The organism is Campylobacter sp. CNRCH_2014_2452, from assembly GCF_025772865.1.
Taxonomy (GTDB): Bacteria; Campylobacterota; Campylobacteria; order Campylobacterales; family Campylobacteraceae; genus Campylobacter_D; species Campylobacter_D lari_D.
In genome coordinates this window covers 1-56,464 of the sequence record NZ_JAKMSX010000009.1, presented here as the reverse complement: position 1 = coordinate 56,464, position 56,464 = coordinate 1, and the positions used below count along the sequence as shown (strand labels likewise).

Annotated in this window: 64 protein-coding genes; 45 read left to right on the top strand and 19 right to left on the bottom strand. The window is 29.0% G+C overall.

What is annotated here, in order from left to right; translation table 11 throughout:
• Positions 1-334 (top strand): flagellin (locus L8X38_RS07115; protein ID WP_263661652.1); only part of this gene is annotated, 334 nt, incomplete at its 5' end.
• A 27-nt stretch (positions 335-361) separates the two neighbouring features.
• Here L8X38_RS07115 and L8X38_RS07110 read toward each other — a convergent pair.
• Genes L8X38_RS07110 through pseI form a run of 5 tightly spaced genes read right to left on the bottom strand, consistent with a single transcriptional unit; the run spans position 362 to position 8,864 of the window.
• Entirely contained in the window at positions 362-2,242 is a 1,881-nt protein-coding gene (locus tag L8X38_RS07110; protein ID WP_263661651.1) for a motility associated factor glycosyltransferase family protein, read from the bottom strand.
• 32 nt (positions 2,243-2,274) lie between these two features.
• Positions 2,275-4,122: a motility associated factor glycosyltransferase family protein gene (locus tag L8X38_RS07105; RefSeq protein ID WP_263661650.1), complete on the bottom strand. Its 1,848-nt coding sequence runs from the start codon at positions 4,120-4,122 to the stop codon at positions 2,275-2,277.
• A 2-nt stretch (positions 4,123-4,124) separates the two neighbouring features.
• Complete coding sequence (locus L8X38_RS07100; RefSeq protein WP_263661649.1) at positions 4,125-5,861, bottom strand: motility associated factor glycosyltransferase family protein; 1,737 nt, start codon at positions 5,859-5,861, stop codon at positions 4,125-4,127.
• 55 nt (positions 5,862-5,916) lie between these two features.
• Positions 5,917-7,827 carry a motility associated factor glycosyltransferase family protein gene (locus L8X38_RS07095; protein WP_263661648.1) on the bottom strand — a complete coding sequence of 637 codons (1,911 nt, stop codon included), beginning with the start codon at positions 7,825-7,827 and terminating at the stop codon, positions 5,917-5,919.
• Positions 7,828-7,829: 2 nt separating this feature from the next.
• Complete coding sequence (gene pseI / locus L8X38_RS07090; protein ID WP_263661647.1) at positions 7,830-8,864, bottom strand: pseudaminic acid synthase; 1,035 nt, start codon at positions 8,862-8,864, stop codon at positions 7,830-7,832.
• Positions 8,865-8,983: 119 nt separating this feature from the next.
• Here pseI and L8X38_RS07085 point away from each other — a divergent pair, with 119 nt between their 5' ends.
• The 3 genes from L8X38_RS07085 to L8X38_RS07075 are packed head-to-tail and all read left to right on the top strand — an operon-like array spanning position 8,984 to position 10,454.
• On the top strand, positions 8,984-9,406 hold the full coding sequence (locus L8X38_RS07085) for a chemotaxis protein CheX (RefSeq protein WP_133319685.1): 423 nt from the start codon (positions 8,984-8,986) through the stop codon (positions 9,404-9,406).
• Complete coding sequence (fliN, locus tag L8X38_RS07080) at positions 9,403-9,699, top strand: flagellar motor switch protein FliN (protein WP_133319684.1); 297 nt, start codon at positions 9,403-9,405, stop codon at positions 9,697-9,699. Before L8X38_RS07085 ends, fliN begins: the two co-directional genes overlap by 4 nt.
• Positions 9,696-10,454, top strand: a complete 759-nt coding sequence (locus L8X38_RS07075; RefSeq protein WP_263659706.1) for a hypothetical protein — start codon at positions 9,696-9,698, stop codon at positions 10,452-10,454. Before fliN ends, L8X38_RS07075 begins: the two co-directional genes overlap by 4 nt.
• Here the strand turns inward: L8X38_RS07075 and L8X38_RS07070 are convergent.
• The 5 genes from L8X38_RS07070 to plsY all read right to left on the bottom strand — a co-directional run bounded on the left by L8X38_RS07070 (position 10,451) and on the right by plsY (position 13,977).
• Entirely contained in the window at positions 10,451-11,947 is a 1,497-nt protein-coding gene (locus L8X38_RS07070; RefSeq protein WP_263659707.1) for a Ppx/GppA phosphatase family protein, read from the bottom strand. The genes L8X38_RS07075 and L8X38_RS07070 overlap by 4 nt on opposite strands.
• Positions 11,947-12,192, bottom strand: coding sequence for a YfhL family 4Fe-4S dicluster ferredoxin (locus tag L8X38_RS07065; protein ID WP_012660922.1), 246 nt, complete (start codon positions 12,190-12,192; stop codon positions 11,947-11,949). Before L8X38_RS07065 ends, L8X38_RS07070 begins: the two co-directional genes overlap by 1 nt.
• Positions 12,193-12,311: 119 nt before the next feature.
• The gene (gene hsrA, locus L8X38_RS07060) at positions 12,312-12,986 is read right to left on the bottom strand and encodes a homeostatic response regulator transcription factor HsrA (protein WP_133319681.1); all 675 of its coding nucleotides are present in this window, start codon (positions 12,984-12,986) and stop codon (positions 12,312-12,314) included.
• A 77-nt stretch (positions 12,987-13,063) separates the two neighbouring features.
• Positions 13,064-13,381, bottom strand: a complete 318-nt coding sequence (locus L8X38_RS07055; RefSeq protein ID WP_133319680.1) for a dihydroneopterin aldolase — start codon at positions 13,379-13,381, stop codon at positions 13,064-13,066.
• Positions 13,366-13,977 (bottom strand): glycerol-3-phosphate 1-O-acyltransferase PlsY, encoded by a 612-nt coding sequence (gene plsY, locus L8X38_RS07050; protein ID WP_263659709.1) that lies wholly within the window; start codon positions 13,975-13,977, stop codon positions 13,366-13,368. Before plsY ends, L8X38_RS07055 begins: the two co-directional genes overlap by 16 nt.
• 198 nt (positions 13,978-14,175) lie before the next feature.
• Between plsY and L8X38_RS07045 the strand changes: the two genes are divergently transcribed.
• The 28 genes from L8X38_RS07045 to recO all read left to right on the top strand — a co-directional run bounded on the left by L8X38_RS07045 (position 14,176) and on the right by recO (position 35,008).
• Positions 14,176-15,207: a cytochrome-c peroxidase gene (locus L8X38_RS07045; protein ID WP_263661646.1), complete on the top strand. Its 1,032-nt coding sequence runs from the start codon at positions 14,176-14,178 to the stop codon at positions 15,205-15,207.
• A gap of 151 nt (positions 15,208-15,358) precedes the next feature.
• On the top strand, positions 15,359-15,667 hold the full coding sequence (rplU, locus tag L8X38_RS07040) for a 50S ribosomal protein L21 (protein ID WP_263659711.1): 309 nt from the start codon (positions 15,359-15,361) through the stop codon (positions 15,665-15,667).
• Positions 15,668-15,677: 10 nt separating this feature from the next.
• Positions 15,678-15,932 (top strand): 50S ribosomal protein L27, encoded by a 255-nt coding sequence (rpmA, locus tag L8X38_RS07035; protein ID WP_039649045.1) that lies wholly within the window; start codon positions 15,678-15,680, stop codon positions 15,930-15,932.
• A 95-nt stretch (positions 15,933-16,027) separates the two neighbouring features.
• Positions 16,028-17,071, top strand: a complete 1,044-nt coding sequence (gene obgE / locus L8X38_RS07030; RefSeq protein WP_220566510.1) for a GTPase ObgE — start codon at positions 16,028-16,030, stop codon at positions 17,069-17,071.
• Positions 17,071-17,538, top strand: coding sequence for a DUF6194 family protein (locus L8X38_RS07025; RefSeq protein ID WP_220566509.1), 468 nt, complete (start codon positions 17,071-17,073; stop codon positions 17,536-17,538). The genes obgE and L8X38_RS07025 overlap by 1 nt, the downstream gene beginning before the upstream one ends.
• On the top strand, positions 17,535-18,446 hold the full coding sequence (gene fmt / locus L8X38_RS07020) for a methionyl-tRNA formyltransferase (RefSeq protein ID WP_220566508.1): 912 nt from the start codon (positions 17,535-17,537) through the stop codon (positions 18,444-18,446). Before L8X38_RS07025 ends, fmt begins: the two co-directional genes overlap by 4 nt.
• Positions 18,427-19,062, top strand: coding sequence for a biotin--[acetyl-CoA-carboxylase] ligase (locus tag L8X38_RS07015; RefSeq protein WP_220566507.1), 636 nt, complete (start codon positions 18,427-18,429; stop codon positions 19,060-19,062). Before fmt ends, L8X38_RS07015 begins: the two co-directional genes overlap by 20 nt.
• Positions 19,059-19,841 (top strand): ParA family protein, encoded by a 783-nt coding sequence (locus L8X38_RS07010; RefSeq protein WP_012660935.1) that lies wholly within the window; start codon positions 19,059-19,061, stop codon positions 19,839-19,841. Before L8X38_RS07015 ends, L8X38_RS07010 begins: the two co-directional genes overlap by 4 nt.
• A gap of 3 nt (positions 19,842-19,844) precedes the next feature.
• The gene (locus L8X38_RS07005; RefSeq protein ID WP_263659714.1) at positions 19,845-20,696 is read left to right on the top strand and encodes a ParB/RepB/Spo0J family partition protein; all 852 of its coding nucleotides are present in this window, start codon (positions 19,845-19,847) and stop codon (positions 20,694-20,696) included.
• Between the two features lie 63 nt (positions 20,697-20,759).
• Positions 20,760-21,185, top strand: coding sequence for a FoF1 ATP synthase subunit B' (locus tag L8X38_RS07000; protein WP_133319671.1), 426 nt, complete (start codon positions 20,760-20,762; stop codon positions 21,183-21,185).
• Positions 21,186-21,194: 9 nt separating this feature from the next.
• The gene (locus L8X38_RS06995) at positions 21,195-21,707 is read left to right on the top strand and encodes a F0F1 ATP synthase subunit B (protein ID WP_133319670.1); all 513 of its coding nucleotides are present in this window, start codon (positions 21,195-21,197) and stop codon (positions 21,705-21,707) included.
• A complete protein-coding gene (locus L8X38_RS06990; protein WP_133319669.1) occupies positions 21,707-22,228 on the top strand; it encodes a F0F1 ATP synthase subunit delta in 522 nt (173 codons plus the stop codon). The genes L8X38_RS06995 and L8X38_RS06990 overlap by 1 nt, the downstream gene beginning before the upstream one ends.
• Before the next feature lie 9 nt (positions 22,229-22,237).
• Positions 22,238-23,743, top strand: a complete 1,506-nt coding sequence (gene atpA / locus L8X38_RS06985) for a F0F1 ATP synthase subunit alpha (RefSeq protein WP_133319668.1) — start codon at positions 22,238-22,240, stop codon at positions 23,741-23,743.
• Positions 23,744-23,752: 9 nt separating this feature from the next.
• Positions 23,753-24,637 carry an ATP synthase F1 subunit gamma gene (gene atpG / locus L8X38_RS06980; protein ID WP_263661645.1) on the top strand — a complete coding sequence of 295 codons (885 nt, stop codon included), beginning with the start codon at positions 23,753-23,755 and terminating at the stop codon, positions 24,635-24,637.
• Positions 24,638-24,651: 14 nt separating this feature from the next.
• On the top strand, positions 24,652-26,049 hold the full coding sequence (gene atpD / locus L8X38_RS06975) for a F0F1 ATP synthase subunit beta (protein ID WP_133319666.1): 1,398 nt from the start codon (positions 24,652-24,654) through the stop codon (positions 26,047-26,049).
• A 2-nt stretch (positions 26,050-26,051) separates the two neighbouring features.
• Positions 26,052-26,444 carry an ATP synthase F1 subunit epsilon gene (atpC, locus tag L8X38_RS06970; protein WP_133319665.1) on the top strand — a complete coding sequence of 131 codons (393 nt, stop codon included), beginning with the start codon at positions 26,052-26,054 and terminating at the stop codon, positions 26,442-26,444.
• On the top strand, positions 26,444-27,004 hold the full coding sequence (locus L8X38_RS06965; protein WP_220566504.1) for a MotA/TolQ/ExbB proton channel family protein: 561 nt from the start codon (positions 26,444-26,446) through the stop codon (positions 27,002-27,004). Before atpC ends, L8X38_RS06965 begins: the two co-directional genes overlap by 1 nt.
• Positions 27,005-27,394 (top strand): ExbD/TolR family protein, encoded by a 390-nt coding sequence (locus L8X38_RS06960; protein WP_263661644.1) that lies wholly within the window; start codon positions 27,005-27,007, stop codon positions 27,392-27,394.
• Positions 27,395-27,397: 3 nt separating this feature from the next.
• Positions 27,398-28,174, top strand: a complete 777-nt coding sequence (locus L8X38_RS06955) for a TonB C-terminal domain-containing protein (RefSeq protein WP_133319662.1) — start codon at positions 27,398-27,400, stop codon at positions 28,172-28,174.
• Complete coding sequence (tolB, locus tag L8X38_RS06950) at positions 28,174-29,373, top strand: Tol-Pal system protein TolB (protein ID WP_133319661.1); 1,200 nt, start codon at positions 28,174-28,176, stop codon at positions 29,371-29,373. Before L8X38_RS06955 ends, tolB begins: the two co-directional genes overlap by 1 nt.
• 66 nt (positions 29,374-29,439) lie before the next feature.
• A complete protein-coding gene (pal, locus tag L8X38_RS06945) occupies positions 29,440-29,925 on the top strand; it encodes a peptidoglycan-associated lipoprotein Pal (protein ID WP_133319660.1) in 486 nt (161 codons plus the stop codon).
• 11 nt (positions 29,926-29,936) lie between these two features.
• A complete protein-coding gene (locus L8X38_RS06940) occupies positions 29,937-30,929 on the top strand; it encodes a tetratricopeptide repeat protein (protein WP_133319659.1) in 993 nt (330 codons plus the stop codon).
• A gap of 13 nt (positions 30,930-30,942) precedes the next feature.
• On the top strand, positions 30,943-31,527 hold the full coding sequence (locus L8X38_RS06935; RefSeq protein WP_263661643.1) for an FKBP-type peptidyl-prolyl cis-trans isomerase: 585 nt from the start codon (positions 30,943-30,945) through the stop codon (positions 31,525-31,527).
• Positions 31,527-32,447, top strand: coding sequence for an ACP S-malonyltransferase (fabD, locus tag L8X38_RS06930; protein ID WP_263661642.1), 921 nt, complete (start codon positions 31,527-31,529; stop codon positions 32,445-32,447). The genes L8X38_RS06935 and fabD overlap by 1 nt, the downstream gene beginning before the upstream one ends.
• Complete coding sequence (locus tag L8X38_RS06925) at positions 32,444-33,130, top strand: 5'-methylthioadenosine/adenosylhomocysteine nucleosidase (RefSeq protein ID WP_133319656.1); 687 nt, start codon at positions 32,444-32,446, stop codon at positions 33,128-33,130. Before fabD ends, L8X38_RS06925 begins: the two co-directional genes overlap by 4 nt.
• Positions 33,127-33,888 carry an ATP-binding protein gene (locus L8X38_RS06920; protein ID WP_039627820.1) on the top strand — a complete coding sequence of 254 codons (762 nt, stop codon included), beginning with the start codon at positions 33,127-33,129 and terminating at the stop codon, positions 33,886-33,888. Before L8X38_RS06925 ends, L8X38_RS06920 begins: the two co-directional genes overlap by 4 nt.
• Positions 33,881-34,393, top strand: coding sequence for a cysteine hydrolase family protein (locus L8X38_RS06915; protein WP_133319654.1), 513 nt, complete (start codon positions 33,881-33,883; stop codon positions 34,391-34,393). The genes L8X38_RS06920 and L8X38_RS06915 overlap by 8 nt, the downstream gene beginning before the upstream one ends.
• Positions 34,394-35,008: a recombination protein RecO gene (recO, locus tag L8X38_RS06910; RefSeq protein ID WP_263661641.1), complete on the top strand. Its 615-nt coding sequence runs from the start codon at positions 34,394-34,396 to the stop codon at positions 35,006-35,008.
• Here recO and L8X38_RS06905 read toward each other — a convergent pair.
• From L8X38_RS06905 to bamA, 7 genes are all read right to left on the bottom strand, one after another.
• On the bottom strand, positions 34,992-35,312 hold the full coding sequence (locus L8X38_RS06905) for a hypothetical protein (protein ID WP_039617382.1): 321 nt from the start codon (positions 35,310-35,312) through the stop codon (positions 34,992-34,994). The genes recO and L8X38_RS06905 overlap by 17 nt on opposite strands.
• Positions 35,313-35,373: 61 nt before the next feature.
• Complete coding sequence (locus tag L8X38_RS06900; RefSeq protein WP_220566496.1) at positions 35,374-36,300, bottom strand: tRNA dihydrouridine synthase; 927 nt, start codon at positions 36,298-36,300, stop codon at positions 35,374-35,376.
• Positions 36,297-37,280: a hypothetical protein gene (locus tag L8X38_RS06895; protein ID WP_263661640.1), complete on the bottom strand. Its 984-nt coding sequence runs from the start codon at positions 37,278-37,280 to the stop codon at positions 36,297-36,299. The genes L8X38_RS06900 and L8X38_RS06895 overlap by 4 nt, the downstream gene beginning before the upstream one ends.
• On the bottom strand, positions 37,277-37,633 hold the full coding sequence (gene dksA / locus L8X38_RS06890) for an RNA polymerase-binding protein DksA (RefSeq protein ID WP_133319649.1): 357 nt from the start codon (positions 37,631-37,633) through the stop codon (positions 37,277-37,279). The genes L8X38_RS06895 and dksA overlap by 4 nt, the downstream gene beginning before the upstream one ends.
• Before the next feature lie 8 nt (positions 37,634-37,641).
• Complete coding sequence (locus tag L8X38_RS06885; protein ID WP_220566494.1) at positions 37,642-38,097, bottom strand: 23S rRNA (pseudouridine(1915)-N(3))-methyltransferase RlmH; 456 nt, start codon at positions 38,095-38,097, stop codon at positions 37,642-37,644.
• Between the two features lie 2 nt (positions 38,098-38,099).
• Complete coding sequence (accD, locus tag L8X38_RS06880) at positions 38,100-38,942, bottom strand: acetyl-CoA carboxylase, carboxyltransferase subunit beta (protein WP_263661639.1); 843 nt, start codon at positions 38,940-38,942, stop codon at positions 38,100-38,102.
• Positions 38,943-38,992: 50 nt separating this feature from the next.
• Complete coding sequence (bamA, locus tag L8X38_RS06875) at positions 38,993-41,209, bottom strand: outer membrane protein assembly factor BamA (RefSeq protein WP_263661638.1); 2,217 nt, start codon at positions 41,207-41,209, stop codon at positions 38,993-38,995.
• Between the two features lie 77 nt (positions 41,210-41,286).
• Here bamA and L8X38_RS06870 point away from each other — a divergent pair, with 77 nt between their 5' ends.
• The 13 genes from L8X38_RS06870 (at position 41,287) to ribD (ending at position 54,305) form a co-directional block, all read left to right on the top strand.
• Positions 41,287-42,114: a prephenate dehydrogenase gene (locus L8X38_RS06870; protein WP_263659726.1), complete on the top strand. Its 828-nt coding sequence runs from the start codon at positions 41,287-41,289 to the stop codon at positions 42,112-42,114.
• A 76-nt stretch (positions 42,115-42,190) separates the two neighbouring features.
• The gene (locus tag L8X38_RS06865; protein WP_263661637.1) at positions 42,191-43,570 is read left to right on the top strand and encodes a M23 family metallopeptidase; all 1,380 of its coding nucleotides are present in this window, start codon (positions 42,191-42,193) and stop codon (positions 43,568-43,570) included.
• Between the two features lie 2 nt (positions 43,571-43,572).
• Positions 43,573-44,457 (top strand): UDP-3-O-acyl-N-acetylglucosamine deacetylase, encoded by an 885-nt coding sequence (lpxC, locus tag L8X38_RS06860; protein WP_263661636.1) that lies wholly within the window; start codon positions 43,573-43,575, stop codon positions 44,455-44,457.
• A 41-nt stretch (positions 44,458-44,498) separates the two neighbouring features.
• Complete coding sequence (locus tag L8X38_RS06855) at positions 44,499-44,906, top strand: tRNA threonylcarbamoyladenosine biosynthesis protein TsaB (protein ID WP_263661653.1); 408 nt, start codon at positions 44,499-44,501, stop codon at positions 44,904-44,906.
• Positions 44,907-44,914: 8 nt separating this feature from the next.
• Positions 44,915-45,793, top strand: coding sequence for a homoserine kinase (gene thrB, locus L8X38_RS06850; protein WP_263661635.1), 879 nt, complete (start codon positions 44,915-44,917; stop codon positions 45,791-45,793).
• A gap of 24 nt (positions 45,794-45,817) precedes the next feature.
• Positions 45,818-46,084: a DUF448 domain-containing protein gene (locus L8X38_RS06845; RefSeq protein ID WP_263661634.1), complete on the top strand. Its 267-nt coding sequence runs from the start codon at positions 45,818-45,820 to the stop codon at positions 46,082-46,084.
• A complete protein-coding gene (infB, locus tag L8X38_RS06840; RefSeq protein WP_263661633.1) occupies positions 46,065-48,698 on the top strand; it encodes a translation initiation factor IF-2 in 2,634 nt (877 codons plus the stop codon). Before L8X38_RS06845 ends, infB begins: the two co-directional genes overlap by 20 nt.
• Positions 48,695-49,057, top strand: a complete 363-nt coding sequence (gene rbfA / locus L8X38_RS06835; protein WP_039617407.1) for a 30S ribosome-binding factor RbfA — start codon at positions 48,695-48,697, stop codon at positions 49,055-49,057. Before infB ends, rbfA begins: the two co-directional genes overlap by 4 nt.
• The gene (gene rimP / locus L8X38_RS06830; protein WP_133319638.1) at positions 49,047-49,469 is read left to right on the top strand and encodes a ribosome maturation factor RimP; all 423 of its coding nucleotides are present in this window, start codon (positions 49,047-49,049) and stop codon (positions 49,467-49,469) included. The genes rbfA and rimP overlap by 11 nt, the downstream gene beginning before the upstream one ends.
• Positions 49,470-49,541: 72 nt before the next feature.
• Positions 49,542-49,829, top strand: coding sequence for a hypothetical protein (locus tag L8X38_RS06825; protein ID WP_263661632.1), 288 nt, complete (start codon positions 49,542-49,544; stop codon positions 49,827-49,829).
• Positions 49,830-49,841: 12 nt separating this feature from the next.
• Positions 49,842-51,989 carry an McrB family protein gene (locus tag L8X38_RS06820; RefSeq protein WP_263661631.1) on the top strand — a complete coding sequence of 716 codons (2,148 nt, stop codon included), beginning with the start codon at positions 49,842-49,844 and terminating at the stop codon, positions 51,987-51,989.
• On the top strand, positions 51,982-53,304 hold the full coding sequence (locus tag L8X38_RS06815; protein WP_263661630.1) for an McrC family protein: 1,323 nt from the start codon (positions 51,982-51,984) through the stop codon (positions 53,302-53,304). Before L8X38_RS06820 ends, L8X38_RS06815 begins: the two co-directional genes overlap by 8 nt.
• An 8-nt stretch (positions 53,305-53,312) precedes the next feature.
• Positions 53,313-54,305: a bifunctional diaminohydroxyphosphoribosylaminopyrimidine deaminase/5-amino-6-(5-phosphoribosylamino)uracil reductase RibD gene (ribD, locus tag L8X38_RS06810; protein ID WP_263661629.1), complete on the top strand. Its 993-nt coding sequence runs from the start codon at positions 53,313-53,315 to the stop codon at positions 54,303-54,305.
• Here ribD and sppA read toward each other — a convergent pair.
• Complete coding sequence (gene sppA / locus L8X38_RS06805) at positions 54,302-55,195, bottom strand: signal peptide peptidase SppA (RefSeq protein WP_133319634.1); 894 nt, start codon at positions 55,193-55,195, stop codon at positions 54,302-54,304. The two genes, ribD and sppA, sit on opposite strands and share 4 nt — an antisense overlap.
• 24 nt (positions 55,196-55,219) lie before the next feature.
• A partial coding sequence (locus tag L8X38_RS06800; protein ID WP_263661628.1) for an autotransporter domain-containing protein occupies positions 55,220-56,464 on the bottom strand: 1,245 nt, incomplete at its 5' end.

The window sequence follows — 56,464 nt, the reverse complement described above, 5'->3', positions numbered from 1 at the left end:
GGCTTCTATGAATATAGCAGCTAATGATCAAACTCCAGGTGTTACTACACTTAAAGGTGCTATGGCTGTGATGGATATAGTAGAAACTGCTACAGCAAATCTAGATGCCATTAGAGCTGATATTGGTGCGGTGCAAAATCAAATCACAGCTACACTAAATAACATCAGTGTAACCCAAGTAAATATCAAATCAGCTGAATCAAACATCAGAGATGTAGACTTTGCAGCAGAAAGTGCAAATTTCTCTAAATACAACATCCTAGCTCAAAGTGGATCTTATGCTATGAGTCAGGCTAATGCTGTGCAACAAAATGTTTTAAAACTCTTACAATAAATCCAAATAATATAAGGCAGTTTTGCCTTATATTAAATTTCTTTTTTCTAAAATATCTTGTAAAGGTATGATGGCTATTTTTAAGGCTTTTTCTTGGACTAAAGCTAACTCGCTGATTTCTTCTAACCAAGATTTATGTGCTGTAATCCAAGCAACAAGTTTATTTTGTTTATCGCTATCATTGTGCATAGGGTTAACATAAATTTTTGAAAAATTGCTTTCAAGATGAAATAAAGAAGGACTTAAAACTTCTCTTAAGAAAATGTATTTATTACTTTCTATAGTCTCTTTTAGTTGATCTATTTTTGTATTTAACTCATGTAAAGTATAATGTGTTTTGCTTTGATAGTTTAATTCTTTATGTAATTTTTTACAAATTTTTAAGAATTTTTCATTAGCTTTTATATTTTGTTTGATTTGTTTGTAAGCTTTTAACATAAGCTCTTGGCTATCTTTGCGTTTTGGTGGATTTAGTTTTGGAAAAGGTTTTTTTACCTCATCTTTTAAAAGCTCTTTACAAATTTCTTTAAAAGGTTTTTCTATAGTTCCTTCTATCCTTGCCCCACCTTCTGTGGCATTATAAATTTTTGCTTTTGTTTGTTTGTGAAATAAACTTTCAAAAATTTGTTTAAATAACATCCAAACCTCTGAACTTTGCACATAAGTTTTTCCACCATAAGCTAAGGTTTCAAATTTTCCATGATCGCGTTCAAAATCTCCTTCATGATAACTTTCATGTAAAAATCCTTCACTATGAGATTTTCCATCATCACTATAAGCTAAATCTTGTCCTATTAAGATGATATTTTCATGTCCTAACAAAAGTGCTAGTTCATAGTTTAAATGTGCTACACTCATTCCACCGCTTACATAGCCAAAATCATGTAATCCTAAAGAATAAGCAAAAGGCATTGATCTTGAAACTAAAATATATTTTCTTCTATTTTTTTCTAAAAATTTTATACTATCTTTATATACTAACGAAGCTAAAATAAAAGTAATGTCTTTATCAAATTCTTTAAAGTCATTATCAAAGCATTTTGACACCACATCATCTCTTTCTAGCATACAAACATAATCAGGTTTTATACCTGCCTTTGCTAAGATAGGATAAGCACTATCAGCGCAAAATATAGTAGCTTTATTAGCATATTTTTTAAGTAAAGGAAGTTGTTTTTTTAAAGAAGGTCCAGTAGCTACCAATATAGCATTTTTGCTTTTATTTGATCTTTTTTTCTTAAATTCGTTAAAATTTGGATGTGTAAGCATTTTAGGTAAGTTTAGAACAAATTGCTCTATGCCTTGCATAGCATCAATTGGGTCATTTCCTCTTCTTAAGGCAATATTTTTAATAACTTTGGAATTTAAATCATTTATGTTTTTAATTTCTTCTTTTTGTCTTTCTTCATAAAATTCACAATGAATATGTAGAGTGTAAGTTTTTAAAAATAAATTTAAAAAAGAGCATAAAGTATCAGCTTTTGTATAGTTAAATTCCTTTGTATGGATTAAAATAAATCTACCTTCTAAAAGTTCTTTGGAAAAATCTATCATATTAAAAACTAAAAATATTAACTCAATATCTTTTTCATATACAATAACTTTTTTATGTTCTTTATTTGCAAGCAAACTTTTGTAAAATATACCATTGCCTAATCCATAGAAAAAAAGTATAGGGTATCTTAAGTATTCTTTATTAAATAACTCAATTTTTTCTTGTAGTTCTTTTAAAGGATTTATATATAAATTTTTTATATTTTTATAACATATATTACAATTTAAAGGATCTTTATCAAAAACATAAATATAATCTTTAGCTTCTTTTATTCTACCTAATTTTCTTTTTAGTGTTTGATATTCACTTCCTTTTAAGGCTTTTAAATTTTTTTTAAAAATCTCTGTTTTCATTTTTATCCTTTTTGATTAAAAAAATAATATCGTCATTTTTTAATATATTTTTCTAAATTATTTTTAGTCAGAATGTCTTTTATAAAACATTTTTTGTTTAAAAGAATTATTTCTAATTTTTTTAGGGTGATAATAATGAGTTGAAAGTATTCTAAATGAGAGTTGATCCAAAATTTACTTTTTTCTTTTTGCATTTGTTGGCTTTTTGGGATTATTACAAAAATTTTTGCAAGATGAAAGCGTAGTTGATCTAAATAACAAGCGAGCAAAAGTCTTATTAAAGCATTATCTTTAAAATCATCAAGATCAAGCTCGTCTAGATATTGTAATGTAATATTTGCATCAGATGAATTGTTGATAAAATTGATTATGTTTTGATACTTTTTTAAGTATTTTTCTATATCTTCTAATAATTTAATTAATTTATGATAGGTCTTTAGCAAATATTCTTGTTTTTTATCCGGGGTAAAGTTTTCTAAAATAGGAAAATCTTTTTCAATTTTTTCTTTTAAAAACTCTTCACAAATTTCTTTAAAAGGTTTTTCTATAGTTCCTTCTATCCTTACCCCACCTTCTGTGGCATTGTAAATTTTTGCTTTTGAATTTGTGATTAAATGTTCAAGATTAGTTTTAAACATATCCCATGCAATATGTGTTTTTACATAGCCCTTGCCACCATAAGCCAAAGTATCAATTTTTTCCAATCGACTTTCATAAGTTGGACTATGCTTGTAGTTTGTAGGGTGAGAGTGTCCTAGATCATTAAAAGCTAAGTCTTGTCCTATAAAAAAAATATTTTTAAAATTTAATAGATTGGCAAATATAAAAGCTAAATGTGCAACAGAAATTGCTAAATCAACATAACCAAAAGCATTTAAACCAAAATAAGTTTCAAAAGTTTCTTTTGATATACATATAAATTTTCTATTATTTTGCTCTAGATAGTTAATTGCATTAGGATGAACTAATGAAGTTAAAATAAATAATGTGTTTTTATCAAAATTTTTAAAGTCATTATTAAAAAACTCCGCAGTAATTTCTCCTCTTTCAACCATAAAAACATAATCAGGCTTGATATTTTCTTGATATAAAATAGGATAAGCACTATCAGCACAAAAAATTACCACATTATCTTGATACTGTTTGAGTAAAGGTAGCTGCTTACTTAAAGATGGTCCAGTAGATACTATGATTGCATTTTTACTCAATGTATTTCTTTTATTTAGTAATTCTTTTAAGCAAGGTTTTGAAAGCATTTTTGGAATATTTTCCATGAATTGTTCTATCCCTTGCAAAGTATCTTTAGTATCTGTTCCTTTTATAGTTGCAATAGATCTTATACAAGAGAGTATTTTTTGATTTAAATTTAAAATATCATTTGCAAATCTTTCATAGTATCTAGAATGTATTTCTAAAAAATATGTTCTTATAAATTCTCTAAAAGGATTTCTTGACATTAAAGAAAGTAATGCAGAATTTGGCATATTGCATTGTGCTAAAATTAGTTTATTTGTTTTTAATTCTTTTGAAAAATCTATATGAAAAAACAAGCTATATATTAATTCCAAGTTGTCTTCAAAAACTATGATATGCTTTAAATTTGGATTTTGCAAAAGAGCTTTATATAAAATTCCATTTCCAAATCCAAAAAAATAAAGCACAGGATATAATTTATACATTTGATCATATTTTGCCAGCATAGTATTTAATTCTAAAATAGGATTTTCATAAATTATCTTTCCTTGTTTATCTTTAATATTAATATCTAAAGAATCGTTTCCTTGTATTATTATATATGGTGTTTTTTTGATGTTTTTAAAAAGTTTTTGAAAAGATGGGTTAAGGGATTGGATATTTTTCTTAAAAAGCTCATGATTCATAATTATGCCTTTAAATTTTCTTTTATAGTTTTATTATAATTTTCAAGATATAAAATAATCTCATCAAAAAAATCGATTTGTTGTTCTAAGAAAGATTTTGTATTTTTTTCTTTTTCAACTTTGTATTTTAAAACCTCACATTCATTTTGAAAGCATCTAGCTTGTAAAATATCTGAAAAAAATTCACTTTTTGGGAGCTTAAGTCTTAGTTTTTCTAATCTTTCTAAGCTTTTATCTTTAATAGCTTTTTTACATTCATTGATAAAAATTTCACTTTGTTTTATTTGTTTGTTGAGTTTTTCTTTGCATTGTTTTAGTTTTTTTTGTGGATTTTTTGCTTTTGTTAAAATAATATTTTTTTCAATTTTTTCTTTTAAAAACTCTTCACAAATTTCTTTAAAAGGTTTTTCTATGGTTCCTTCTATCCTTGCCCCACCTTCTGTGGCATTATAAGTTTTGATTTTTAATATATCTCTAGCTAGAGCTATATCTTTTTCAAAACTTTTTAAAAACAAATACCATGTGAGTTGTGTTTTTACTTCTTTATTGCCTCCATATGCACAGATTGTTTTATAAACAACTTCTTCATCTCCTTGATCACCATATAAATGTTCTTTTGGGTGAGACTTTCCATCATCACTATAAGCTAGATCTTGCCCTATTAAAATAATATTTTCAAATCTTAAAGCTCCAGCTAACTCATAAGCCATATTAGCAACACTCATGCCATTTCCCAAAAAACCATATTCATTTAAGCCAAGTTTGCTTTCAAAAAACAAAGGTCTTAAAACAAGCATATAATTTCTATTATTTTTTTCTAAATATTCTATGGTTTTAGGATGAGTTAAAGAAGCTATGATAAATAATATATTTTTATCAAATTCTCCAAAATCATTATTAAAAAATTCGCTAGTAAAATCTACTCTTTCTAGTGAAAAGACATAATCAGGCTTAATTCCCTCTTTGGCTAAGATAGCATAAGAGCTATCAGCACTAAAAATCACAACATTTTCTTGGTATTTTTTTAAAAGCGGAAGTTGTTTCATCAAAGAAGGACCTGTTGAAACTATAATGGCATTTTTTGCTTTTGCTTTTCTATCTTTTATTAGATTTTTAAAAGGCGTATGAGCGATGATTTTTTCTAAATTTATAATATTATGTTTTATTCCTAGCAAAGCATCTTTTGGGTCATTTCCACGAGCAAGCATTAGTGTTTTTATGAGATTTAATAAAATTTGCATCACATTTTGAGCATTGGGTGTATAAAAATTAATATAAAAATCATTATAAAAATGAAAATTGAAAATTTTCAGCGTATGTTTGATTTGCGGATAATTAAATAAAACTTTAAGTTGAGCGGTGTTGATATTTGGTGTAAAAAACAAAATAAGTTTTTCTTTTCTAAGAAGTGTGGTAAAATCAATCATATGAAAAGCTAGATATAAAATTTCTAATTCTTCTTCAAAAATAACAATATGTTTTAAATTCTGATTTTTTAAAAGTTCTATAAAAAATTTTCCATCGCCAAAACCATAAAAAAATAATACTGGATATAATTGAAATTTATCATAATCAAAAGAATGACTTTCATCTAAAAAAACTTGATTTTGCAAATCAAAAATTTTATTTTCTATGATTTTAAATTTATGATTTTGAGTGATTTTTCTCAACTCATAAGCTAGTATTTGATCTACTTCAAAAAGAGCTTGGGTGTTTTTTAAAAATAATTCTTTATTCATTTAAAGTCCAAATTTTTATTTTATTATATCAAAATTACTATATTTTATAAAAACATTAAAACAAGGTATTTTTTATCCTTGAAATTTGTTTTTGGAGATTTTTATTTATCAATTCTTTTTCTAAATTTGTAATATTTTTTTCTAGACTTTCTTGTAATTTTTTTATATGGCCTATTATAAGTTCTAACCATTCTAAGTGTTCTTTAATCCAAAGATAATTTTTGTTAAAAACATCTTCTTTTGTTTTTGGGTTAAGTACATAAATTCTAGCAAGATTAAGCTCAAATTGAGTGTTTAAAGGATTAACTAATTCTTTTAAAACATTTATTTTTTCAAATTTAGTTTTAAAACAATCTAATTCTTTAATCAATAATGAAAAATTCTTTTCATCATTTCCTATAAAATTTAGTTTGTTTGACAAGTGAATGCATTCTTTGATTAAAGTGTGGCTTAGTTTTAAAACTTGATGAATTTTGTAAAATGCTTTTAACATTAATTCTTTTTGCTTGTTCTCATTTAATTTTTCAAGTTTAGCAAAAGGTTTTTTGAGTTCTTTTGTTAGTAGTTCTTTGCATACTTGTTTAAATGGTTTTTCTATGGTATGATTAATTCTGGCTCCACCTTCGGTGCAATTATAGGTTGTGATATTAAGAAATTTCTTTGCATTAAAAACAGCTTCTTCTATTTGGGTTTTAAAAAGTATCCAAATTTCATTTGTTTTTACATAATGATTCCCGTTGTAAGCTAATGTTGTTAAGCTATAATCAATTTCTTGAGGATTATAAGTATCATATTTTCCATAGTAATATTCTTCAGGATGTGAAGCTCCATCATCAGCATAAGCTAAGTCTTGGCCTATAAATATAATGTTTTTAAAATCTAAATTTAGGGCTAAAAAATATGCCATAGTCGCTACACTGTGCCCCATATCCATATAGCCAAAATTATGCAGCCCTATAAAGTGTGTAAAAAAAGTATAATAATTAATTAAAGTTGTTTTTCTATATTTGCTTTTAAGATGTTTAAATGTAATAGGATGGATTAAAGATTTTAAAACAAACACTATATTCTTATCAAAATCACCAAAATCATTATTAAAAAATTCTGAAGTTTCTATTACTCTTTCTAAAGATAATACATAATCAGGTTTTATATTGTGTTTTGCTAGTATAGGATAAGCACTATCAGCACAAAATATACTAGCATAATTAGCATATTGCTTTAATAAAGGAAGTTGTTTTATTAGTGATGGTCCTGTAGAAACTATGATTGCGTTTTTTGCTTGTTTTTTTCTTTTTAAAAGTAATTCTTTGAAAGAATAATTTGAGATAATATCAGGAAGATTATAAACAAAATTTTCTATACCCTGTAAGGCATCAATGGAATCGTTTCCATATCTGAAAATAGATTTTTTTATGTATATTTGCATGTTTTTATTGGTTTGTATAATATCTTCTTGATATTTTTCATAATAATCGCAGTGCAAATCTAAAAAATATGTTCTTAAAAAATTAAAAAAAGGACTATTTGAACAAATTTCTTCAAAAATATTAACATCGATCGCGCTGGTATCTAAAATAATCAAAGAATTATTTTCTAATTCCTCACTAAAATCTATACATCGAAAACTTAGATAAATAAATTCTATTTCTTTTTCAAAAATAACTATTTTTTGTCTATTTTTGTTTTGTAAAAGGGCTTTATATAAAATTCCATTACCAAAACCATAAAAATAAAGCACAGGGTATAAAAGATATTTATCATTATATAAGTTTAGTTTTTCATTTAACTCACTAAGAGTATTGCTATATAGTGTATACCCCCCCCCATGATGTATAAAATTAATATCTAGGGAGTCTTTTCCTTGTAGAATTTGGAAATTTTGGGGTTTAAAATTTTCTAATTTTTCTTTTAATTTTTTATTTTTTAAAGCTTCTAAATTTTTATTAAAAATATGTTTTTCCATGATTATTCCTTGAAATGTTTTTCTTCTAAAGCTTTAGCAAATTCTATATCACAACTTGCTTTTTTACCAAGCATGATAGGTAAAAATTTAGGATGCAAACCTAGGCTCGGTCTTACGCTTTTTATATTTTCTCGTGTGAAAATATCACCTTTTTTGATGTCTTTGCTTGCGTATAAACTTCTTGCAAAATGGCGGTTTTTTAAAGTTTTTTCATCCATGCTAAATTCTTTGTTTCCTAAAGCTTGCTCGCTTAAACGCACCATAGAACACATTTGTTTAAACTCCTCAAAATCAAGACTAAATTTAGCATCAGCGCTATTTAAAGTTTTGTCTAATATAAAATGTTTTTCTATGACTCTTGCACCAAGAGCTACGGCTAAAGTTGGTGCTAAAAATCCCTCGCTATGATCACTTAAACCAACAATAGTGTTAAATTTTTCTTGTAAAGTTTTTATGACATTTAAATTTAAATCACAAATTTGTGAAGGATAAGCCGAGGTGCATTTTAGCAAAATCAAATTCGGATTGTTTTCTTCTTTAAAAATTTTAACAATCATTTCAAGTTCTTCTTCATAGGCTATGCCTGTAGAAACTAAAGTAGGTTTGTTTTCTTTTGCTACATAACGCACAAAATCATAATCATTTGCTTCAAAGGAAGCGATTTTATAAGCTGGGGGATTAAATTGCCTTAAAAAATTTACATCTTCTTTAGAAAAAGGACTAGAAAAGCAAATTAAACCTTCATTTTTAGCACATTCAAAAAGTTTTTCATGCCACTCATAAGGAGTTTTAGCTTCTTCGTAGAGCTCATATAATTTGCGTCCATGCCATAAACCACCTTCAATAATAAAATCTTTTTTGTCAGAATTTAGTGTTAAGCTATCTGGGGTATAGGTTTGAATTTTTATAGCATCAGCTCCTGCTTGTTTGGCTGCTTGTATAGTTTTTAAAGCTATTTCAAGACTATTTGCATGATTGGCTGAAAGTTCAGCGATGATGAAAACTTTTTCATTTGTGTTAAAATTTTCTATAAACATTAAAAAACCTTTTTTAATTTAAATAAAAATTTACTATATTTTATATTTTAATTATTAATTATGATTAAAGGTTTATTTAGTAAAATAAATTTATTATAAAGTTATCTAAGGAAAAAACTATGACTAAAACACTAGAATATTCGATTTATCACTTTTGTGAACACATTTTAAAACTTAAAATTACACCAACAAGCGTGATTAGAGGCGAGCTTTATGGGGCTTCTATACCTTTGTATTTTAAAGATGAAGAATATAGTTTTTATCTGTTTTTTCAAAAAAAGGCTCTTAATGAGATTGCGCAATTTTTATTGCATGAAGAGTTAAAAGAAGATGATCTAGCAGATTTAGTAAAAGAAGTAGCTAATCAAATTATAGGTTATGCCAAAAAATTACTTAATGACACTAATGGCAAAGATGAATATCGCTTGGGTGTTCCTGAATATTTAGGACGTATTGATGGATTTTCAAAAATCAAACTCAAAGAAAAATTTACTTATGAAATGAAAAATGCTCGTTTTAGAATAGGTTATAAAAAATTATGATAGAAGATCATTTAGGATTGTTGCAATCTTATGAAGATATTTTAGATATTAGCGTTGATTTTGTTAGTGAGCTTGGTACTACTAATATGAGTGTAAGAGAACTTTTAAAGCTAGAAGTTGGTTCTGTGATAGACCTTGAAAAGCCAGCGGGTGAAAGCGTGGAACTTTATTTAAATAGAAGAATTTTTGGAAAAGGTGAGGTAATGGTGTATGAGAAAAACCTTGCTATAAGGATTAATGAAATTTTAGATTCTAAATCAGTATTGCAGTATTTCAAAAAAGAATTGCAATGAAATTTATTTGGATTTTACTACTTGCTTTACCTCTTTTTGGGGCAAAAATTCTTGATTACAATATTTATCCAAGAGAAGATAGGGTGGATATTACTTTTTCATTTGATGTTCCTTATAAAGAAGGTATTAGTCAAAAGAAAAAAGATGGTATTATTATTTTTACTTTAAATGCTAAAAGTGCAAAAGAGGAAGATAGAGCGTTAAATTCTGATATTATAAAAAAAATTAAAATTTTTTCAGAAGATAAAAAAACTTTTATAGCTTTAAGTGTAGGTGATAAAATACAAATTACCGCTGATGCGATTGGCGAATATGGTTTAAGGTTGCGTGCTCAAAAAGAAGGTGTAAATTTAAGTACTAAAAAAAGCTTAGAGGAAAAAAACGAGGAAATAAAAATGCAAGAATATGATTTTACAAATTATATTTTAGTTGTAAGCGTTTTGATACTTTTGCTTGTTGGACTTTGGTTTTTAAAAATATATCTAAGACAAAAACACCCTTTAGATAGGAATTTTAATTTAATCTTTCAAAGACCACTTGATAGACACAATCAACTTGTAGTTTTTGAGTATGGTTTGAAGCGTTATACTATGATTATAGGAAACTCTAATGTGGTATTAGAAACAAATGAAGCTTTGATAAAAAATGAAGAACAAAACAAAGCACCTCAAAAGCCAAAAGAAAAAGATTTTGACTCTTATTTTGAAGAAAATAAACAAAGATTGCAAAATTTACTTTTAAAACAAAATAATTAATTTTGCTGATTAAAAGCTAAAATGATAAGTTTTGGCTTCGAAATTTTTTTGATTTCTTCTTTTGAAAAATAAATTTGTTTTTTAGTCGAGTATATATACAAAGTATGATTTTTTAGCGTGAAATCAAGATTCTCATCAGTGTCTTTTGCAAGTTTTTTTGATAAAGCTAAAATAAAATTAAGCCAAGCTAATATGTGATTATTTGGTAGTAAATCTTTTATATTTTCTATCGCAAATGGATTGATTTTTTTTCCATTGGCTTTTAAAATAGTAGAAATTAATAAAATTTCTTTATGTGAAAAACCAAAATGCAGGCTATTTAGAGCTATATAAGCACTATGTTCATTGGCAAAATAGAAATTAATTCTCTCGCCTATATGCGATAATTTTGCAGCATTTATAAGATCTTTTTTAAAAGCAAGATTAATTTTATGGATAGGCAAAAGAGTATCAAATAGTTTATTTGCAAAATAAGCACTTTTATCATTATAATCTATACTAAAACGATCTTGTATAGATTTTAAGCTTGGATTGAAATTCGGAGGAAATTTGGCATTAAATTTTGAAAAATCCGTTGTTTCGTTTTTTATTTTAGTATATTTTTGAAAAAGATTAGATAAAAATACACCTTCTCTAACACCCACTGCAGAGGTGATGATATTTTTAGCTTTTAAATTTTTTGCTAGTGCTAAAAATATCACACATCCTTCTTTTATAGTATCAAAACGATCTTTTTTTATGTTAAAATCATTTAAATTTTTAGCATTTTGAATTTTTTCTATGTGATTTTTTTCTTTTTCAAAACTATAACTAAAATTATGAATCATTTTTAACGGGTAAGAGTTTTTTTTCATTATAGAATTTGACAATGCCCTTAAACTTCCACCTATGGCAATGATATTTTCATTTTGAAAATGCTTTGGAACTTGTTTTAGTGCTTCTTGTATAAATTGGTCTAGTGCATTAAATTTTTTTGTATCGTAAAAAATTTCTTTTAATCTTACTGTGCCAAGATCAAGTGAAATACAATCTACAATCTTACCTTCTTTGATTAAACAAAGCTCAGTCGATCCTCCACCTATATCTATAGTGGTGGCATTTTGAATATCTGATAGTAAATTTAGCGCAGCAAGCCCACCTAAAAATGACTCTGTTTTTCCATTAATACATTTTATATTTAAACCTACATTTTTTGCTATTCTAGCTATGAAATCTTTAGCATTGGGCGCATCTCTTAATGCAGAAGTTCCAACAGCAATAATTTTTCTACATTTTTCTTTTAAAGCTTTTTCCTTAAAATAAGTCAAAGCTTTTTCGGCTTTAAGCATGGCTTCTTCTTGAAGAATTTTATTATTATTGTAAGCATTTTCTCCAAGTCTTACTTTCTTTTTGTGCTCACTACAAATGAAAAAACCATATCTTGAGGTTTTTTCAAAAACTACCATACGAACGGAATTAGAGCCAAGGTCAATTACTGCTGTTTTTTTAGCCATTAAATATCTTTATTTTTATGTTTTAAACGAAGCTCATCAATGCTTTCTACATTATCAGGATCAGGTATGATACAATCTACTGGACAAGCTACTATACAAGCTGGTTCTGAAAATTCATTCACACATTCAGTACAAAGATCAGGATCTATGACATAAATTGGATCATTATCATAGATTGCTTCATCGGGACATTCTTCCCTACATGCATCACAGGATATGCATTCTCTAGTGATTAAAAGTGACATATTTTTTTCCTTTTTATAAGTAATAAAGCAAACTTATACTATATAAAAACTTATAGGTAATTTAAAATGAAAGAAAAAACAAAATCTACTTTTTAGAATGATTAAATCATTCTAAAATTTTAGTTAGTTTTTTTAGGAAAACAAAAACGATACCCTCTACGACGCACGGTTTCTATGGTAGAGATGTTAAGCGGTTTATCCATTTTTTGTCTTATTTGATTGATTGCAACCTCTATAACATTTGGAGTTACAAGTTCAGGTTCTTCCCAAATAGCATCTAAAAGTTGTTCTTTTGACACAATCTGATCTGAATGTCTAGCTAAATGAGTTAAAACTTCAAAAGGTTTTCCTTTTAATTCTATATCTTTTCCTTGATAAGTGATTTTTTCTTCATCAGGATCAATCACTAAATCATCGATTTTGATCACATTTGTTCCGCCAAATCTAAGTCTAGCTTCAATTCTTGCCATTAAAATTTCAAAATCTAAAGGTTTTTTTATATAATCATCTGCTCCAGCTTTCAAAGCTTTGATTTCATTTTCTTTATCTGCTTTTGCGCATATTGTAACTATAGCAGTTCTTGGAGATTTTTGCTTAATGGCATTAATTAAATCACTTGCGTCATTATTGCCAATAGTCCAATTTGATAATACTAAATCATAGTGTCTAATACCTATAAAATACTCAGCGTCTTTAAAATTTTCTGAAGTATCACTTTGATAGCCAAACTCATTTAAGGTATTTGATAGAGTTTTATTAAGTGATGCTTCATCTTCTACAACCAAAATACGCATTTTATTCCTTTGAAGATAGTTTTAGTGCAAAAGTATAACACAAATTAAGCAAATGTTCAAAATTCTTTAAAAAAATTTTAATATTTTTTACTCAGACTAGCTCCAACGCATGCATTTTTGATAATATCAGGTTTGTAACAAGTGATATTTATAAATTTAAGCTTTTTATTATGTTTTTTAATATCCTTGCATATGTATTTTAAAGATTTTTCTATAGTTTTAAATTTTTTCTTTTTATAAATTTTTTCTATTCTAATACAAAGTTTTGCATAATCTAAAAATTTTTTACTTTTAGCTTCTAGTTCTATAATAACTTTTTGTTCTTGAATTCTTTCAAAATCCAAAAGCCCTATAATACATTTAAATTCTAAACTGACTTTTATATGACTTTGCATTCTTGTTTTCCAATAAGCCTTAAAATATTTGGTATATGTTTATAAATTACTATAAATGCAATAACAAAAATTGGCGCATGGGTGTTGATCACAGGCATGTCATAATGAAAAATAAATGAAGTAGCTATTAAAACAATTAAAGCTCCTAATGAAGCTAAGCTTGAAATTTTAAATACCTTTCCTATGATAAACCAAGCTAAAACCGCAGATATTATTTCAAAAGGTAAAAATACTGCTAAAACCCCAGCCCCTGTAGCCACTCCTTTACCACCTTCAAATTTTAAATAAGGAGAAAAGCAGTGCCCAAATACTGCTAAAACAGCCATAGTCCATAAGATATTTTCATCATAGCCCATAAATTTTGCCACTAATATAGGTATGATTCCTTTTAATGCGTCTAAAATAGCGGTTGCAATAGCAAGTATTTTAGCTAGTTTAGGATCGCTTTCTTTTACTACCCTTAAAACATTTGTAGCGCCTATACTTTTACTACCCATATTTTTAATGTTTGTTTTAGCAAAGATTTGAGCTAGTAAAAGCCCAAATGGTATAGCGCCTATGAGATAAGCTAAAAGATAGATTATTAAATTTTCCATTTACTTTTCCCTAAGATTTTTGTAAAACTCTGTAATAATAGCAAAAAACCCTGAAATAAATATTTAAGAGATATTTTATCCTATAATAATTTTTATTGTTAAATATAAATTTTTTATATTATTTAAAGAAAATTATAGATATATTTTCAATAAGTTTATTTTAAATAGGCTTTATTTTATCTTATTTAGGAGTAGATAATGAAAAAAATTTCATTATTAGTTGCATCATTATTAGTTGCATCAACTGCTTTTGCTAACGATAAAGCTTTGCTTGATGAAGCAAAAGCTGCAGGTTTGGCGCCTTTACCAAAAGATCAGACAGGTGTTGAAAAACTATTAAAAGAAATGGGTATTAAAGCTAGTAAATTCTCTAAAGAGAAAGCTAACCTTGGTAAAAAGCTGTATTTTGAGCCAAGACTTTCTAAAAGTGGTTTGATTTCTTGTAATACCTGTCATAATTTAGGTATGGGTGGTACTGATGGTATAGCGGCTGCTGTAGGACATAAATGGACAGCTAATCCTCATCATTTAAATTCGCCAACAGTTTATAACTCAGTTTTAAATTCAACTCAATTTTGGGATGGTAGAGCAGGAACTTTAGCAGACCAAGCAAAAGGACCAATTGAAGCAGAACCTGAAATGGCAACTCCTGCCAAATTAGCAGTAGAAAAAATAGCTTCTATGCCAGAATATGTAAAAGAATTTAAAAAAGTTTATGGTAGCAGTGGAGTAACTTTTGATAATATTGCAGATGCTATTGCTACATTTGAAAGAACACTTTTAACTCCATCTAAATTTGATAAATTCTTAGAAGGTGATACAAAAGCATTAAATAAAAAAGAAAAAGAAGGTTTGAAAACTTTCATCGATAAAGGCTGTACAGCTTGTCATACAGGAGTAAATTTAGGTGGTAGTATGCAGGCTTTCCAAGTAGCAGCTAAATATAAATTTGCAAATGTAGGAGATTTTAAAGGTGATGCAAATGGCTTAGTTAAAACTCCAACCTTAAGAAATATTGCTGAAACTGCTCCGTATTTTCACAATGGTGCTATTTGGTCTTTACAAGAAGCAATCAAAGAAATGGGCAGTGTGCAACTTGGCATAGAAATTTCTGATAAAGAAGCAGCTTCTATAGAAACTTTCTTACATGCCCTAACAGGTAAAAAACCAAGCATTACTTACCCTCAACTTCCAAAAGCAACTGAAAAAACTCCAAAACCAGAGCTTTAATTTAAATCTTAAGACGCTTTTTTGCGTCTTAAGCTTACTTTATATAAAATCAAGATATAATTACTGCTTTTAGCCATTAAAGCTTTCTAAATTTATGTTTATGCATAATGCTTTATGGTGCTACCAAAATATTTTAAGAAAGGATAGCTGTATGTATGCTATTATAAAACACAGTGGAAAACAATACAGAGTAAGCCAAGGTGATGAGCTTAAACTAGATCGTTTTGAAGCTGAAGCAAAATCAAGCATAGAAGTAAGTGAAGTTCTTGCTATATGCGATAAAGAATTAAAGGTAGGTGCGCCGTTTGTTGCGGGTGCAAAAGTTGTTTTAGAAGTGATTGCTCATGGAAAAGACAAAAAAGTTGTGATTTATAAAAAAAGACGCAGAAAAGACTCAAAATTAAAACGCGGTTTTAGAAGACAATTTACTCGCGTTAGAGTAGTAGATATTAAAGCTTAAGGAGTAAAGAATGGCACACAAGAAAGGTCAAGGTTCAACTCAGAATAATCGTGATTCTATAGGTCGTCGTCTAGGTGTTAAAAAATTTGGTGGAGAATTTGTTCGCGCTGGCAACATCATCATCCGCCAAAGAGGAACAGCAACTCATGCGGGTAATAATGTAGGCATAGGAAAAGATCATACAATTTTTGCTTTAATTGATGGTTTCGTAAAATTCGAAAGAAAAGATAAAAATAGAAAAAAAGTTTCTGTTTATCCTGCATAATTTTAAGGCTACTTTGTAGCCTTTTTCTTCTTTTTAATCTTAATATATTAAAAAAAATATAATATCATTTTAAAAATTTATACTTTGGTGATTGTATGTTTATAGATAATGTGAAATTAGTTTTAAGTTCAGGTAATGGTGGCAAAGGTGCTGTGAGTTTTCGCCGTGAAAAACATGTTCCACTCGGTGGGCCTGATGGTGGCGATGGTGGAAATGGCGGCGATGTATATTTTATATGTGATAATAATACCCATACGCTAGCGCACTTTAAAGGTAAAAAAGAACTTAAAGCACAAAATGGCCAGCCAGGCTTAGGTCGTAATAAAAACGGCAAAAGAGGGGAGAGCTTAGAATTAATCGTTCCTCAAGGCACTCAAGTAATTGACGCACAAAGTGGGGAAGTTTTACTTGATATGCTAGTAGAAGGCCAAAAAGAATTATTTTTAAAAGGCGGTAAAGGTGGTCTTGGCAATACCCATTTTAAAAACTCTACTAATCAACGCCCAGATTATGCCCAACCAGGTGTGGCAGGAAAAACTTTAAGTGTGCGCTTAGAATTAAAACTCATAGCAGATGTTGGGCTTGTGGGCTTTCCAAATGTAGGAAAATCCACTCTTATAAGTGTAGTATCTAATGCAAGACCTGAAATAGCTAATTATGAATTTACTACTTTAACTCCAAAACTTGGTATGGTTGAAGTAGATGATTATAATTCTTTTGTAATGGCAGATATCCCAGGTATTATAGAAGGTGCAAGCGATGGTAGGGGTTTGGGACTTGAGTTTTTAAGACACATAGAAAGAACTTCTTTTTTGCTTTTTGTGCTTGATCCGTTAAGAGATATGAGCTTAAAAGAGCAATTTTGTATTTTAAGAAAAGAATTGGAAAAATTTTCAAGCAAGCTTTATGCAAGAAATTTTGGCTTAATGCTTTCAAAAAGTGATAGTGTAAATTTAGGCGAAGAATTTGCACAAAAAATAGAAGATGATTATAATAAGTTAAAAGTTTATTTACAAAGTCAAAATAATCCGCAAAGTTTTTTCATCAAGGTTTCAAGCCTTGAAAAAACTGGACTTAAAGAGCTTAAATTTATGCTTTTAGAAGAAGTTAAAAAAATTAGAAGTCAAAATAATCTTTGATGAGTAAAAATTTAACTATAGATTTTATTCAAGAATATATCAAGTCTAATTTTAAAGGCTTGGTATATAAATTTACTTATAAAGAACATAGCTTTTTTTATAATCCCGATAAGGTTTTAAAAAACGGAGTTTATTTTTGCACTATTAAAGAAAATGATGGCATAAATGATAAAGCTTCGAATTTAAATAGAGAAGGTGTATTTCGTCTAAGTTACTCTCTTTGTGATCAAGATTACCAAAATCTTTTTGGTAAAAAACCTAAAAAAGCTTTAAAGGGTGAGGTTGTTAGTTTAAATTATGATTTTTCTATGCTTGATTTTATCATGCCTCATCCAATTTATGCTTATATGGGGTATATTTGCATCAACAACCCTTCTAGAAAAAATTTTGAAATTTTTAAAGATTATCTTGAGCTTTCATATCAAAAAGCTATAAAAACTTATAAAAAAAGGATAGTGGCATTATGAAAAATATCATTTTTATGGGAACTCCATCTTATGCAACTTGTATTTTAAAAGAGCTTGTTGATAAAGGGTTTAATGTCAAAGCTTTATTTACCCAACCTGATAAACCTGTGGGTAGAAAACAAATTTTAACCCCAAGTGATACTAAAAAATTTATTTTAGAAAATAATTTAAATATAGAAATTTTCACTCCAAAAAGCTTAAAAGATGAAAACATAACCAATAGAATAAAAAGCTTAAAACCTGATTTTATAGTTGTTGCTGCTTATGGGAAGATTTTGCCAAAAGAAATTTTAGATATTGCTCCTTGTATCAATTTGCACGCTTCCTTACTTCCTAAATATCGCGGGGCTTCGCCTATACAAAGTGCTATTTTAAATGGGGATAAAATAAGCGGGGTTTGTACTATGCTTATGGAAGAAGGACTTGATAGTGGTGCAATCTTAGAAAGTATAGAATGTGATATAGAAGGTAGAAATTCAGCTGAAGTGTTTATTATGCTTTCAAATTTAGCTGCTAAACTTACTGTTTCTACACTTTTAAATTTTGAAAAAATTATCCCAAAAAAACAAGATGAAAATTTAGTTACACATTGTAAAAAAATCAAAAAAGAAGATGGCTTGATTGCTTTAAATAATGCAAATGAAATTTATCAAAAATTTTTAGCTTTTACACCTTGGCCTGGAATTTTTTTAGAAAATGGTTTGAAATTTTTAGATATAGAATTAGTCGATAGTGAAAAAACTCAAAAATCAGGCGTGATTTTACAAATAGAAAAGGAAGGCTTTTTGCTTTCATGTAAAAAAGGTGTTTTAAGGATTAAAAATTTACAAGAAAGTGGAAAAAAGGCTTTAGACGCTAAGACTTATTTAAATGGAAAAAGGTTAAAACTTGGAGATAGTTTATTTTGATGAGCTTGAATCAACTCAAATTTATTTAAGTGATAAAATTCGTAGTGGAGAAATTACTAACAATACAGCCATTTGTGCTTTTATTCAAAGTGCTGGTATAGGTAGTAGGGACAATACTTGGCAAAGTAAGCAAGGAAATTTACATGTATCTTTTTGCATAAAAACTCAAGAATTAGCACAAGATCTTCCTTTGGCTTCTGCTAGTATATATTTTGCATTTTTAATGAAAGAAGTATTGCAAAGAAAAAATTCGAAAGTATGGATTAAATGGCCCAATGATTTTTATATAGAAGATAAAAAAATAGGCGGATTGATGAGTTCTAAAATCAATGATTTTTTGGTTGTAGGAATAGGGATTAATCTTAAATATGCTCCATTTAATGCTGAAATTTTAGACATAGAAGTAGATATAGCAAAACTTTTAAATGAGTATTTTTCTTATGTAGATGAGAAAATTTTATGGAAGAATATTTTTAGCAAGTATATGCTAGAATTTGAAAAATCAAGAAATTTTTTTATACATAATGAAGGTAAGATTTTATCTTTAAAAGATGCTTTGTTGTATAAAGATGGTTCTATATTGTTAGATAATAAAAGGATATATAGTTTAAGATGAGTGAGATAATAACTATTGCAAATCAAAAAGGTGGGGTAGGTAAAACTACTACCGCTATTAATCTAGCGGCTTCTTTAGCAGTAGCTGAAAAAAAGGTTCTTTTGATAGATATTGATCCACAAGCTAATGCTACAACAGGGCTTGGTTTTAATAGAAGTAATTATGAGTATAATATTTACCATGTTTTTATAGGCAGGAAAAAACTTTCTGAAATCATTTTAAAAACTGAACTTCCACAATTATACTTAGCTCCATCAAATATTTCTTTGGTTGGAATTGAACAAGAAGTAGTAAAAGAAAGCGGAGAATATAGAACGATTTTAAGAGAAAAAATCAAAGAAATTGCTAAAGATTATGATTTTATTATCATAGACTCACCTCCTGCACTTGGAAGTATTACGGTAAATGCTTTTGCAGCAAGTGATAGTGTTATTATCCCTATACAATGTGAATTTTATGCGCTTGAGGGTGTTGCGATGGTTTTAAACACCATAAAATTTGTGAAAAAAACTATCAATCCAAAGTTAAAAATAAAAGGTTTTTTACCAACTATGTATAGTTCACAAAATAATCTTTCAAAAGATACTGTGGAGGATTTAAAGCAAAATTTCAAGCAAAAGCTATTTAGAACAGGTGATAATGAAGATGATTTTATCATCATACCAAGAAATGTAAAACTTGCTGAAAGTCCAAGTTATGGAAAACCTATTATACTTTATGATATAAAATCCCCAGGTTCAGTAGCATATCAAAATTTAGCACATTCTATATTAGGATAAAAAATGGCAAAAAAAAGTGCATTAGGAAGAGGTTTAAGTAGTATTTTGGCTGATATTGATGAGGTTTATGAAAAAGAATTAGGATCAAAAGAAGGCAAAATAGAAGAAATTGATATAGATTTAATTAGTCCAAATCCTTATCAGCCAAGGAAAAATTTTGATACACAAGCTTTAGAAGAGCTTGCGGGGTCTATTAAAGAATATGGTTTAATTCAGCCTATTGTAGTTTTTAAAAAAGATGAATTTGATTATATTATAATAGCTGGCGAGAGAAGATTTAGAGCATGTAAGCTTTTAGAAAAAGAACAGATTAAAGCCGTAGTTTTAAATGTGGATGATATAAAATTACGCGAGCTTGCTTTGATTGAAAATATCCAAAGGGAAAATTTAAATCCTATAGAATTGGCACATTCTTATAAAGAATTATTGGAAATTCATGACATAACTCAAGAAAAATTAGCAGATCTTATTCACAAGTCAAGACCACAAATTGCTAATACCTTAAGACTTTTAAATTTAAATGAGCAAACGCAAAATTTCATTATAGAAGGTAAAATTTCACAAGGTCATGCAAAAGTTTTAGTAGGACTTGAAAAAGAAGAAGAAAAAATGATAGTTGATACTATCATAGGTCAAAAACTTAATGTAAGAGATACAGAAAAACTGATTAAAAATTTTAAAAATTCAAATAATTTAGAAAAAAATACAAATTTAAATAAGCAAAATCAATCTATATTAAATTTAAAAGAAAAAATAGAATCTTTTGGATTTAAGACAGTGGTGAAAGATTTAAAAATTATTGTTAATTTTTCTGACGAAAATGAGATTTTAAAATTTTTAAAAATACTAGATTAAATATGCTTTTAGGTATATTTTGGTATAATTGCGCGTTTTATTTAGATTTATTTAGGAGTATTAATGTTTAATGATGTACATTTTTCCATCATGATAGCTACTGGTGTCATTTTTTTGCTCATGATAGCAATTTTAAATTCTATACTCTATAAACCTTTGATTAAATTTATGGATTCTAGAGATTTGACCATTAAAAATGACGAAGAAAAAATGAAAAAAAATTCTGATGATGTTTCAAATGTAGAAAATGAGTTGGAAAAAATTCATATACAAACAAGAGATGAGATTAATCAAATCAAAGCAAAAGCAGTAGAAGAAGCTAAAATAAAACAAGAAAAAGAATTATCAATAAAGAAAAAAGAATTAGAAGAACAAATGCATGTTTTTCTAAAAAGTCTAAGAGAAAAAGAAAAAGAATTAAAAGAAGAGATGCGGTTAAAAATGCCAGAATTTAAGCAAAGCTTTAAAGATAGCTTGAGTAAAATTTAAGGAAGATAAATGTTGAAAAAAATTACATTATTATCGGTGCTTCCTTTTTATGCTTTTGCAGCAGGTAATGGAAGTGGCGAGTATGATATTATCCCAAGAGCAGTTAATTTTGTTTTGTTTGCTGCTATTTTATATTATTTTATAGCAACACCTTTAAAAAATTTTTACCACGGAAGAATTGCAAAAATTGCCTCTAGGATGAATGAAATACAAGAAAAACTTATTGCAAGCAAAAATCATAAATTAGAAATGATGAAAAAACTAGATTTAGCTAAACAAGAAGCAATTAATGCAGTTGCTCTTGCAAAAAAAGAAGCAGAAATCATTACAGATAAAATAGAAGCTGAAACAAAAATGGAGATTAAGGCTTTAGAAAAAACTTATGAAGAGCATAAAGAATATGAAATAAGAAGAATGGAAAAAGAAGTTGTGCAAGCGGTTTTAGAAGAAATTTTTGAAGATCAAAGTTTACAGCTTCAGCAAAAAGAAATTTTAAATATCATGATGAAAAAGGTGTCTTGATGGAAAGTGTAATTGCAAAAACCTATGCAAAAGCTATATTAGAAAGAAAAGATTTTGAAAATTTTTATTCAAATTTATTACAACTTAGTTCAGCTTTTGCTTCTGATAAATTTGTAAGTATTTTAAATGCTTATGAGCTTAAACAAGAAAAAAAATTAGATTTTATACTTTCTTTATTAGATAATCCAAGTGATGCTTTTAAAAATTTTATGAGCTTAGTTGTTGGCAACAATAGAGAGATGTTAATTCCAAGCATTACTAAAGAATTGAGTGAACAAAAAGCATTAAAAGAAAATGAATTTTTAGGGCAAGTTTATTCAAAAGAAAAATTAAGTGAAGAAGAAATTAAAAATTTAGAAGAAAAACTTAGTCTTAAATTCAACGCAAAGATTAGATTAGATAGTAAAATAAGTGATAATGACAGTGTAAAAATTAGCTTAGATGGACTTGGTTATGAAATTTCATTTTCAATGCAAAGCTTAAAAGCTAAAATGAATGAATATATATTAAAAGCAATTTAAGGAGACTTGATGAAATTTAAAGCAGATGAAATTAGTTCTATTATAAAAGAAAGAATTGAAAAATTTGATTTTAATCTTGAAATAGAAGAAACCGGTAAGATTATTTCAGTTGCTGATGGTGTTGCTAAGGTTTATGGTCTTAAAAATGCTATGGCCGGTGAGATGGTTGAATTTGAAAATGGCGAAAAGGGAATGGTGCTTAACCTTGAAGAATCAAGTGTTGGTATTGTTATTTTAGGAAAGGGACTTGGCTTAAAAGAAGGAAGCTCTGTAAAAAGATTAAAAAAACTTCTAAAGGTTCCAGTTGGTGATGCGTTGATAGGCCGTGTTGTAAATGCTTTAGGTGAGCCAATTGATGCTAAGGGAGCGATTGAAACAAGTGAATATCGCTTTGTGGAAGAAAAAGCAAAAGGTATTATGGCTAGAAAAAGTGTTCATGAACCATTACATACGGGTATTAAAGCTATTGATGCTTTAGTTCCAATTGGTAGAGGACAAAGAGAGTTAATTATTGGTGATAGACAAACGGGTAAAACTACTGTTGCAATAGATACAATTATTAGTCAAAAAGGTAAAGATGTTATTTGTATTTATGTGGCAATTGGTCAAAAACAAAGCACAGTGGCTCAAGTAGTTAAAAAGCTTGAAGAATACGGTGCAATGGATTATAGTATAGTAGTAAATGCAGGTGCTTCAGATCCTGCTGCATTGCAATATCTTGCTCCATATACAGGTGTAACTATGGGTGAGTATTTTAGAGATAACTCAAGACATGCGTTGATTGTTTATGATGATTTGAGTAAGCATGCTGTTGCTTATCGTGAAATGTCTTTGATTTTGCGTCGTCCTCCGGGTCGTGAAGCTTATCCAGGGGATGTATTTTATTTACATTCAAGACTGCTTGAAAGAGCAAGTAAATTAAGTGATGAGCTTGGTGCAGGAAGCTTAACAGCATTACCTATTATTGAAACTCAAGCAGGGGATGTTTCAGCTTACATTCCAACCAATGTTATTTCAATTACTGATGGTCAAATTTTCTTAGAGACAGATTTGTTTAACTCAGGTATTCGTCCTGCGATTAATGTTGGTTTATCTGTATCTCGTGTTGGTGGTGCTGCACAAATTAAAGCAACAAAACAAGTTTCAGGTACCTTAAGACTTGACTTAGCTCAATATAGAGAATTGCAAGCTTTTGCGCAATTTGCAAGTGATTTAGATGAAGCAAGTAGAAAACAACTTGAGCGTGGACAAAGAATGGTTGAAGTTCTAAAGCAGCCTCCATATTCTCCGCTTTCAGCAGAGAATCAAGTTGTGATGATTTATGCAGGAACTAAAGGATATTTAGATGATATTGCAGTTTCTAAAATTGGAGAATTTGAAGCAGCTTTATATCCATTTATTGAAGCTAAATATCCAGAAATTTTTGAGCAAATTAGAACCAAAAAGGCTTTAGATAAAGATTTAGAAGAAAAATTAGCTAAAGCATTGAGTGAGTTTAAAGCAAACCACATATAAGGTTTTTAAATGTCTAATTTAAAAGAAATTAAAAGAAAAATAAAAAGTGTTCATAATACACAAAAGACAACTAATGCTATGAAGCTTGTCTCTACTGCCAAATTAAGAAAGGCAGAAGAGGCAGCTAAAAAGTCAAAAGTTTTTGCTCAAAAAATTGATGAAGTTTTATCTGAAATTGCTTTCAAGATTAATCAATACGAAGGACTTGATGATAAACTTCCGTTTTTTAGAAAAAAAGACAATATTGAGAAAATGGATATTATTTTCATTACTGCTGATAAAGGTTTATGCGGTGGTTTTAACATTAAAACTATTAAAACAGTAAATGAAATGCTCGAAGATTGTAAAGCAAAAAAAATCAAGGTAAGATTAAGAGCTATTGGTAAAACAGGTATTGAGTATTTTAATTTTCAAAATATTGAAATTTTAGAAAAATATTTAGACACAAGCTCTAGCCCTGATTATGAAAAAGCTTGTGCTATTATTAAAAATGCAGTTGATGATTTTATAAATGAAGTTACAGATAAGGTTGTAATTGTACATAATGGCTATAAAAATATGATTTCACAAGAAATTCGTATTAATGAATTATTACCAGTGCAAGCTATTGCGAGCAAAGAAGAACAAGAGTCTCAATCTTTAATGGATTTAGAACCTGAAGATGAAGAAATTTTAAATGATTTATTAAAAACTTATTTTGAATATAATATGTATTTTTCTTTAGTTGATTCTTTGGCGGCTGAGCATAGTGCAAGAATGCAAGCTATGGATAATGCAACCAATAATGCAAAAGCTAGAGTTAAACAACTCAATTTAGCTTATAATAAAGCAAGACAAGAATCTATTACCACCGAATTGATAGAAATTATCAGTGGTGTTGAGTCAATGAAATAAATTTAGGAGTGATGATGCAAGGTTTTATTTCTCAAGTTTTAGGACCAGTGGTTGATGTTGAATTTAAAGAATATCTTCCACAAATTAACGAAGCTATAATTGTAAATTATGAATTAGAAGGAAAAGAATGCAAGCTAGTGCTTGAAGTAGCTGCGCATTTGGGTGATAATAAAGTAAGAACTATCGCTATGGATATGACTGATGGTCTTGTTAGGGGTTTAACGGCTGTTGCGACTGGAAACCCAATTAGCGTTCCAGTGGGCGAAAAAGTACTTGGAAGAATTTTCAATGTAACAGGTGATTTGATTGATGAGGGTGAAGAGATCAATTTTGATAAGCATTGGTCAATCCATAGAGATCCACCTCCATTTGAAGAGCAAAGTACAAAAAGTGAAATTTTTGAAACAGGTATTAAGGTAGTTGATTTGTTAGCTCCTTATGCAAAAGGTGGTAAAGTAGGACTTTTTGGTGGTGCAGGCGTTGGTAAAACCGTTATTATTATGGAGTTAATCCACAATGTTGCATTTAAGCATAGCGGTTATTCTGTTTTTGCAGGTGTTGGTGAAAGAACTCGTGAGGGTAATGATCTTTACAATGAAATGAAAGAAAGTAATGTTTTAGATAAAGTTGCATTATGTTATGGTCAAATGAATGAACCACCAGGAGCAAGAAATCGTATTGCTTTAACAGGTCTTACTATGGCTGAGTATTTTAGAGATGAAATGGGACTTGATGTGTTGATGTTTATTGATAATATCTTTAGATTTTCACAATCAGGTTCTGAAATGTCAGCACTTTTAGGAAGAATTCCTTCAGCTGTTGGCTATCAACCAACTTTAGCTAGCGAAATGGGTAAATTCCAAGAAAGAATTACTTCAACTAAAAAAGGTTCTATTACTTCAGTTCAAGCAGTTTATGTGCCAGCAGATGATTTAACAGACCCTGCTCCTGCAACTGTTTTTGCGCATTTGGATGCAACTACGGTTTTAAATAGATCGATTGCTGAAAAAGGTATTTATCCAGCTGTTGATCCGCTTGATTCTACTTCAAGAATGCTTGATCCACAAATTATTGGTGAAGAGCATTATAAAGTAGCGCGTGGAGTACAATCAGTACTTCAAAAATACAAAGATTTGCAAGATATTATTGCTATTTTAGGTATGGATGAATTGAGTGAAGAAGATAAATTGATCGTTGAAAGAGCAAGAAAAATTGAAAAATTCCTATCTCAACCATTCTTCGTTGCTGAAGTATTTACAGGAAGTCCTGGTAAATATATTAGTTTAGAAGATACAATAGCAGGTTTTAAAGGTATTTTAGAAGGGAAATATGACCATTTACCTGAAAATGCTTTCTATATGGTAGGTGGAATTGATGAAGTTATTGAAAAAGCAGAAAAACTTAAGGCTTAATAATGGATAATTTAATACATATAGAGGTGGTAACACCTCTTGGTATGATTTACAATGATAATGTAAAATCTATTGTTCTTCCTGGAAGTGAAGGTGAATTTGGTGTTTTAAAAGGACATGCATCTTTAATTTCTTCTTTAAGGGCAGGGATTATAGATATAGAAAAATCAGATTCTACCCATGAGTTAGTTGCTATTGATTCAGGTCATGCAAAAGTTTCTGAAACGAAAGTAAGTGTTTTAGCAAAAGGTGCTGTGTGGGTTGGAGGAAATAGTGATAGTGAAATAGCAAAAAGATTAGCAGATGCAAAAGATTTAATCAAATCTATGAGTAGTGATAGTGTTGCTTTAGCTTCTACTTTTGCTAAGATGGATAATAATGTAAGGCAAAAATAGTGGATTTTCAATCAATTTTTCATTTTTTTGAAAATACAAGCTTAATTACTTATATTGTATTGGCTTGGCTTTCGGTGTATTTTATACTTAGTTTTAGTATTTTATTTTCAAGATTAATGCTTATTAATAAATGGATGCAAGATGAAAGTCAGGCTTTAGAAGCTTTGATGAGAGGAGAGAGGGATTTAAGCCAAAGTGCATCAATTTTAAAAAAATGTATTGAGATTGATGAAACTAAGATGAATATTTATAAAAATTCTGTTGAAAAAAAAGCCACAATTGGATTAACTTGGCTTAGTATTATTGCTTCAACCTCTCCTTTTATAGGTCTTTTTGGTACAGTTATTTCTATACTTGAAACTTTTGGTGGTTTAGAAATGCAAAATTCTTTGAGTATTATTGCGCCAAAAATTAGTGAAGCTTTGGTAGCTACAGGTTGTGGAATTTTAGTGGCAATTCCCGCATATAGTTTTCATTTGATTATCAAACGCAAAGCTTATGAACTAATTAATATTTTAGATAGTGAGATAAAAGTATTAGTAAGTTCAGCAAAGGTTTAATTGATGTTTTTAGAAGAAAAACCCGAACTAAATATTACACCTTTAGTGGATATTATGCTTGTATTGCTTGCTATTTTAATGGTAACAGCACCAAGTATTACATATGAAGAAAAAGTTCAACTTCCTCAAGGTTCACAAAAAACTTCAAGTGCTCCAAATATCAAAAGTTTAATTATAACAATTAATGCAAAAAAAGAAATTTTTATAGGAAAAGATAAATTTAATTTTTTAAGTTTTGCGGATAATATGAATGCATTAAAAATGCAATATAATACTCAAGAAACAGTTTTCATTAGAGCGGATAAGAATTTAAAATATGATGATGTAATGAGTGTTTTAAGAACAATGAAGCATTTGGGTTTTCAAAAAGTTGCTTTGCAAACTGAGTAAAAAATGGAAGAAAATTCTACATATAATTTTAAAGCTTTTACTTATGCGATTTTAGTTTATTTTTTTGTTGTTTTTTTAGTATTTTTTAAGTTAGTCGAATATAAGCCAAAAGCTATTGAATATACTAATGATCCTAATAGTTTTATTAATATAGAACTTGGAGATAGTATAAATCAAAATCAAGTAAATATGATACAAGAGCTACAAAAGGAAAATTTGCAAAGTTTATTTGAAGAGAATCTTTTGCAAAAATACACTACAAATAAAAATGTTAATACTCAAAATGTAGAACAACAAGCTAGTGTTTTCAATGAGTTATTTGGCAAAATAGAAGACTATCAAGAAGAAAAAACTACAAAAGTACAATCTTCAATGCCATCGAAAAAACCTACTTTTACTCAAAGAGAAAAAATCAATGATTTTTCTAAGCAATTAAATGAAAATCTACAAATTAATCAAGAATTAGGACAATCTGTTATAGAACAAAAAATAGGAGTTTATGATCAATTTTTAGGTGCTGTTAGAAAACATCTTGAAGATAGATGGAGAATATACAATCCTAGTGGTAATTTAAGTATAGAAGTAGAATTTGTAATTGATAATAACGGATATTTTTATTTGTTAAGTACCACTAGCGCACATAGTGATAATTTTGATAAAAAGGCGAAAGAATTTTTACAAAATTTAGAAGGAAAATACATAACTTTACCTCCAAATGGTAAAATAAGAAAAATTAAAATGAAACTTAGTGATATAATTGAGTTTAAAACGGAGAAGTGATGAGAAAAATATTAGCGTTTTTATTTTTTTGTTCAGTATTATTTGGGCAAGATGCGACAATATCTGTTGTAAATAAAGGTATGCAATTACCTAAAATTTATATTAAAGATCAATCAAGATTGAATGATTTAGATCTTAAAAAAAGCTTTTATAATATGCTTGTTAATGATATAAAAGTGAGTTCAAATTTTGAATTAACTCAAGATGAAAAACAAGGTGATTATATTTTTTCTTATGTTTTAAATAAAAATGGTAAGCTTTTGGATATTGATGTTGAAATTTTAGCTGCAAATGAAACAAAAACGAGATTTTATGAGCAAATTCTTTCCATTGAAGAATATCCATTTTTAGCACATAGAAGTGTCGCTCAAATGAATAGAAAATTAGGTTTTGCACCGGTTGATTGGATGGATCATAAAATTTTAATAGCTAGAACTCAAGGTAATAAGCAAAGTGATATTTTGTTAGCAGATTATACTTTAACTTATCAAAAGATATTAATATCAAAAGGTTTAAATTTATTTCCCAAATGGGCAAATAAAGAACAAGATGCATTTTATTTCACTGCTTATGAAGATGAAATTCCAACACTTTATAAATATAATATGAAAAATAAAAACATCACAAAAATCATTGCTAGTAAGGGTATGATGGTTGCTTCTGATGTTAGCGATGATGGTAAAAAAATTTTACTTACTATGGCGCCAAAAGATCAGCCAGATGTGTATTTGTATGATACAGATACAAAAGATTTAAAACAGATTACAAATTATACGGGTATTGATGTAAATGGCAACTTTGTAGATGATGATAAAAAAATCGTATTTGTATCAGATCGTTTAGGTTATCCAAATATTTTTATGCAAAATTTAGATTCTAATTTAACAGAACAAGTAGTTTTTCATGGTAAAAATAATTCTTCAGTTTCTACCTATAAACATTATATGGTTTATTCTAGCAGGGAGGTAAATCAAAGTGGGGTTTTTAATCTTTATTTAATGTCAACCCAGAGTGATTATATAAGACAACTCACTGCAAATGGTAAAAATCTTTTTCCAAGATTTTCAAGTGATGGAGAAAGTGTAGTATTTATTAAATATTTAGGTTCACAAAGTGCCTTAGGAGTCATTAGAATTAATGCAAATAGGGCTTTTCATTATGGTTTAAAGGTAGGTAAAATTCAATCAATTGATTGGTAAAATATCAAAATTGTATTTTTTTTGTTATAATTAAACATGATTTTTAAATAAAAAAGGGGAAAAGCAATGAAAAAAATCATTTTTGCTTCAATTACTGCGTTTGCTGTTATTGTAAGTGGTTGTGCTACAAAAAATACTAGTGTAAGCAGTTCAAGTAGTGTAGATGGATCAAAAGGTAGTGGTGGTTCTGATAGATTTGAAAATCTTGAATCTTTAAATTCTATTGCAAATGTGTATTTTGATTTTGATAAATTTAATGTTAGAAAAGATATGCAAAAAGTTGTTGCAGATAATGCTGAAATTTTCAACAAAGAAGCCGCGAATGCTGCAATTGTAGTTGAAGGAAACTGCGATGAATGGGGAACTGATGAATATAATCAAGCTCTAGGTTTAAAAAGAGCTAAAGCTGTTAAAGAATCTTTAGTAGCTCAAGGTGTTAGCGCAGATAGAATAAGCGTAAAAAGTTATGGAGAAACTAATCCTGTATGTACTGAAAGAACAAAAGCTTGTGATGCGCAAAATCGTCGTGCAGAATTTAAATTATCAAAATAAGTTTTAAATAAATGAAAATCAAATTATTATCAGTAGCTCTTTTAGGAGCTACTTTTTTATACGCTGAAATTTCAGCATTTGATGCAGGAAAAGTAGATACAAAAACACCTTATGGCTTAACTCAAAATGAAAAATTACAATACGAAAATCAAGAACGCTTAAAAGCTTTAAATGAATATTATACTAATTTGACTAGTAAGATAAATACTGCTGTAGAAAATATAGAAGGTTTACAAAGTGTAACCGAGGGTTTAAATGCTCAATATTCTAAAGCAAATACAAAATTACTTTCACTAGAAGAAAACTATCAAAATTTTGATGCAAATATCACAAAAGAAATTCAAAATTTAAGAGCTTATGTAGAAGAAAATAGGCAAATTCAAGAAAAAAATCACCAAGAAATTCAAAAAGTATTGAGCGAAATAACAACTTTGATCAATAAAATTAATGATGATTATGTTTCTAAAGAAGATATGAACCAAACCATAACTTTTTTTCAATCGGAAATAGCTAGAGTGCAAAATCAAACAAATAATATTCAAGTTGTTCCTATTGCTAGTGAAAGCAATAAAACACAAGAAGTCATTAAAGAAACAAATACGACTTTGGAAAAAGAAATTGTTCAAGAGAAAGATGATAGTTGGAAAAAACTGCAATCTAGCGAAATTTTAAAAAAAGCTATTGATGAAACCAATAAAAATCAATTTGATGATGCAAAAGAAAAATTTGAGCATTTAATTAGTATCCATTATAAACCTGCTAGATCTACTTTTTGGCTTGGAGAGATAAGATATAAACAAAAAGATTATGCAGGCGCTTTGGGATTTTACAAAAAAAGTTCTGCTATAAGCACCAAGGGTGATTATGTGCCAAAATTACTTTATCATACGGCTATTAGCTTAGATAAAGTTGGGGATCCAAAAAGTGCTAATAAATTTTACAAAGCTTTAAAGACAGCTTATCCTGATAGTCCTGAAGCAAAAGTTTCGCCAGATAGAAAATAAAAAAGGAGATAAAATGGCTATAGAAAAAAATAGTGTAGTTTCAATGTTTTATGAGTTAAAAGATGCAAACACAAATGAAGTTTTAGAATCAAATATTTATGCTGAACCTATTTCTTTTATTTTGGGTAAGGGTCAAATTTTAGAAGGACTAGAAGAAGAAATTCAAAAACTTGATGCCCCATGTAATGCCGATATTGTGATAAAAAAAGAAAATGCTTTGGGTGAATATGATGCAAATGCATTGCAAACTTTACCAAAAGAACAATTTGCAGGGATTGATTTGCAAGTTGGTATGGAGCTTTTTGGCGAAGGCGAAGATGGTAATACAGTAAGAGTAATTGTTAGAGAAATTACTGAGAATGAAGTTACTATTGATTATAATCATGCTTACGCAGGAAAAGACTTGTTATTTTCAATTAATATTGTAGATGTTAGATCTGCAAGTGAAGATGAAATTTTAACAGGAATTATTGCAGGTAGCAGAAGTTGTGGATGTGGTGGTGGAGGACATCATCATGATCATCATCACGGACATGGTGGTGGTGGATGTTGTGGTGGCCACGGACATGGTGGTGGCGGTTGCTGCGGTGGACACTAATGAATAGTGCATTTATTTTCCCAGGCCAAGGCTCTCAAAGTGTTGGTATGGGGCTTAGTTTTTATGAGAATTCACTTAAAGCAAGAGAATTATTAGATTGTGCAAGTGATTATTGTAAAATTGATTTTAAAAATTTGCTTTTTAAGGAAAATGAAAATTTAAATAAAAGTGAATTTACACAAATGGCCATAGTGTTAAACTCACTAATGGCTTATGAAGCTTTAAAAGAGCAAGCTAGTATAGAAGCTAAGTATAGTTTAGGCCATTCACTAGGAGAATTTAGTGCTTTAGCGACTCAAGGCGCATTTGACTTTTTAGGTGTTATAGCACTTGTTAACAAGCGTGGCCAATTTATGCAGGAGGATTGCTCTAAAATCGAAGCTGGTATGATGGTGGTTTTAGGACTTGAAGATAAAGCAGTAGAAGAACTTTGTCAAAAGGCATTAAGTGAGCAAAAAAGTATTTTTGCAGCTAATTATAATTGTGAAGGACAGATTGTAGTAGCGGGCTTAAAGCCTGATTTAGCTTCTTATGAGAGTGAGTTTAAGAATGCAGGAGCCAAAAGAGCTATGCTTTTGAATATGAGTGTTGCAAGCCATTGTCCATTATTAAAAAATGCGTCTTTAAAACTTACAAAAGAACTAGAGCTTGTGTTAAAAGATGATTTTAAAAGTGTAGTTTCAAATGTAAATGCAAAAATATATAGTGATAAAACTCAAGCTTTAACACTTTTAAGTGAGCAACTTATAAAGCCTGTTCTTTATAAACAAAGCATTAAAACAATAGACAATGAAGTGGATTTTTATATAGAATTTGGTGCGAGCGTGTTAAAGGGCTTAAATAAAAAAATCACTCAAAAAGAAACTTATGCTTTAAGTAAAATAGAAGATATTGATGAAATTCTAAAGGTGATTAAATGAAAATAGCTATTTTAGGAGCTATGCCCGAAGAGGTTACTCCTTTACTCGAAACATTAAAAGAATATCAAACAATTGAATATGCAAATAATACTTATTATATTGCAAAATACAAAAATCATGAATTAATCATCGCTTATTCTAAGATAGGGAAAGTAAATTCCACTCTTAGCGCAACTATTATGATAGAAAAATTTAAAGCTGAACTTATGCTTTTTACAGGAGTGGCTGGTGCTTTTAATCCTAGTTTGGAAATAGGGGATTTAATCTATGCTACAAAATTAGCTCAATATGATTTAGATATTACAGCTTTTGGACATCCGCTTGGTTATGTTCCTGGTAATGAAATTTTTATAAAAACAGATGATAAGCTTAATAATCTTGCCATAGAGGTCGCTAAAGAACTTGGTGTTAAATTACAATCAGGTATTATCGCTACGGGTGATGAATTTATTTGTGATGAGAATAAAAAAGCAAAAATTAGAGAAATTTTTAACGCAGATGCTTGTGAAATGGAAGGAGCTAGTGTGGCTTTGGTATGTGATGCTTTAAAAATTCCATGTTTGGTTTTAAGATCAATGAGTGATAAGGCAGGTGAAAAAGCTGAATTTGACTTTGATGAGTTTGTAGAAAAATCCGCTAAAATTTCAGCTAATTTTGTTTTAAAAATTTGTGAGAAATTATGATAAATCTTAGCAAAAGACTAATCAGAGAAGTTGCAAAAGCAAATGCCAAGTTTTCCTTAATAGGAGATAATGATAAAGTTTTATTAGGACTTAGTGGCGGGAAAGACTCTCTAGCCCTAGCTCATCTTTTAAAGCGTATGCAAGCACATGCACCTTTTAAATTTGAACTTAAAGCAGTAACTTTAAGTTATGGCATGGGTGAAGATTACACCAAACTTCATAATCACTGCAAAGAACATGGTATTGACCATGAGGTTATTGATTCTAATATTTATGAAATTTCAGGTGATACCATTAGAAAAAATTCAAGCTTTTGTAGCTATTTTTCAAGAATGAGACGTGGTGCTTTATATACTTACGCCTTAGAAAATGGTTTTAATAAATTAGCCATAGCTCATCATTTAGATGATGCAGTAGAGAGTTTTTTTATGAATTTCATTTATAATGGTGCTCTTAGAAGTTTAGCGCCAAAATATAAAAGTAAAAGAGGTGTAGAAGTCATCCGTCCTTTGATTTTTGTAAGAGAAAGACAATTAAGGGAAAATGCTATTAATAATGAATTAGAAGTAATTGGTAATGAATTTTGTCCTGGTATGAAATTAAGTGAAAAAAATGTAAAATTTCCTCATGCTAGAGAAGAAGCTAAGCAGCTTTTAGCAAATTTAGAAAAAGAAAATCCAAAATTATTTACGAGCTTAAAAACTGCATTTGAAAATATCCACACGGATAGTTTTTTCATGGTTAAGGATAATGACTAAACTTTTAATTATAGTTGATTATCAAAATGATTTTATCGATGGTAGCTTAGGTTTTGAAAAAGCTACCAAGATAAAAGATAATATTCTTACTCTTTTAAAAAATCATCAAGGTGATGTTGTTTTTACTTTTGATACGCATGATGAGAATTATTTAAAAACCCAAGAAGGAAAAAAACTGCCTATTTATCATTGTATTAAAGATACTTTTGGTTGGCAAATGCCAAGTGATTTTAATGTGTATTTAAAAAATGCAAAAAAAATCTTTTATAAGAATGCTTTTGGTAGTTTAGAATTGGCTAATTTTTTAAAACAAAATCATTATGAAAGTATAGAATTTTGTGGTTTGGTTTCGCATATTTGTGTATTTAGTAATATTATTTTAGCTCAAAGCGCCACGCCTAATTCTAAAATTATTTTACATAAAAACGCTACTGCAAGTTTTAATGAATCTTTAGAAAATAGTGCTTATGAAATTTTACAAGCTTATGGCATAGAGCTTTTATAGATGCAAGGCTTTATTTTGAACACTCAGAGCGTAAAAGATGAGGATTTGATTGTTTATCTTTTAAGTGCCAAAAAAGTTATTAAAAGTTATAGATTTTACGGAATGAGACATTCTAATATTCTAAATGGATATAAGATTGATTTTGAACTTGAAGAAAGTTCTAGATTTTTACCGCGCTTAAAAGATGTTTTACATATTGGATTTTCTTGGGTTTTAGATAGAGAAAAAATGTTTTTTTGGCAAGAATTTATCAGGCTTTTTTATTGGCATTTAAAAGATGTTGAGGAGATTGATAGTTTTTATTTTGAGCTTTTAGAAGATTGTGCTAAGCGTTTTGAAAAACAAGATTGCAAGCGTGTGATTGTGGATGCTTATTTAAAGATTCTAAGCTTTGAAGGACGCTTGCATAAGGATTTTATTTGCTTTTTATGTGATGAGTGTATAAAAGAAGATGTTGTATTGATAAGGGCTTTTTTGCCTGCGCATAAAAAATGTGCTTTTGGCTATGAGTTTAAAGCTAAAGATCTTGTGAGGTTTTATGAAAATTTTAATTCATCGCATTTTAGCGATGAATATATTGATAATTTATATAAAATCATTAAAGAGGGTTTTTAAGAGTAATATCATACATCATAATAGCCTCTTGTCTTAATTTTGCGATGATATTTGCACTATCAATATGTGTATTTTTTATAATAGCTTCCTTGCTATTTTTAATATCTTCAAGCAAATTTCCAAGTTGTTTTTGGGAGCTTTGTAAGCAAGTGCTTATACATTTTGGTTGTGTTTGTTGTAAAACTTGCTCGAAATTTAAACTTTGATTGTTAAGCTTTGAAGCATGTGCTGCTAGATTATTTGCACTTGTTCTAATGCCACCTAATGCTTTGTAAATCCCTTTTGAATTGATATGAGCTGCCATGAACCTTCCTTGTTTTATGGTATCTCTTCATTCATATTGCTTAGAATTTTACAAGCAAAAATCATTCCTTATTGAAAAATTCTTGCATATATTTTCGCATAATTTCTGCATCATTAATGCGATTAACACAATCTCTAAAATTTGAAGCATCTTCATAGCCTTTAGAATATTCATGTAAGTGCTTTCTAAATATGCTTATACCTTGTTCTTTGTAATGTTTTAGCATTTCTTCAAAATGTGTAAAGATGATTTTGTTTTTTAAAATTTTATCGATTTTTTTGCCAGTTTTTACCTCGTGAAATATCCAAGGTTTTCCTATGCTTGCACGCCCTATCATCAATGCATCACAATTTGTTATTTTAAAAACTTCTTTAGCATTTTCTGTGCTAATATCGCCATTTGCAACTAAAGGAATTTTGATATTTTCTTTAGCTAAAGCTATAGCTTCATAATCAGAATTTCCACTATACATTTGTTTTCTAGTGCGACCATGCATACTGATAAAATCTACCCCAGCATTTTCACATGCTTTAGCAATGGTAATAGGATCTTTTTTTTCAAACCCTAATCTTACTTTGACACTAGTTAGCTTTTTATTGCTTGTTTTTTTGATAAGTTCTAAAATTCTTTGCAATTTATCAAGATCTTGCAAAAGAGCACTGCCTGCACATTGTTTTATAACTTTATTTACAGGACAGCCGCAATTAAAATCAATCCCATCTATAAAATCAAAACGATTTAATATTTCTACAGCTCTTTGAATCACACTTTCATCCGAGCCTGCAATTTGAACTATATAAGGATTCTCAAGTTCAGCTTTTTCTAACATTTTAAGAGTTTTTGAGCTTTCATACACTAAAGCATTAGAACTTATCATCTCACTAATTGTTACATCAGCTCCAAATTGTTTAACTAAATTTCTCAAAGGTAAGTCCGAAAAACCTGCCATAGGAGCTAAAAACAAAGGCTTTTTACTAAAATCTATCATTGTATAAATTTTTCAAGTTCTATTTTTTTATTATGTTCTCTTAAAAAGAGCAAGAGTCTAAAATCCTTATGTTCGTTTTGATCATTTCCTAATTCATTAAGCAATTCATCATACATACCAAATTCTGCTAAAGTATAAAGATAAGCTCTTAAAGCTTGAGAATGACTATCTTTTAACTTTTTAAATAAAGCAATTAATATTTGAGGCTCTAATTTTTTACAAAGTATTTTTGTGCATTGTAAATATGACTTATCATCTAAGGTATTCATGCTAAGCAAAACTTCGATTTCAGCATGATTTAATTCCAAATTTTCTTTTTCAAATCTATCCAAAAGTAATAAAATATCATCTTGATTTTTTTGTATTTTTAGTGTTTTAATTTGGCTATAAGGTGCATTATCTAATACCATTTTATAAGCAAAATTTTCTAATTCATTTGTCAGAGTTTCTTTATTTTTAATAAAAGAAAAAGCATAGTCGCTATCTTTTTGGAAATGATTTTTTTCATTTAAAATGAAAATTTCATTATGTGGATCGAGTTTGTATTTTTTTAATTCCACAAATTCCTTTTTGTCTAACTGCTCTAAAATATTTATAATATCATCTATTTTTGTATTTTGATTTTTTTCTTTAAAATAAAGAGCTTGAGTGTTTTTGGCTATATCTTGAAATTCTTGAGTTTTAAATTTAATTTTGCTTATTTTTTTCAAAAATACATCAATTAAAAAATTTTCATAATTTTTGCTATCTTTAATAAGATTTTTGTATTGTAAATGTTTTAAAAAGCCATAAAAACTCATATGCAATAAAGCTAAAACCATCAAAATAAATGCAGGTAAAATTACCCACAAGCTGATAGGTAAATTTAGCTCAAAAGTAGAAATTGTGAAAGTGTAATTTCCCAAATTTAGATTATAAACTAAGGCTGCTACGATTAAAAGATAAACTAAACTTGCAAAGAAAAATAATTTTACTTTCATAATTCTTTCCTTTTTTCTAAGTTTTCACGACAATTTATACAATATTTTGCGTGAGGTTTTACTTTGAGTCTTTCAGGATGTATATCTTCATCACAATACTCACAAATTCCATAAGTATTGTTATCTATTTTGCTTAATGAATGTTTAATTTCTTCTAATTCTGTTTTTAAATTTTCATTGATTTTTAAGTCAATATGTGAGCTGTTGTCAATTTGCTGTAAATCAACTTCATCTCTTGGTTCACTATCTTGCAGATCATGGATATTGTCTATATTACCTTGAAGTTCTTGTAAAATTTCTTTTTGTCTTTGAAGTAATATATTTTTAAATTCTTCAAGATTTAACTCTTGCATAAATGCTCCTATTTGTGGTATGGATGATTTGTATTAATGCAAAATGCACGATAAATTTGTTCTAAAAGCATAGTTTTAGCAAATTTATGCACTAAAGTCATTTTGCTAAGAGCTATGCTTGTATGCATTTGTGCGATGAATTCTTTTTCAAGGCCATAAGCGCCACCTATAAAAAAAGAAATTTCATTTTTATCTTGTAATAATTTAGCAAATTCTACACTTGTAAGCTCTCTACCCTTTTCATCTAAAGCTATGCAAAAACCTTTTTTATAAGGATTTAGCGCGTTTGTATAAGATTTTTTTGCTTCTATGGTATTGGTATTTTGTGCTAAATTAATTTTATTGTTAAAAATACAAATATCATTAAAATTGCAAAATTTTTTGATGAGCTTGGTGTAGTGCTCATCTATTTTACTAAATTCATTATTATTGTTTTTTTGAATGCTTAAAAGATTAATATGCATTTTTAATTTTTAGAAAAAAATCTTAAAAAATCTGCTATAAATTTTTTATGTTCACTTCTTTCTACAATAGCATCAATCAATCCATGTTCAAGTAAAAATTCGGCCTTTTGAAAGCCTTCTGGTAAATCAGCACCTATAGTTTGTTTGATAACTCTAGCTCCTGCAAAGCCTACTAGGGCACCAGGTTCAGCCATAATGATATCTCCAAGCCAAGCAAACGATGCGCTCACCCCACCCATAGTTGGATCAGTTAAGACAGAAATATAGGGAAGCTTTTCTTCTGATAATAGCTTTAATGCTGCACTTGTTTTGCTCATTTGCATTAAAGAATAAGTGCTTTCTTGCATTCTAGCTCCACCACTTGCGCTCACTATAACAACAGGAGTTTTTTTCTCAATTGCCCTTTCAATAGCTCTAAGAATTTTTTCACCTTCTACTGAGCCCAAACTTCCACCCATGAAAGAAAAATCAAAAACAACTAATTGAGTTTTAATGCCATCTATATTGCACTCGCCACTTATTATAGCGCTTTTTCTTCCTGTTTTTTCTTCATTTTCTGCCAATCTTTTTTTATATGATTTACTATCAACAAATTTAAGCGGATCAATCGCATGTAAATCTTTATCCATTTCTACAAAAGTATCTTCATCACTAAGTAGCTCGATGCGTTTTAAAGGATTTAATCTCATATGAAAATTACATTTAGGACAAACATTATAACAAGTTTCTATTTCTTTATAATACATTAACGCATGACAAGAATTACATTTTACCCAGTGATTTGGAGCTTCGCTTGGAGCGGCTTGTTTGCGTCTTATGCTAGAAAAAATATCTAAAAAATTCATTATCTCTACCTAAAATAAAATTTCAAAATTATAGCAAGATTTTAGTATTTTTAAAATCTTGCACCCAACATAAACTCGAATTTGCTTAAGTCGTCTTTTGAATTGGTGTTAAATGGTTTAGCAAAAACTAAATTTAAAGCACCTAGTGGGGTTAGCCACTCAAAGCCAACACCTGTGCTCCATCTTTGAATTTGACTTAAAGAACTCTCACCTATGGCACCATAGTCAAAAAACACACTTCCTCTTAGTTTGATTCTATCAAAGATTGGAAAACTAAGCTCTACAGAATTTGCAAAAGCCACTGTACCACCTGTTTCATCACCCCATTTGTTTTTAGGACTCACGCTTCTTCTATCAAAACCTCTAATAGTTCCTATGCCTCCAAGGTATAATTTTTCATTGATAGGTAAATAACCTTGATCCCATACCTTATAAAAACTTGCTTTATAGCGATAAATCAAATCCCAACCTATAAATTCTTCTAAGCCTTGATAATAATTAAATTTAGTAGTAGAGCTTATAAATTCTTGATCTCCACCTAAGCCTGCATATTCAAGTGAGGTTGAAGCGATAAAACCTGATCTTGGTAGATAATAATCATCTGTATTGTTAAATACTATTGAAGGAGTGATAGAGCTTTTGTAAGTTTTACCAAGTTTATATCCTTGAGCGATTAAGCGATCACTCAAATGATAAATATCACTTTGCTCAAGATTGTAAGTTAAATCTATACTTGTATATCTTCCCAAAGTTTTACCAACACTTATATCAAAACCATAGTTTCTCTCATCATAACTATCCCATTCTAAACGATCTGAATATAATGATCCTCCAAGAGAATAATCACTATCATTTACTCTAGGATTTCTTAAAGATATTCTACCTGAAAGTGTATCATCGCCTTTGTCTATACTTACACTTCCCTTCATGCCAGAGCCTAAGATATTTGCATCAGATAATGAAGCACTAAGTAAAATTCCATCACTAGTTCCATAACCAATACCACCTGAAATAGCTCCAGTTGAAGCTTCTTTGACTTCTACTATCAAATCAATATGTGTATCATCTACTCTTTGTTCTTTAATATCTACATTTTCAAAATATGCAGTTCTTCTTAGAGCATTTCTTGAGTCTATTAAATCAGTTCTATTATAAAGATTGCCTTCGGTTAGATAAAGCTCTCTACGAATAACCCTATCAACTGTTTTAGTATTACCTGAAATTTCAACATTTCTAACATATACTTTTTCATTAGGTATGACTTTAAAAATAATCATAGCTTCATGGTTTTCTTTATCTTTTTGTATATCAGGTATAACCTGTACAAAAGCATAACCCAAATCAGCTGTCTTTGTTTCTATAGTTTTTATATCTTCTCTTAGTTTTTCTATATTAACTATTTTTCCAACACTTAATTTTAAATCATTTACTAAAGCTTCATTTTCTTCATCACTAAAAATAGGATTAAAAATTTTAATCCCTTTAACTTTATAAACCTCACCCTCGTTGATAAAATAAGTTAAATCAGCTTGATAAGTATCTGTATAAGTATTTAAAAAAGCAGGAGATACGCTCACATCAAGATAACCTTCTTTTAAATATACATCTGAAATTCTTGAGCTATCATTTGCAAGATCAAAGATTTTAAGCTTACCATCGTTAAAGCCCCACATCCAGCCTAGGGCTTCTCTTTGTTTATTTGCTACCGCAGGTTCAATATCTGAATAACTTAAATTTTTTGCACCACTTAAATGTACTTTTTCTATGATGATATTTTCCCCACGATTTACAACAAAAGTAAGTTTTAATGAGCTTGAATTACTTAATTTTTCATCTTTGATTTCTACAACAGTATCATAAAAACCTTTGGCTTGATAAAAAAGTTTGATTTTTTCAGCTGCGTCTTTAGCTGAATTTTCATCATATAAAATTCCAGGTTTTAAACCAACAAGGCTTTCTATTTGTTTTCTATCGTTACTTGCTATACCTTGAATATCTATTTTTCCAATGGAAGGTTTTTCTATTACTTTAAAAGTTAGCACCCCATTTTTTTCTTCTACTACTATATCTTTAAAATAATTTCTATCAAAAAGGTTTTTAATCGCTATGTCTATACTAGCAGGATCGATTTTTTGTCCTATTTTTAATTTAGAAATCGCAATAGCACTTTCTTTAGAAAGTTGCGATAAGCCTTCAAATTTTATATCTTTAATCGTAGCTGCACATAAAGAACTTGAGAGTGCAAAGAAAACAAACCATTTTTTCATCATTTTACCTAAATTTTTATATACAAAATCGTTATAATACCAAAATATTTTTAACTAATGCTTTTTAAGGAAAATTTATGAAAGTAGGTATAATCGGACTTGGCTTAATAGGTGGATCTTTGGGCCTTAGCTTAAGAGAGAATAAATTAATAGATTTAGTTTGCGGATATGATATAAACAAAGAATTTGAACAAATCGCGCTAGAGCGAAAATTAATAGATAAAATTGTTTCATTTGAAGAGTTAAAAAAATGTGATGTGATTTTTTTAGCTATCCCTGTAAGAGCTATTGTAAAAATTTTAAAAGAATTTCAAGATATTTCTAAAGATTGCACTATCATTGAGCTTGGAAGTACAAAAGAAGAAATTATTAAAAATTTACCATCTGATTTACAAAGTCAATTTATCGCAGCTCACCCTATGGCAGGAACTGAAAATAGTGGTCCAAATGCAGCTATAAAAGACTTGTATAAAAATGCAGTTTGTGTTTTGTGCGATGTGCAAAATGCTGATCATATTCATCAAAAAAGGGCTATAGAAATTTTTTCAGATTTAGGAATGAAGCTTGTATTTATGGATAGTATCGCGCATGATCATCATGCTTCTATCATTTCACACTTACCGCATGTGATTAGTTTTTCTTTGGCAAATTTTGTGATGAAAGAAGAAAATAAAAAAAATATAGCCCATCTAGGAGGCCCTTCTTTTAAAGATATGTGCAGGATTGCTAAGTCAAACCCTCAAATGTGGAGCGGTATTTTTGAACAAAACAAACAAAATTTATTAAATTCTATTGATTTATTTCAAAAAGAATTACAAGAGTGTAAAAAAATGATAGAAAAATGTGATATAAATGAACTTGAAGCTTGGATTAAAAGTGCAAATAAGTTAAGAGAAATTTTGTAAAATTTTTTATAATTTACTCTTAATTTGCTAAAGCATAATATATTTTTACAAAAATTATACAATGAAAGTGGAGAATATGGTTTTTACGCGTAAAAGATCAAATAAAAAATGGATTTTTCTAGTTTTTTTAATACTTTTAGTCTTTGGGGTTTTTGTGTTAAATACAAAGCTGTTTGAAAAAAATCCTCCATTAATCCAAACAAAATCAGATATTATTTATAGCAATTTAACAGATCCTATATCTATAGAAATAAGCGATGAAAGCGTTTTAAAAGATGTTAAAGTCACACTATTTAAAGCAAATGAATTAAATGGTGAAATGCTTGTTAATGAACATGTTAAAGGTAATAAAAAAAGTGTCCATTTTGATTTAAAACTACCAAAACCAGCTTATAAAGAAAATGTTGATTCTTATAAGCTTGTAATAGAAGCAAGTGATAGTAGTTTTTGGAATTTCTTTTTAGGAAATCAAGCGCTTAAAGAAGTGAAAGTTATCATTGATACCAAAAAACCATTTGTAGAAATTTTAGACAATTCTTATCAAATCGAACAAGGTGGAGTAGGTAGTGTGGTATTTAAAGCAAGTGATGAGAATTTACAAGAAGTTTATATCACAACTGATAAAGATAAAATTTTTAAAGCAACTCCTTATGTGAAAGAAGGATATTATGCTGCTTTGATTCCTTGGGAGGCAACTGATGAGCATTTTAGAGCTTATGTAGTGGCAGTAGATAAAGCAGGTAATGTAAACAAGCAAAGAATTAGATATTATTTTACCAATAAAAAATACCGTGTATCAAATATAAAAGTAAGTGATAGATTTTTAGATGGAAAGATTGAATTTTTAGCACAAAAATATGCTCCAAAAGATAGAGAGTTAAGCAGGCTTGAAAAATTTAAATTTGTTAATGAGGACTTAAGAGCTTCTAATGAAGTTATCATTCATGATATTACGAGTAAAGTTCCTGATACTATGATTAATAATTTTAAAGTTAATCTTTTCAAGCCTTTAAAAAATGGCCAAAAAGTAGCTGATTATGCTGATCATAGATTTTATTCTTATAATAATCAAGCATTTAGTAGTTCTTATCATATGGGACTTGATTTAGCAAGTGTAAAAGAAGCGCCTATCATTAGCAATAATGATGGTGAAGTGGTATTTGTACAAGAAAATGGAATTTATGGACTAAATATTATTATTTATCATGGTTTTGGGATTTATACTCTTTATGGACATTGCACTAATGTGGATGTAAATGTGGGCGATAGAGTTAGAGCAGGTGATGTTATAGGCACTACAGGCACTACAGGCTTAGCGCTTGGAGATCATGTGCATTTTGGTGTTTTGGTGCAAGGTGTTGAAGTGCGTCCTGAGCAATGGCAAGATGCAAAATGGATAAAAGAAAATATCTATAATGTATTAGAATCAAGCAAAAAAAGAATTTTGAGTGAATAAAAATGAATCAAACAACAATAGCAAAAGAAGTTAAAGGTGTTGGTATAGGTTTGCACAAGGGTGAGCCTATTAGTATAAAATTAGAGCCATTAGAAGCTGGTAGTGGTATAGTGTTTTATAGAAGTGATTTGGGAATTTCTTATGAAGCAAAGCCTGAAAATGTCATCGATACACAAATGGCTACTGTAATAGGCGATCATAGGGGTTATGTTTCTACTATAGAACATTTAATGAGCGCAATTAATGCTTATGGTATTGATAATGTGCGTATAGTTTTAGACGCAAACGAAGCTCCTGTAATGGATGGTAGCAGTATAGGTTTTTGTATGATGCTTGAAGAAGCAGGTATAAAAGAGCTTGATGCGGCAAAAAAAATTTTAGTGATTAAAAAAAGTGTAGAAGTAAAAGAAGGCAATAAATTTGTGCGTTTAAGTCCTACGGATATGCCTATTATAAACTATACAATCGAATTTGATAATCCTATTATAGGCAAACAAAATTATTGTTTTGAATTTAGCAAACAAAACTACATAGAGCAAATAGCAAGAGCAAGAACTTTTGGATTTTTAAAAGATGTTCAAGCTTTAAGAGCTATGAATTTAGGTCTTGGTGGAAGCCTAGAAAATGCTGTTGTGGTTGATGATAATCGTATTTTAAATCCTGAAGGTTTGCGCTTTAAGGATGAATTTGTGCGTCATAAAATTTTAGACGCTATTGGGGATTTAACCTTGCTTGGATGTAGAGTTTTTGGAGATTATACTTCTTATGCAGGTTCACACAAGCTTAATCATCTTTTAACTAAAGAACTTTTAAAAGATCCTAGTACCTATGAAGTGGTAAGCTTAGAAAAAAGCACACATAAGGTTTACGAAAAGGTTTTTGCATAAAAAAGGTTACTTTGCTTTTAAATGCCATAGCAAAACCTTTAATGCTTGGTATTTATGAAAATGATTTATTGTTAAATACCATTGAAAGTGATTTAAAAGTTAGCGAGGTTTTACCAAAAATATTGCAAGAATTACTTTCACAATATGAGTTTGAAAAGCTTATTTATGTACATGGGCCAGGTTCTTACATGGGTATAAAGATTTCTTATGTTTCTTTTGAGACATTAGCCATAGTCAAAAACATTCCTTTAAAAGCAATCGGTGCTTTTGAGTTAAATAACAACACTCCTATACCTGCAAACAAACATTTATGTTTTGTAAAAAAAGACAATGGTGAAATTATTTTAGAGAAGACACAAGCAGGAAGTTTTTTTATGCCTCAAAGTTTAAAAGGTTTAAATTTAAGCAAAGAAAATACACCTTTTTATGTTTTAGATGCAATTAATTAAGGTAAAAAATGAAAATTTTAGTTCCTGCGACAAGTGCAAATTTAGGTCCTGGTTTTGATTGTTTGGGCTTGAGTTTAAAACATTTTAATCAAACTATAGTTGAAAAATCTAAATTTTTTAGTATTAACATACATGGAGAAGGTGAAAATAATATCTATCTTAAAAAAAATAATACTTTTGTTAATATTTTTTATGAAATTTATCAAAGACTTAGCGGTAAAAAAGATAATTTTCGTTTTGTTTTTCAAAATAATATCCCTTTAGCAAGAGGTATGGGAAGTTCTTCTGCTGTAATAATTGGAGCTATTGCTTGTGCTTATGAATTAAGCGGATTTAAAGCAGATAAAAATATCATTTTAAATGAAGCTTTAAAATATGAAAATCATCCAGATAACATAGCTCCAGCAGCTCTTGGAGGTTTTGTGTGTGCATTAAATCACAATCAAAAAGTCTTAGCTATAAAAAAAGAAGTAGATAAAGACTTACAAGCTGTTATAATTATACCAAATGTAGCGATGAATACTCAAAAATCAAGAACAGTTTTAGCTAAAAAAATTAATCTAGAAGATGCTGTTTTTAATCTTTGTCATGCTTCATTTTTAACAGCTTGTTTTTTAGAAAAAAAATATGACATGTTGAAATATGCAAGTTTAGACAAACTTCATCAAAATCAAAGAATGAAACTTTTACCTGAGCTTTTTGAAGTACAAAAATTAGCTTTAGATAATAATGCTCTCATGAGTACGCTTTCAGGCTCAGGTTCGAGTTTTTTCACTCTAGCTTATAAAGATGATGCTAAACAAATCAAAGAAAAAATCAAAAATAAATTTGCTAAATTTAGAGTTGAGCTTTTAGAATTTGATGATGAGGGCTTTAAAATTTGCTAAAAATTCCAAAAAAAAGATATAATTTTGAAAAACCATATACCCATTAGAATGTGCATTGTTTGCAAAGGTCGTTATGAAAAGCAAAGTTTGCATCAATTTCAAATAAAAAATTCTCAAATTATCACTAAAGTGGAATTTGGTAGGAGTTTATATATTTGTAATCCATGTTTTGAAAAAGATGAAAAAATATTGCAAAAGGCTTTTATGAGAGCTTGCAAAGGCAATTTTTATGGTAGTATAAATCAGCAGGATTTAAAGGAGATATTTTTTAATGACAGATGTAAAGATTAGCGAAATCGCTCAAGAGTTAGGATATACTAGTAAAGAAATTATAGAAAAAGCCAATGAAATAGGCTTAGAGGATATAAAATCCCCTAACAAAAAAGTATCTTCTGAAATCGCAGAAGCGATTTATCAATATGTGCAATCAGGCGAAATACTAGATGTGGTAAAAAAAGTGGCCAAACCTAAAAAAGAAAGTGCGACTAAAAAAACTACTACTAAAAAAGAAGAAAGTAAAAAAGAAGAGAAAAAAACTACTAAAAAAGAAACAAAAACTCCTGTTAAAACAACAAATGAAAAGAAAGAAGAAAGTAAAAAAGAAGAAAAGCAACCTGAAAATCCTATTAAAAATGAAGCATTAGAAGAAAAAAAAGAAGAAATTAAATTCGATGAAAAACTAGGCTCTAATTTAAATTTAGCTAAAAGAAGAGGTTTAGTTATCGTTAAAAAGAAAAAAGAAGAAAGTAAAGAAAACCAAATAAACAATGAAGAAAAATCTAATATACAAAATACTCAAGGTTTGAGCCTTAGTATGATTTTTTCAAATTCAGATGAGAATTTAAAAAGAAAGAAAAAAGAAAAGAAAAATCATCCTGTAGCAAGTAAAAAAGAAAACACTACTAAAATGGATCTTTTAGGAGATAAAGACTTTGCTGATATTTCTTTAGAAGATGACGATATGGTAGTTTTACCTGATTTTAGTGTAAAAGAAAACAAACCAGCACAACCAGCAAACAAAAAACAACCAAATATTTTAAAGCAATCTTTAAATAACTCTATCAACCCATTTGGCGAGGGTGGTATACAAAGAAGAAGTCGTAAAAAACCACCTAAAAAGGTAGAGAAAAAAGAAAGTGAAGCTATAACAAGTGTAAGCATACCTAAAGAAATTCGTGTGTATGAATTTGCTGAAAAACTTGGTAAAAACACCGGAGAAGTTATCTCTAAACTTTTCATGCTTGGTATGATGACAACTAAAAATGACTTTTTAGATGAGGATGCTATAGAAATTCTTGCTGCTGAATTTGGAGTGGAGATTAATATCATTGATGAGGCTGATGAGTTTGATTATGTAAAAGATTATGATGAAAATCAAACAGAAGAAAATTTAAGCCAAAGAGCTCCGGTTATTACTATTATGGGGCATGTTGATCATGGTAAGACTTCTTTGCTTGATTATATAAGAAAATCACGCATTGCAAGTGGCGAAGCAGGTGGGATTACTCAGCATGTGGGCGCTTATATGGTGGAAAAAAATGGTAGAAAAATCACTTTTATCGATACTCCAGGCCATGAGGCATTTACTGCTATGCGTGCAAGGGGAGCTAGTATAACGGATATTGTTATTATCGTAGTAGCTGCAGATGATGGGGTAAAACCACAAACTAAAGAGGCGATCAATCATGCAAAAGCAGCTAATGTGCCTATCATCATTGCTATTAATAAAATGGATAAAGAAAACGCAAATCCTGACATGGTAAAAACCCAACTAGCAGAAATGGACATCATGCCAGTAGAATGGGGTGGAAGCCATGAATTTGTGCCAGTTTCAGCTAAAAAGGGTGATGGTGTAGAGGATTTACTTGAAATTGTATTATTACAAGCTGATATTTTAGAGCTTAAAGCAAATCCAAAAGCCCATGCTAAAGCAAGTATTATAGAATCTTCAGTGCAAAAAGGTAGAGGTCCTGTGGCTACTATCATCGTGCAAAATGGTACTTTAAGAGTAGGAAATACAGTCGTAGCAGGGGAAGCTTATGGTAAAGTGCGTGCTATGAGTGATGATCAAGGCAAAGCTTTAAAAGAAATAGGCCCAGGTGAGTGCGGAGTGATCATAGGTCTTAGTGAAGTAGCTGATGCAGGAGAAACTCTAATAGCCGTAGATAGTGATAAGCAAGCAAGAGAATATGCTAATAAACGCCATGAATACAACCGCCAAAAAGAACTAAGTAAATCTACTAAAGTAAGCATAGATGAGCTTGGTGCAAAAATCAAAGAAGGCAATTTAAAAGCCCTTCCTGTGATCTTAAAAGCAGATGTGCAAGGTTCACTTGAAGCGATTAAGGCTAGTTTAGAAAAACTCAAAAACGATGAGATTAAGGTTAATATCATCCATAGTGGGGTAGGTGGGATTACTCAAAGTGATATAGAGCTTGCAAGTGCGAGTGAAAATTCTATTGTTTTAGGTTTTAATATACGCCCAACTGGTGAGATCAAAGAACGCGCTAAAGATAAAGGCGTAGAGATAAAAACTTATAATGTTATTTATAACTTGCTTGATGATGTAAAAGCCTTACTAGGTGGTATGATGAGTCCTATCATCTCTGAAGAACAACTTGGTCAAGCTGAAATTCGCCAAGTGATCAATGTACCAAAATTAGGCCAAATCGCAGGTTGTATGGTGACAGAAGGCACGATCAATCGTGGTGCGAAAATCAGGCTTATTAGAGATGGGGTTGTGGTATTTGAAGGTAATGTAAGCTCGCTCAAACGCTTTAAAGATGATGTAAGAGAAGTTGCAAAAGGCTATGAATGCGGTGTAGGCATAGAAGGTTGTAATGATATGAGAGTGGGGGATTATATAGAAAGTTATAAAGAAGTTGAGGAACAAGTAAGCCTATGAACCCAGCCGAAATCAAAAAGCTACGCACAGAAAGCATTTTAAAAGAACTTATACCAGAAGCTTTAGCAAATTTAGACAACGAAGCTTTAAAAAATTTGTGCGTAGTAGATGTGGAGTGTAAAAAAGGCAGATATGATGCTTTTGTGTATCTAGATAAAATGTTTTTTAATACCCAAGAGCAAGAAATCATACTCAATCAACTCAAAAAAGCCGCCCGTGCTTTGCAAAATTATTGCATGAGTGAGCAAGGGTGGTATAGATGTCCGAATTTTCACTTTAAATTTGATGATAGATTAGAGTATCAAAACCATATGGATGCTTTATTTGAAAAAATCAAAAAGGAACAAAATGAATCTTGAAGCACTTTGTAAAGAAGCAGGGCTTAGCTTTTATGATGATGAGCTAGTAAGTGAAAATGGTAGAAAGATTTATAGAATTTATGTACAAAAAGAAGGTGGAGTAAATCTTGATGATTGTGCTAAGCTTAGTGAGATTTTATCACCTATTTTTGATGTAGAGCCACCTGTGGGTGGAGAGTATTTTTTAGAAGTATCAAGCTGTGGGCTTGAAAGAAAACTTAGTAAAATCGAGCATTTTGCAAAAAGCATTAACGAACTTGTAAAAATCACAACTAGTGAAAAAGAAAAAATCGAAGCAAAAATTATCGCCGTAGATGATGAAAATATCACTTTAGAAAATTTAGAAACTCAAGAAAAAACTACTTTAAATTTTAGCGACATAAGAAAAGCTAAAACTTTCATACAATGGTAAAAATTTAGAAATCTAAATTTTTACTCATCTTTTGTATAATTAAATTTAAATACGAAAATAAAAAGGCGTATAATGCTTGAAAATAGATATGATTATAAAATCAGTAAAGCAGACAAAAATGGCAATGTGTATTATCATTTTCCAAAAGATAGCGATGAGTTTAAAGAAGCGGTTGTAAAAAATGGTGGCATGAGTGTGTATGTTTATCAAGATGATAAGTTAATAGATGAATTTCATACAAAAAGTCGAGGTTATAAATGGAAAATTCCTATTTTTGGTTATTTAAAAAATATGCACAAAGATGGAGAATATTTTCATAGATATTATAAAAATTGTAAATTTTTTGCAATTGTGGATTAGGAAGGTTTTATCATGATTGAATTTTCTAATGAGGAAAGAGAAAATTTTATAAAAGCAATAGATGAATTAATAAAGCAGGTAGATGATTGTATTGATAGAAATAAAAAAACTAAAAATGGAAAGATCAGCAGCAAAGGAACTACCTGTAAAATAATTGAAAGTAATTTGAAATTTCTTAAAGAAAAATACAATTATCTTTTTAAACAACAAATAGGAAATTCAGGTGGAACTTTAAGTAAAGATGCATGGATTATATTTGTTAGAAAAGAATTGCTAAATAAAAATTACATTAATAGTGAAAAATTTACTGCCAAAAAAGGTATTTATATATTTATAGGATATAGTGGATATTTTGATAATAAAAAACATTTGAAAATATATTTTGATTTTCCAGATAATAATATAAACAAATCTAGATGTTTAGCAGTAGATAAAATGGAGCATGAAGGATATCTGCAAAAGTTTAATTTTACCTATAATTTAAACGAAAAAGATAAATTAGTAAAAGATTTTTTAGAAATGATGAGTTATTTTAATTCTTTAAATGAAAGTGATTTTGAAATTAATGAAAGCAATAAAATACAAAATCAACAATTAAATTTTGAAAATCAAAATCCACATTTAAATCAAATTCTTTATGGGCCTCCAGGGACAGGAAAAACTTATCATACGATAGATAAGACTTTAGAGATTATATCAAAAGTAGAAAAAATACAAATTCCAAGCAAAGATGATAGAAAAAATAGAAAAGAATTATTTGATGAATATGTAAAAAAAGGGCAAATAGTTTTTACTACTTTTCATCAAAGCTATGGATATGAAGAATTTGTAGAAGGTATAAAGCCTGATATCAATAAAACAGCGGAAAATTTTCAAGAAGTAAAATATAAAATAGAAAAGGGAATTTTTAAAGAACTTTGTGAAAAAGCTTTAGATAATTATGAGAATAGTATCTTAAATACAGATGAGTTAAATAAAAAAATGGAATTAAAGGAAAAAGTTGAAAATTTTTTAAATTGGCTTTTGGAAACAAATGAGCCTATTAGTAAAACAAAGGGTGGAAATTTCTTTGTTGTTGATATCAATGATAAAACGGTTATGATTTATAGTGAAGGAGTAGAGAGATTTGATGGAAATTTTAATTTAAGTATATCTATATTTACGGAGTTATTAAAACATAAAGATGAATTTAATAATGCTGCTGAAATGTTTAAAAAAGTATTTGATAGAGACTATACCGATAGAACTCATACTTATTATTTTAATTTAGTGAAAAAATTTAAAGCATATGAAAAACAATCAACCGCAAAGAATGAAAACAAGAAAAACAACGATAATTCTCTAAAACCTTACATAATCATCATAGATGAGATTAATCGTGGAAATGTAAGTAAGATTTTTGGTGAGCTTATCACTTTAATAGAACCTAGCAAAAGAATAGGTGAAAGCGAGGGATTAAAAGTTACTTTGTCTTGTAGCGGTGAAAAATTTGGAGTGCCTAAAAATGTTTATATCATCGGCACTATGAATACAGCTGATAGAAGCATAACTTCTCTTGATACAGCTTTGCGAAGACGCTTTGAATTTGTAGAGATGATGCCTAAACCTAATTTGCTTTATAATATATTTGTGTGTAAAAATGTTGAAAATCCAAATAAAGATGAAGATTATTTGGGCGATGATCGTAAAACAGAAGGCGATGCAGAAATACTTCAAAAAATCTTGATAAGTATAAACAAGAGAATTGAGTTTTTATTAGATAGAGAAAAAACGATAGGGCATGCATTTTTTATAAGTGAAGCTGTTAAATTTGATAAAAATAATTGGATCAAACCAGGTAAATATAAAGAAGATTGGTATGTTTTGAGTATTTCAAAATTAAAAAGTATTTTTCAAAATAAAATTATCCCGCTATTGCAAGAGTATTTTTACAATGATTATGCTTTGATAAATGCAGTTTTAAATGATAATGGTATGATTTTTGAAGATAAAAAAGATGATATATATATTCAAAAAATAAAGAATTTATATAATGTTGATAATGAGAGAAATATTTATACTATCGCTCCATTTGATGATGAAATTTGGAACGATATAAAAACATATCAAGCAATATATGATGATAAAATAACAAATAAAACAAAAAACGAAAATGAATAACACCTTTTCTATCATCGAATACCAAGATTTTTCTAAAGAAGATTTAAAAGAAATTTTCAAAGAAAAAGCTGAAATATTTTATAAAGAGCTAGAAGACTTCGCAAAAAACAATGAAAGTCTTCTAGGCTTTAAAAACAAAAATACCTTAAAAGCTAAAAATTATGTCGGCATTATACAGACTAAAAACGGTGTTTTAGAAATCTTGCCAAAATGTACGAATTTGGATAGCTATAAAAAAGAAGATAAATCCTCAAATTATGATAAAGAAAAATTAAAAAAATACTACGAATTAGAAAATATCTCTAAAAATGATGATTCTAGTGAAGAAGATCTTAAAAATGATCCTAGTATTCTTTTAATCAACATGCTAAAAACCTTAAAAAATTCTCCCTTTAAAAAGTCTCAAATTTCATCTTTGCAAATTGCTAAAATACCTTTGTTTGAAGTGTTTATTACGATGTTTTTAGATGAATTTGATAGTGTGTATAAAAAAGGTTTGATGAGATCTTATGTAAGTAGCGAAGAAAACAGAGCTTTCTTAAAAGGAAAATTACTATTCAATGAGCATATAAAATCAAATTTAATACACATAGAAAGATTTTTCACAAGTAGCGATGAATTTGTTTTAGACATAGCACCAAATCGTTTGATAAAATCAACATTAAATTTTTTAAAATCCAAAACAAGCTTGAATAAATTTAAAATCATCAAAGCTATGCAAATGCTTGATGAGGTAGAATTTTCTACAAATTATGAAAAAGATTTTAGTTTTAAAATTTCAAGACATTTTGATTATTATGAAAATATACTTTCTTGGTGTAAGATATTTTTGCAAAATCAAAGTTTTGCTCCATATAAAGGCAAAAACGAAGCCTTTGCTTTACTTTTTCCTATGGAAAAACTTTTTGAAAACTATGTGGCTTATATGTTTAAACTTGCTAATCCTAGTGAAAATATAAAAACCCAAAGTAGTGGAAAGTATTTAATCTCAAAAAATGATGAAAAATGTTTTATGTTAAAGCCTGATTTATATATAGAAAATAAAATGATCTTGGATGCCAAATGGAAAATTCCAGATGATAGTGAAGATGAGAAAAAGCATGGCATATCGCAAAGCGATTTATACCAAATGTTTGCTTATGCAAATAAATACGAGATAAAGGAAATTTATCTTATTTATCCTCTATGTGAGAGAACTTTTGACTTAAGAGAGAAATTAAAAACTAAAGATATTAAGTTTTTAGCACAAGGTTTTTTAAAAGCTTGCGATGAACATGTAAAGCTTAAGGTATTTTTTGCACCTTTACCTTTTTAGGAAGTAATATGAATCACGAATTTTATATGAATTTAGCTATAGATAAAGCTTGGAAATATCAACTTTTAACCTACCCAAACCCAGCCGTAGGCTGTGTGATCTTAGATAAAAATGGCAAAATCTTAAGTATAGAAGCGCATAAAGAAGCAGGTAAGGCTCATGCAGAGCTTGAAGCAGTGAGTAAAGCCTTAAAAGTGCTTAATCCAAATTTAGATTTACCACAAAATGCAAACGATTTGCATGAGTTTATTTGCAAAAATCATCAGGGGTTGTTAAAAGGCGCTAGTGCTTATGTGAGTTTAGAACCTTGTAATCATCAGGGTAAAACCCCACCTTGTGCAAAGCTTTTTAGCACACTTGGTTTTAGTGAAGTTTTTATCGCTACTAAGGATGAGCATAAGCTTGCAAGTGGTGGGGCAGAGTTTTTAAAAGATCAGGGCATAAAAGTTCACATGGGAATTTGTGAGCAAAGAGCCAAAGAGCTTTTAAAGCCTTTTTTAAAATGGCAAAAATCAAGTTTTAAAATTTTTAAACTAGCTCTTTCTTTAAATGGCTCTGCTTATGGCAAAATCGTAAGTTCTAAAGCAAGTAGAACTTACGCTCATGCATTGCGCTCAAAGCTTGATTTGCTAGTAGTAGGTGGAGAAACTATAAGGTATGATAGGCCTATTTTAGATGCAAGGTTAGTTCAAGCTAAAGCACCAAATTTATGCATACTAAGCCATCAAAATTTAGAAAGTTTTGATCCAAACATTCCTTTATTTAGCGTACCTAAAAGAGAAATTTTTACAAGTATTCCTAGTGAAGCAAAGCTCATCATGTATGAGGGTGGGGAGAATTTTTTAAAAGCCTTTAAAGATGAGCTAGACATGCTTTTGATTTTTTCAAACTCGAATTTAAATACCTTTGAAAATGTTAAGTTAGATTTAAAGCTAAAGCCTTTATACAAAGGCTTTTTAGAAAATGATACTTATGGGTTTTATGAGATTATTAAATCTTAATAAATTTTTTGTGAGCTTACTTGTGTGAAAAATTGCGCTAAAGTGTTAGCAAAAAAGCTAGCACTTTGCTCTTCTAATCGTTTTAAAAACTTATCTATAGCATCTTCTTTTTGCCAGATAGGGTTTTGCACTTTGGCTAGTTTTTCTAACTCTTTTTTGGCTTGCTCGTAATTGCCTATTTTATCAATGAGTTTTAATTTTAAAGCCTCATTTGCTAAAAACACTTTCGCATCAGCCCATGAGCTTGTTTGGTTTAAGTCTAGCTTGCGATTTTTAGCGACAAATTGCGTGAAAAGTTCATAGCTTTGATTGGCTAAATTTTGCAAAAAGTTTTTTTCATCTTCACTCCATTTACGCATGAAAGTTCCTGCTTCTTTATAGCTTCCTGCTTTGATGGTTTGCTCATTTATACCAAGTTTTTGTGCAAGCTCACTTACTTCAAAACCTTGCATAATTACCCCAATAGATCCTACAAAGCTAGCAGGATTAGCGATGATCATATCAGCTCCCACCGCGCTTAGGTAGCTTCCGCTTGCTATAGTTCCGCCTGCATAGACTACCACAGGTTTTTTAGCTTTAAGATCTTGTATAGCTAAAGCTATTTCCATGCTTGGTGCAAAAGCTCCACCAGGGCTATCTATAAAAAGCAAAACCCCTTTTATAGCTTTATCATCTTTGACTTTGTAAATTTGTTCTAAAAGATTGCTCGCATCGCTAATTTCACCTTTAAGATTAATTTGAGCTAGGTTTGCATTAGAAAGTTTGGCATTATCCCCGCTTGGAGTAAGGATTAAAAACACGATAAATAAAAACACAAAGGTTTTAAAATAAGTGTTGATATAAGAAATGGTTTTTCCAATTCCTTTAAAAAATGATTTTATAATCTGCATTCTTTTCCTTTTTAAGTTGTTTAATCAAAAATTAAATCCAAAATTTGACACCAAATTAACATTATATTGATTTTTATAAATTTCATTTAATAATTTTATATCAAAAAAGAATGTTTTATTTGGTTTGAAATTTAGTCCAAGGTTAATGTTGAGTAAGTTAGTATCTAAATCATAGTATTGTTTAAATTTTTGATTTTTAAAATCAATAAAATTTGCATTATTGCTTATCTTTTTTCCTGTTAATCTTTTTTCATACAATATAGAACCTGTTATAGTATTTTTATTTTCATCTAAATTTGGTAATACATAAGAAGAAGTAATCCCTAAAACTAAAGATGTGCTGTTGTGTTTTATGCTATCGTAAGATTTTGAAAAAATTCCACCGCTTTCACTAAATGCATTTTGTTGAAAATAATTGTAATTAAAATATACCAAAGGAGTTAAATTTAAATTTTTATTATAACTAAATTCTTTTGCTACACCTAATTGGGTAGAAGTTATCAATCCATTATATGTTCCTTTTAAAGTATCTGAATTTAGTATATATCTTTGCATGTTGCTTGAGTATAATCCTATGCCAATACCGCTTAAAATTTTAAAATTTTCTAAATTCAAAATATAATTGCTTGATAAATTTGCGTTTTTTGTTTTGATATTAGATGTTGAAAAATCAACATTAGAATATGAAGTACTTAAATGCGTTGCGAACATTGAAGAATTAATTTCTTTTCCTACGCTAAGATTGAGTCCATAGGAGCTTCCATGAAAATCATTACCATATATTTTTTTAAAACTAGGTCCCATTTGGAAGATATATGTTTGATTATCATAAAAATTAAAATTGGCTACATCACTTTGATATAATAAATTTGTCGGATAAGTATTACTAGCTAATCTAATATCCTCCATAGGTGTATTTATGAAAGTTGGATTAAGAGTCGAGAGCATGTTATTTTGTCCGAAATTACTGTAGGTGTTTAATAATTGGATTGAATTGGATAAATAATCATTTGATTCCAAGCTTTTTAGACTACTTTGAACGATTTTTTTATCTGCATTATCTAGTAAAATAAAATAATTTTTATAGTTTTCATTTAAGTTATCCATCATTCTAATGCTTCTTAATGCTTGTCCTATGGTGCTATTTTGAGTATTATATGCATTGTTTTTTATAATAGGCTTGACTATTATTTGAGAGTTATCATGCTCAGGTTTTTGTTCAGGTTTTTGTTCAGGTTTTTGTTCAGGTTTTTGTTCAGGTTTTTGTTC

Bases quoted from the DNA above. Each gene is read 5' to 3' on its own strand.
- L8X38_RS07110 (WP_263661651.1), bottom strand. From the start codon at position 2,242: ATGAAAACAGAGATTTTTAAAAAAAATTTAAAAGCCTTAAAAGGAAGT.
- L8X38_RS07105 (WP_263661650.1), bottom strand. From the start codon at position 4,122: ATGAATCATGAGCTTTTTAAGAAAAATATCCAATCCCTTAACCCATCT.
- L8X38_RS07100 (WP_263661649.1), bottom strand. From the start codon at position 5,861: ATGAATAAAGAATTATTTTTAAAAAACACCCAAGCTCTTTTTGAAGTA.
- L8X38_RS07095 (WP_263661648.1), bottom strand. From the start codon at position 7,827: ATGGAAAAACATATTTTTAATAAAAATTTAGAAGCTTTAAAAAATAAA.
- pseI (WP_263661647.1), bottom strand. From the start codon at position 8,864: ATGTTTATAGAAAATTTTAACACAAATGAAAAAGTTTTCATCATCGCT.
- L8X38_RS07085 (WP_133319685.1), top strand. From the start codon at position 8,984: ATGACTAAAACACTAGAATATTCGATTTATCACTTTTGTGAACACATT.
- fliN (WP_133319684.1), top strand. From the start codon at position 9,403: ATGATAGAAGATCATTTAGGATTGTTGCAATCTTATGAAGATATTTTA.
- L8X38_RS07075 (WP_263659706.1), top strand. From the start codon at position 9,696: ATGAAATTTATTTGGATTTTACTACTTGCTTTACCTCTTTTTGGGGCA.
- L8X38_RS07070 (WP_263659707.1), bottom strand. From the start codon at position 11,947: ATGGCTAAAAAAACAGCAGTAATTGACCTTGGCTCTAATTCCGTTCGT.
- L8X38_RS07065 (WP_012660922.1), bottom strand. From the start codon at position 12,192: ATGTCACTTTTAATCACTAGAGAATGCATATCCTGTGATGCATGTAGG.
- hsrA (WP_133319681.1), bottom strand. From the start codon at position 12,986: ATGCGTATTTTGGTTGTAGAAGATGAAGCATCACTTAATAAAACTCTA.
- L8X38_RS07055 (WP_133319680.1), bottom strand. From the start codon at position 13,381: ATGCAAAGTCATATAAAAGTCAGTTTAGAATTTAAATGTATTATAGGG.
- plsY (WP_263659709.1), bottom strand. From the start codon at position 13,977: ATGGAAAATTTAATAATCTATCTTTTAGCTTATCTCATAGGCGCTATA.
- L8X38_RS07045 (WP_263661646.1), top strand. From the start codon at position 14,176: ATGAAAAAAATTTCATTATTAGTTGCATCATTATTAGTTGCATCAACT.
- rplU (WP_263659711.1), top strand. From the start codon at position 15,359: ATGTATGCTATTATAAAACACAGTGGAAAACAATACAGAGTAAGCCAA.
- rpmA (WP_039649045.1), top strand. From the start codon at position 15,678: ATGGCACACAAGAAAGGTCAAGGTTCAACTCAGAATAATCGTGATTCT.
- obgE (WP_220566510.1), top strand. From the start codon at position 16,028: ATGTTTATAGATAATGTGAAATTAGTTTTAAGTTCAGGTAATGGTGGC.
- L8X38_RS07025 (WP_220566509.1), top strand. From the start codon at position 17,071: ATGAGTAAAAATTTAACTATAGATTTTATTCAAGAATATATCAAGTCT.
- fmt (WP_220566508.1), top strand. From the start codon at position 17,535: ATGAAAAATATCATTTTTATGGGAACTCCATCTTATGCAACTTGTATT.
- L8X38_RS07010 (WP_012660935.1), top strand. From the start codon at position 19,059: ATGAGTGAGATAATAACTATTGCAAATCAAAAAGGTGGGGTAGGTAAA.
- L8X38_RS07005 (WP_263659714.1), top strand. From the start codon at position 19,845: ATGGCAAAAAAAAGTGCATTAGGAAGAGGTTTAAGTAGTATTTTGGCT.
- L8X38_RS07000 (WP_133319671.1), top strand. From the start codon at position 20,760: ATGTTTAATGATGTACATTTTTCCATCATGATAGCTACTGGTGTCATT.
- L8X38_RS06995 (WP_133319670.1), top strand. From the start codon at position 21,195: ATGTTGAAAAAAATTACATTATTATCGGTGCTTCCTTTTTATGCTTTT.
- L8X38_RS06990 (WP_133319669.1), top strand. From the start codon at position 21,707: ATGGAAAGTGTAATTGCAAAAACCTATGCAAAAGCTATATTAGAAAGA.
- atpA (WP_133319668.1), top strand. From the start codon at position 22,238: ATGAAATTTAAAGCAGATGAAATTAGTTCTATTATAAAAGAAAGAATT.
- atpG (WP_263661645.1), top strand. From the start codon at position 23,753: ATGTCTAATTTAAAAGAAATTAAAAGAAAAATAAAAAGTGTTCATAAT.
- atpD (WP_133319666.1), top strand. From the start codon at position 24,652: ATGCAAGGTTTTATTTCTCAAGTTTTAGGACCAGTGGTTGATGTTGAA.
- atpC (WP_133319665.1), top strand. From the start codon at position 26,052: ATGGATAATTTAATACATATAGAGGTGGTAACACCTCTTGGTATGATT.
- L8X38_RS06955 (WP_133319662.1), top strand. From the start codon at position 27,398: ATGGAAGAAAATTCTACATATAATTTTAAAGCTTTTACTTATGCGATT.
- tolB (WP_133319661.1), top strand. From the start codon at position 28,174: ATGAGAAAAATATTAGCGTTTTTATTTTTTTGTTCAGTATTATTTGGG.
- pal (WP_133319660.1), top strand. From the start codon at position 29,440: ATGAAAAAAATCATTTTTGCTTCAATTACTGCGTTTGCTGTTATTGTA.
- L8X38_RS06940 (WP_133319659.1), top strand. From the start codon at position 29,937: ATGAAAATCAAATTATTATCAGTAGCTCTTTTAGGAGCTACTTTTTTA.
- L8X38_RS06935 (WP_263661643.1), top strand. From the start codon at position 30,943: ATGGCTATAGAAAAAAATAGTGTAGTTTCAATGTTTTATGAGTTAAAA.
- fabD (WP_263661642.1), top strand. From the start codon at position 31,527: ATGAATAGTGCATTTATTTTCCCAGGCCAAGGCTCTCAAAGTGTTGGT.
- L8X38_RS06925 (WP_133319656.1), top strand. From the start codon at position 32,444: ATGAAAATAGCTATTTTAGGAGCTATGCCCGAAGAGGTTACTCCTTTA.
- L8X38_RS06920 (WP_039627820.1), top strand. From the start codon at position 33,127: ATGATAAATCTTAGCAAAAGACTAATCAGAGAAGTTGCAAAAGCAAAT.
- L8X38_RS06915 (WP_133319654.1), top strand. From the start codon at position 33,881: ATGACTAAACTTTTAATTATAGTTGATTATCAAAATGATTTTATCGAT.
- recO (WP_263661641.1), top strand. From the start codon at position 34,394: ATGCAAGGCTTTATTTTGAACACTCAGAGCGTAAAAGATGAGGATTTG.
- L8X38_RS06905 (WP_039617382.1), bottom strand. From the start codon at position 35,312: ATGGCAGCTCATATCAATTCAAAAGGGATTTACAAAGCATTAGGTGGC.
- L8X38_RS06900 (WP_220566496.1), bottom strand. From the start codon at position 36,300: ATGATAGATTTTAGTAAAAAGCCTTTGTTTTTAGCTCCTATGGCAGGT.
- L8X38_RS06895 (WP_263661640.1), bottom strand. From the start codon at position 37,280: ATGAAAGTAAAATTATTTTTCTTTGCAAGTTTAGTTTATCTTTTAATC.
- dksA (WP_133319649.1), bottom strand. From the start codon at position 37,633: ATGCAAGAGTTAAATCTTGAAGAATTTAAAAATATATTACTTCAAAGA.
- L8X38_RS06885 (WP_220566494.1), bottom strand. From the start codon at position 38,097: ATGCATATTAATCTTTTAAGCATTCAAAAAAACAATAATAATGAATTT.
- accD (WP_263661639.1), bottom strand. From the start codon at position 38,942: ATGAATTTTTTAGATATTTTTTCTAGCATAAGACGCAAACAAGCCGCT.
- bamA (WP_263661638.1), bottom strand. From the start codon at position 41,209: ATGAAAAAATGGTTTGTTTTCTTTGCACTCTCAAGTTCTTTATGTGCA.
- L8X38_RS06870 (WP_263659726.1), top strand. From the start codon at position 41,287: ATGAAAGTAGGTATAATCGGACTTGGCTTAATAGGTGGATCTTTGGGC.
- L8X38_RS06865 (WP_263661637.1), top strand. From the start codon at position 42,191: ATGGTTTTTACGCGTAAAAGATCAAATAAAAAATGGATTTTTCTAGTT.
- lpxC (WP_263661636.1), top strand. From the start codon at position 43,573: ATGAATCAAACAACAATAGCAAAAGAAGTTAAAGGTGTTGGTATAGGT.
- L8X38_RS06855 (WP_263661653.1), top strand. From the start codon at position 44,499: ATGCTTGGTATTTATGAAAATGATTTATTGTTAAATACCATTGAAAGT.
- thrB (WP_263661635.1), top strand. From the start codon at position 44,915: ATGAAAATTTTAGTTCCTGCGACAAGTGCAAATTTAGGTCCTGGTTTT.
- infB (WP_263661633.1), top strand. From the start codon at position 46,065: ATGACAGATGTAAAGATTAGCGAAATCGCTCAAGAGTTAGGATATACT.
- rbfA (WP_039617407.1), top strand. From the start codon at position 48,695: ATGAACCCAGCCGAAATCAAAAAGCTACGCACAGAAAGCATTTTAAAA.
- rimP (WP_133319638.1), top strand. From the start codon at position 49,047: ATGAATCTTGAAGCACTTTGTAAAGAAGCAGGGCTTAGCTTTTATGAT.
- L8X38_RS06825 (WP_263661632.1), top strand. From the start codon at position 49,542: ATGCTTGAAAATAGATATGATTATAAAATCAGTAAAGCAGACAAAAAT.
- L8X38_RS06820 (WP_263661631.1), top strand. From the start codon at position 49,842: ATGATTGAATTTTCTAATGAGGAAAGAGAAAATTTTATAAAAGCAATA.
- L8X38_RS06815 (WP_263661630.1), top strand. From the start codon at position 51,982: ATGAATAACACCTTTTCTATCATCGAATACCAAGATTTTTCTAAAGAA.
- ribD (WP_263661629.1), top strand. From the start codon at position 53,313: ATGAATCACGAATTTTATATGAATTTAGCTATAGATAAAGCTTGGAAA.
- sppA (WP_133319634.1), bottom strand. From the start codon at position 55,195: ATGCAGATTATAAAATCATTTTTTAAAGGAATTGGAAAAACCATTTCT.